Annotated in this window: 92 protein-coding genes (2 of these 92 running past the window's edge); 68 read left to right on the top strand and 24 right to left on the bottom strand. The window is 68.8% G+C overall.

Annotation, left to right across the window (positions count from 1 at the left end; translation table 11 throughout):
• The 13 genes from ACZ3YL_RS00330 to ACZ3YL_RS00390 all read left to right on the top strand — a co-directional run.
• Positions 1–223: the 3' portion of a hypothetical protein gene (locus ACZ3YL_RS00330; protein ID WP_465654302.1), read on the top strand. The gene continues 35 nt to the left of window position 1, outside the view; the window shows 223 of its 258 coding nt (coding positions 36–258); its start codon lies off the left edge, out of view; its stop codon occupies positions 221–223.
• Positions 224–311: 88 nt separating this feature from the next.
• Complete coding sequence (locus ACZ3YL_RS00335) at positions 312–497, top strand: hypothetical protein (RefSeq protein ID WP_465654304.1); 186 nt, start codon at positions 312–314, stop codon at positions 495–497.
• Positions 494–643: a hypothetical protein gene (locus ACZ3YL_RS00340; protein ID WP_465654306.1), complete on the top strand. Its 150-nt coding sequence runs from the start codon at positions 494–496 to the stop codon at positions 641–643. Before ACZ3YL_RS00335 ends, ACZ3YL_RS00340 begins: the two co-directional genes overlap by 4 nt.
• Complete coding sequence (locus ACZ3YL_RS00345; RefSeq protein WP_465654308.1) at positions 643–1,695, top strand: hypothetical protein; 1,053 nt, start codon at positions 643–645, stop codon at positions 1,693–1,695. Before ACZ3YL_RS00340 ends, ACZ3YL_RS00345 begins: the two co-directional genes overlap by 1 nt.
• Before the next feature lie 44 nt (positions 1,696–1,739).
• Entirely contained in the window at positions 1,740–1,964 is a 225-nt protein-coding gene (locus ACZ3YL_RS00350) for a hypothetical protein (RefSeq protein ID WP_465654310.1), read from the top strand.
• Positions 1,961–2,101 carry a hypothetical protein gene (locus ACZ3YL_RS00355; RefSeq protein WP_465654312.1) on the top strand — a complete coding sequence of 47 codons (141 nt, stop codon included), beginning with the start codon at positions 1,961–1,963 and terminating at the stop codon, positions 2,099–2,101. The genes ACZ3YL_RS00350 and ACZ3YL_RS00355 overlap by 4 nt, the downstream gene beginning before the upstream one ends.
• A complete protein-coding gene (locus tag ACZ3YL_RS00360; protein WP_465654314.1) occupies positions 2,098–2,541 on the top strand; it encodes a hypothetical protein in 444 nt (147 codons plus the stop codon). Before ACZ3YL_RS00355 ends, ACZ3YL_RS00360 begins: the two co-directional genes overlap by 4 nt.
• Before the next feature lie 13 nt (positions 2,542–2,554).
• On the top strand, positions 2,555–2,845 hold the full coding sequence (locus tag ACZ3YL_RS00365) for a hypothetical protein (protein WP_465654316.1): 291 nt from the start codon (positions 2,555–2,557) through the stop codon (positions 2,843–2,845).
• Positions 2,845–3,066 carry a hypothetical protein gene (locus tag ACZ3YL_RS00370; protein ID WP_465654318.1) on the top strand — a complete coding sequence of 74 codons (222 nt, stop codon included), beginning with the start codon at positions 2,845–2,847 and terminating at the stop codon, positions 3,064–3,066. The genes ACZ3YL_RS00365 and ACZ3YL_RS00370 overlap by 1 nt, the downstream gene beginning before the upstream one ends.
• Positions 3,063–3,569, top strand: coding sequence for a hypothetical protein (locus ACZ3YL_RS00375; RefSeq protein WP_465654320.1), 507 nt, complete (start codon positions 3,063–3,065; stop codon positions 3,567–3,569). The genes ACZ3YL_RS00370 and ACZ3YL_RS00375 overlap by 4 nt, the downstream gene beginning before the upstream one ends.
• Entirely contained in the window at positions 3,566–3,760 is a 195-nt protein-coding gene (locus ACZ3YL_RS00380) for a hypothetical protein (RefSeq protein WP_465654322.1), read from the top strand. Before ACZ3YL_RS00375 ends, ACZ3YL_RS00380 begins: the two co-directional genes overlap by 4 nt.
• Positions 3,761–3,981: 221 nt before the next feature.
• Positions 3,982–4,248, top strand: a complete 267-nt coding sequence (locus ACZ3YL_RS00385; protein ID WP_465654324.1) for a hypothetical protein — start codon at positions 3,982–3,984, stop codon at positions 4,246–4,248.
• Between the two features lie 12 nt (positions 4,249–4,260).
• The gene (locus tag ACZ3YL_RS00390; protein WP_465654326.1) at positions 4,261–4,680 is read left to right on the top strand and encodes a DUF6221 family protein; all 420 of its coding nucleotides are present in this window, start codon (positions 4,261–4,263) and stop codon (positions 4,678–4,680) included.
• A gap of 16 nt (positions 4,681–4,696) precedes the next feature.
• Here the strand turns inward: ACZ3YL_RS00390 and ACZ3YL_RS00395 are convergent, their stop codons facing one another.
• Complete coding sequence (locus ACZ3YL_RS00395) at positions 4,697–5,038, bottom strand: hypothetical protein (RefSeq protein ID WP_465654328.1); 342 nt, start codon at positions 5,036–5,038, stop codon at positions 4,697–4,699.
• A 118-nt stretch (positions 5,039–5,156) separates the two neighbouring features.
• Between ACZ3YL_RS00395 and ACZ3YL_RS00400 the strand changes: the two genes are divergently transcribed.
• Together ACZ3YL_RS00400 and ACZ3YL_RS00405 are read left to right on the top strand one after the other, a co-directional pair.
• Positions 5,157–5,450, top strand: coding sequence for a hypothetical protein (locus ACZ3YL_RS00400; RefSeq protein ID WP_465654330.1), 294 nt, complete (start codon positions 5,157–5,159; stop codon positions 5,448–5,450).
• Positions 5,451–5,520: 70 nt separating this feature from the next.
• On the top strand, positions 5,521–6,078 hold the full coding sequence (locus ACZ3YL_RS00405) for a GIY-YIG nuclease family protein (protein ID WP_465654332.1): 558 nt from the start codon (positions 5,521–5,523) through the stop codon (positions 6,076–6,078).
• A gap of 128 nt (positions 6,079–6,206) precedes the next feature.
• Here ACZ3YL_RS00405 and ACZ3YL_RS00410 read toward each other — a convergent pair whose 3' ends face one another.
• Entirely contained in the window at positions 6,207–7,091 is an 885-nt protein-coding gene (locus tag ACZ3YL_RS00410; protein ID WP_465654333.1) for a PIN domain-containing protein, read from the bottom strand.
• A gap of 151 nt (positions 7,092–7,242) precedes the next feature.
• Here ACZ3YL_RS00410 and ACZ3YL_RS00415 point away from each other — a divergent pair, with 151 nt between their 5' ends.
• Together ACZ3YL_RS00415 and ACZ3YL_RS00420 are read left to right on the top strand one after the other, a co-directional pair.
• Positions 7,243–7,971, top strand: coding sequence for a hypothetical protein (locus ACZ3YL_RS00415; protein WP_465654335.1), 729 nt, complete (start codon positions 7,243–7,245; stop codon positions 7,969–7,971).
• Between the two features lie 300 nt (positions 7,972–8,271).
• Positions 8,272–8,463 (top strand): hypothetical protein, encoded by a 192-nt coding sequence (locus ACZ3YL_RS00420; protein ID WP_465654337.1) that lies wholly within the window; start codon positions 8,272–8,274, stop codon positions 8,461–8,463.
• 282 nt (positions 8,464–8,745) lie between these two features.
• On the opposite strand, the gene ACZ3YL_RS00425 is transcribed toward ACZ3YL_RS00420, so the two are convergent.
• The 15 genes from ACZ3YL_RS00425 to ACZ3YL_RS00495 all read right to left on the bottom strand — a co-directional run bounded on the left by ACZ3YL_RS00425 (position 8,746) and on the right by ACZ3YL_RS00495 (position 16,368).
• Positions 8,746–9,036, bottom strand: coding sequence for a hypothetical protein (locus ACZ3YL_RS00425; protein ID WP_465654339.1), 291 nt, complete (start codon positions 9,034–9,036; stop codon positions 8,746–8,748).
• 153 nt (positions 9,037–9,189) lie between these two features.
• Complete coding sequence (locus ACZ3YL_RS00430) at positions 9,190–9,393, bottom strand: hypothetical protein (protein ID WP_465654341.1); 204 nt, start codon at positions 9,391–9,393, stop codon at positions 9,190–9,192.
• 18 nt (positions 9,394–9,411) lie between these two features.
• Positions 9,412–9,552, bottom strand: coding sequence for a hypothetical protein (locus ACZ3YL_RS00435; RefSeq protein ID WP_465654343.1), 141 nt, complete (start codon positions 9,550–9,552; stop codon positions 9,412–9,414).
• On the bottom strand, positions 9,545–9,952 hold the full coding sequence (locus tag ACZ3YL_RS00440) for a hypothetical protein (protein WP_465654344.1): 408 nt from the start codon (positions 9,950–9,952) through the stop codon (positions 9,545–9,547). Before ACZ3YL_RS00440 ends, ACZ3YL_RS00435 begins: the two co-directional genes overlap by 8 nt.
• Positions 9,953–9,984: 32 nt before the next feature.
• On the bottom strand, positions 9,985–10,242 hold the full coding sequence (locus ACZ3YL_RS00445) for a hypothetical protein (protein WP_465654346.1): 258 nt from the start codon (positions 10,240–10,242) through the stop codon (positions 9,985–9,987).
• 244 nt (positions 10,243–10,486) lie between these two features.
• Complete coding sequence (locus tag ACZ3YL_RS00450; RefSeq protein WP_465654348.1) at positions 10,487–11,347, bottom strand: hypothetical protein; 861 nt, start codon at positions 11,345–11,347, stop codon at positions 10,487–10,489.
• A gap of 3 nt (positions 11,348–11,350) precedes the next feature.
• Positions 11,351–11,629 (bottom strand): hypothetical protein, encoded by a 279-nt coding sequence (locus tag ACZ3YL_RS00455; protein WP_465654350.1) that lies wholly within the window; start codon positions 11,627–11,629, stop codon positions 11,351–11,353.
• Positions 11,626–11,793, bottom strand: coding sequence for a hypothetical protein (locus tag ACZ3YL_RS00460; RefSeq protein ID WP_465654352.1), 168 nt, complete (start codon positions 11,791–11,793; stop codon positions 11,626–11,628). Before ACZ3YL_RS00460 ends, ACZ3YL_RS00455 begins: the two co-directional genes overlap by 4 nt.
• Before the next feature lie 3 nt (positions 11,794–11,796).
• Positions 11,797–12,195 (bottom strand): DUF4326 domain-containing protein, encoded by a 399-nt coding sequence (locus ACZ3YL_RS00465; RefSeq protein WP_465654354.1) that lies wholly within the window; start codon positions 12,193–12,195, stop codon positions 11,797–11,799.
• Between the two features lie 79 nt (positions 12,196–12,274).
• Positions 12,275–12,919, bottom strand: coding sequence for a M41 family metallopeptidase (locus tag ACZ3YL_RS00470; protein WP_465654356.1), 645 nt, complete (start codon positions 12,917–12,919; stop codon positions 12,275–12,277).
• 96 nt (positions 12,920–13,015) lie between these two features.
• Positions 13,016–14,398, bottom strand: a complete 1,383-nt coding sequence (dnaB, locus tag ACZ3YL_RS00475; RefSeq protein ID WP_465654358.1) for a replicative DNA helicase — start codon at positions 14,396–14,398, stop codon at positions 13,016–13,018.
• Positions 14,395–15,336, bottom strand: coding sequence for a hypothetical protein (locus ACZ3YL_RS00480; protein WP_465654360.1), 942 nt, complete (start codon positions 15,334–15,336; stop codon positions 14,395–14,397). Before ACZ3YL_RS00480 ends, dnaB begins: the two co-directional genes overlap by 4 nt.
• 92 nt (positions 15,337–15,428) lie before the next feature.
• A complete protein-coding gene (locus tag ACZ3YL_RS00485; protein WP_465654362.1) occupies positions 15,429–15,626 on the bottom strand; it encodes a hypothetical protein in 198 nt (65 codons plus the stop codon).
• A complete protein-coding gene (locus ACZ3YL_RS00490) occupies positions 15,623–15,820 on the bottom strand; it encodes a hypothetical protein (RefSeq protein WP_465654364.1) in 198 nt (65 codons plus the stop codon). The genes ACZ3YL_RS00485 and ACZ3YL_RS00490 overlap by 4 nt, the downstream gene beginning before the upstream one ends.
• A 311-nt stretch (positions 15,821–16,131) precedes the next feature.
• Positions 16,132–16,368, bottom strand: a complete 237-nt coding sequence (locus tag ACZ3YL_RS00495) for a UTRA domain-containing protein (RefSeq protein WP_465654365.1) — start codon at positions 16,366–16,368, stop codon at positions 16,132–16,134.
• A gap of 324 nt (positions 16,369–16,692) precedes the next feature.
• Between ACZ3YL_RS00495 and ACZ3YL_RS00500 the strand changes: the two genes are divergently transcribed.
• The gene (locus ACZ3YL_RS00500) at positions 16,693–17,115 is read left to right on the top strand and encodes a hypothetical protein (RefSeq protein ID WP_465654367.1); all 423 of its coding nucleotides are present in this window, start codon (positions 16,693–16,695) and stop codon (positions 17,113–17,115) included.
• Positions 17,116–17,197: 82 nt separating this feature from the next.
• Here the strand turns inward: ACZ3YL_RS00500 and ACZ3YL_RS00505 are convergent, their stop codons facing one another.
• The 7 genes from ACZ3YL_RS00505 to ACZ3YL_RS00535 all read right to left on the bottom strand — a co-directional run bounded on the left by ACZ3YL_RS00505 (position 17,198) and on the right by ACZ3YL_RS00535 (position 20,837).
• Positions 17,198–17,665 (bottom strand): hypothetical protein, encoded by a 468-nt coding sequence (locus tag ACZ3YL_RS00505; RefSeq protein WP_465654369.1) that lies wholly within the window; start codon positions 17,663–17,665, stop codon positions 17,198–17,200.
• Positions 17,662–18,033, bottom strand: a complete 372-nt coding sequence (locus ACZ3YL_RS00510) for a helix-turn-helix domain-containing protein (RefSeq protein WP_465654371.1) — start codon at positions 18,031–18,033, stop codon at positions 17,662–17,664. Before ACZ3YL_RS00510 ends, ACZ3YL_RS00505 begins: the two co-directional genes overlap by 4 nt.
• 76 nt (positions 18,034–18,109) lie before the next feature.
• Complete coding sequence (locus tag ACZ3YL_RS00515; RefSeq protein WP_465654373.1) at positions 18,110–18,442, bottom strand: type II toxin-antitoxin system RelE/ParE family toxin; 333 nt, start codon at positions 18,440–18,442, stop codon at positions 18,110–18,112.
• 198 nt (positions 18,443–18,640) lie between these two features.
• A complete protein-coding gene (locus tag ACZ3YL_RS00520; RefSeq protein ID WP_465654374.1) occupies positions 18,641–18,886 on the bottom strand; it encodes a hypothetical protein in 246 nt (81 codons plus the stop codon).
• Positions 18,887–19,004: 118 nt separating this feature from the next.
• Entirely contained in the window at positions 19,005–19,292 is a 288-nt protein-coding gene (locus ACZ3YL_RS00525) for a hypothetical protein (RefSeq protein WP_465654376.1), read from the bottom strand.
• 220 nt (positions 19,293–19,512) lie between these two features.
• Entirely contained in the window at positions 19,513–20,226 is a 714-nt protein-coding gene (locus ACZ3YL_RS00530; protein ID WP_465654378.1) for a GntR family transcriptional regulator, read from the bottom strand.
• A gap of 71 nt (positions 20,227–20,297) precedes the next feature.
• Positions 20,298–20,837, bottom strand: a complete 540-nt coding sequence (locus ACZ3YL_RS00535) for a UTRA domain-containing protein (RefSeq protein WP_465654380.1) — start codon at positions 20,835–20,837, stop codon at positions 20,298–20,300.
• A 174-nt stretch (positions 20,838–21,011) separates the two neighbouring features.
• Between ACZ3YL_RS00535 and ACZ3YL_RS00540 the strand changes: the two genes are divergently transcribed.
• The 50 genes from ACZ3YL_RS00540 to ACZ3YL_RS00785 form a co-directional block, all read left to right on the top strand.
• A complete protein-coding gene (locus tag ACZ3YL_RS00540; protein WP_465654381.1) occupies positions 21,012–21,239 on the top strand; it encodes a helix-turn-helix domain-containing protein in 228 nt (75 codons plus the stop codon).
• A gap of 238 nt (positions 21,240–21,477) precedes the next feature.
• Positions 21,478–21,678: a hypothetical protein gene (locus tag ACZ3YL_RS00545; protein WP_465654382.1), complete on the top strand. Its 201-nt coding sequence runs from the start codon at positions 21,478–21,480 to the stop codon at positions 21,676–21,678.
• Entirely contained in the window at positions 21,678–21,830 is a 153-nt protein-coding gene (locus ACZ3YL_RS00550; protein WP_465654384.1) for a hypothetical protein, read from the top strand. Before ACZ3YL_RS00545 ends, ACZ3YL_RS00550 begins: the two co-directional genes overlap by 1 nt.
• Positions 21,831–21,842: 12 nt before the next feature.
• A complete protein-coding gene (locus ACZ3YL_RS00555) occupies positions 21,843–22,019 on the top strand; it encodes a hypothetical protein (RefSeq protein WP_465654386.1) in 177 nt (58 codons plus the stop codon).
• Entirely contained in the window at positions 22,019–22,249 is a 231-nt protein-coding gene (locus ACZ3YL_RS00560; protein WP_465654387.1) for a hypothetical protein, read from the top strand. The genes ACZ3YL_RS00555 and ACZ3YL_RS00560 overlap by 1 nt, the downstream gene beginning before the upstream one ends.
• Before the next feature lie 14 nt (positions 22,250–22,263).
• Positions 22,264–22,461 (top strand): hypothetical protein, encoded by a 198-nt coding sequence (locus ACZ3YL_RS00565; RefSeq protein ID WP_465654389.1) that lies wholly within the window; start codon positions 22,264–22,266, stop codon positions 22,459–22,461.
• Between the two features lie 11 nt (positions 22,462–22,472).
• Positions 22,473–22,748 (top strand): hypothetical protein, encoded by a 276-nt coding sequence (locus ACZ3YL_RS00570; RefSeq protein WP_465654391.1) that lies wholly within the window; start codon positions 22,473–22,475, stop codon positions 22,746–22,748.
• 28 nt (positions 22,749–22,776) lie between these two features.
• Positions 22,777–22,965, top strand: coding sequence for a hypothetical protein (locus ACZ3YL_RS00575; protein ID WP_465654393.1), 189 nt, complete (start codon positions 22,777–22,779; stop codon positions 22,963–22,965).
• Complete coding sequence (locus ACZ3YL_RS00580) at positions 22,965–23,168, top strand: hypothetical protein (protein WP_465654395.1); 204 nt, start codon at positions 22,965–22,967, stop codon at positions 23,166–23,168. The genes ACZ3YL_RS00575 and ACZ3YL_RS00580 overlap by 1 nt, the downstream gene beginning before the upstream one ends.
• The gene (locus ACZ3YL_RS00585) at positions 23,168–23,467 is read left to right on the top strand and encodes a DUF7739 domain-containing protein (protein ID WP_465654397.1); all 300 of its coding nucleotides are present in this window, start codon (positions 23,168–23,170) and stop codon (positions 23,465–23,467) included. The genes ACZ3YL_RS00580 and ACZ3YL_RS00585 overlap by 1 nt, the downstream gene beginning before the upstream one ends.
• A gap of 94 nt (positions 23,468–23,561) precedes the next feature.
• Positions 23,562–23,777: a hypothetical protein gene (locus ACZ3YL_RS00590; RefSeq protein ID WP_465654398.1), complete on the top strand. Its 216-nt coding sequence runs from the start codon at positions 23,562–23,564 to the stop codon at positions 23,775–23,777.
• A gap of 89 nt (positions 23,778–23,866) precedes the next feature.
• The gene (locus ACZ3YL_RS00595; RefSeq protein WP_465654400.1) at positions 23,867–24,367 is read left to right on the top strand and encodes a hypothetical protein; all 501 of its coding nucleotides are present in this window, start codon (positions 23,867–23,869) and stop codon (positions 24,365–24,367) included.
• Between the two features lie 17 nt (positions 24,368–24,384).
• Positions 24,385–24,600: a hypothetical protein gene (locus ACZ3YL_RS00600; protein ID WP_465654401.1), complete on the top strand. Its 216-nt coding sequence runs from the start codon at positions 24,385–24,387 to the stop codon at positions 24,598–24,600.
• A gap of 1 nt (position 24,601) precedes the next feature.
• Entirely contained in the window at positions 24,602–24,787 is a 186-nt protein-coding gene (locus ACZ3YL_RS00605; RefSeq protein WP_465654402.1) for a hypothetical protein, read from the top strand.
• 26 nt (positions 24,788–24,813) lie between these two features.
• Positions 24,814–25,002: a hypothetical protein gene (locus ACZ3YL_RS00610; protein WP_465654404.1), complete on the top strand. Its 189-nt coding sequence runs from the start codon at positions 24,814–24,816 to the stop codon at positions 25,000–25,002.
• A 20-nt stretch (positions 25,003–25,022) separates the two neighbouring features.
• Positions 25,023–25,574, top strand: a complete 552-nt coding sequence (locus ACZ3YL_RS00615; protein WP_465654406.1) for a DUF6197 family protein — start codon at positions 25,023–25,025, stop codon at positions 25,572–25,574.
• 52 nt (positions 25,575–25,626) lie between these two features.
• The gene (locus tag ACZ3YL_RS00620; RefSeq protein ID WP_465654408.1) at positions 25,627–25,770 is read left to right on the top strand and encodes a hypothetical protein; all 144 of its coding nucleotides are present in this window, start codon (positions 25,627–25,629) and stop codon (positions 25,768–25,770) included.
• A 44-nt stretch (positions 25,771–25,814) separates the two neighbouring features.
• A complete protein-coding gene (locus ACZ3YL_RS00625; protein ID WP_465654410.1) occupies positions 25,815–26,048 on the top strand; it encodes a hypothetical protein in 234 nt (77 codons plus the stop codon).
• 50 nt (positions 26,049–26,098) lie between these two features.
• Positions 26,099–26,254, top strand: coding sequence for a hypothetical protein (locus tag ACZ3YL_RS00630; protein WP_465654412.1), 156 nt, complete (start codon positions 26,099–26,101; stop codon positions 26,252–26,254).
• A gap of 84 nt (positions 26,255–26,338) precedes the next feature.
• Positions 26,339–26,524 carry a hypothetical protein gene (locus tag ACZ3YL_RS00635; RefSeq protein ID WP_465654414.1) on the top strand — a complete coding sequence of 62 codons (186 nt, stop codon included), beginning with the start codon at positions 26,339–26,341 and terminating at the stop codon, positions 26,522–26,524.
• A complete protein-coding gene (locus ACZ3YL_RS00640; RefSeq protein WP_465654415.1) occupies positions 26,521–26,748 on the top strand; it encodes a hypothetical protein in 228 nt (75 codons plus the stop codon). The genes ACZ3YL_RS00635 and ACZ3YL_RS00640 overlap by 4 nt, the downstream gene beginning before the upstream one ends.
• Before the next feature lie 11 nt (positions 26,749–26,759).
• Complete coding sequence (locus tag ACZ3YL_RS00645) at positions 26,760–26,906, top strand: hypothetical protein (RefSeq protein ID WP_465654417.1); 147 nt, start codon at positions 26,760–26,762, stop codon at positions 26,904–26,906.
• A 13-nt stretch (positions 26,907–26,919) separates the two neighbouring features.
• Positions 26,920–27,141, top strand: coding sequence for a hypothetical protein (locus ACZ3YL_RS00650; RefSeq protein WP_465654419.1), 222 nt, complete (start codon positions 26,920–26,922; stop codon positions 27,139–27,141).
• Between the two features lie 18 nt (positions 27,142–27,159).
• The gene (locus ACZ3YL_RS00655; RefSeq protein ID WP_465654421.1) at positions 27,160–27,294 is read left to right on the top strand and encodes a hypothetical protein; all 135 of its coding nucleotides are present in this window, start codon (positions 27,160–27,162) and stop codon (positions 27,292–27,294) included.
• A gap of 12 nt (positions 27,295–27,306) precedes the next feature.
• Positions 27,307–27,525, top strand: a complete 219-nt coding sequence (locus tag ACZ3YL_RS00660; protein ID WP_465654422.1) for a hypothetical protein — start codon at positions 27,307–27,309, stop codon at positions 27,523–27,525.
• A 12-nt stretch (positions 27,526–27,537) separates the two neighbouring features.
• Positions 27,538–27,873, top strand: a complete 336-nt coding sequence (locus tag ACZ3YL_RS00665; RefSeq protein ID WP_465654424.1) for a hypothetical protein — start codon at positions 27,538–27,540, stop codon at positions 27,871–27,873.
• Positions 27,874–27,888: 15 nt separating this feature from the next.
• Complete coding sequence (locus tag ACZ3YL_RS00670) at positions 27,889–28,893, top strand: DUF2637 domain-containing protein (RefSeq protein WP_465654426.1); 1,005 nt, start codon at positions 27,889–27,891, stop codon at positions 28,891–28,893.
• Positions 28,894–29,013: 120 nt separating this feature from the next.
• Positions 29,014–31,005, top strand: a complete 1,992-nt coding sequence (locus ACZ3YL_RS00675) for an FtsK/SpoIIIE domain-containing protein (RefSeq protein ID WP_465654428.1) — start codon at positions 29,014–29,016, stop codon at positions 31,003–31,005.
• Between the two features lie 93 nt (positions 31,006–31,098).
• Entirely contained in the window at positions 31,099–31,803 is a 705-nt protein-coding gene (locus ACZ3YL_RS00680) for a hypothetical protein (protein ID WP_465654430.1), read from the top strand.
• Between the two features lie 106 nt (positions 31,804–31,909).
• Positions 31,910–32,122: a MerR family transcriptional regulator gene (locus ACZ3YL_RS00685; protein WP_465654431.1), complete on the top strand. Its 213-nt coding sequence runs from the start codon at positions 31,910–31,912 to the stop codon at positions 32,120–32,122.
• A 137-nt stretch (positions 32,123–32,259) separates the two neighbouring features.
• Entirely contained in the window at positions 32,260–32,466 is a 207-nt protein-coding gene (locus ACZ3YL_RS00690; RefSeq protein ID WP_465654433.1) for a hypothetical protein, read from the top strand.
• Positions 32,467–32,496: 30 nt separating this feature from the next.
• A complete protein-coding gene (locus tag ACZ3YL_RS00695; RefSeq protein ID WP_465654435.1) occupies positions 32,497–32,748 on the top strand; it encodes a hypothetical protein in 252 nt (83 codons plus the stop codon).
• Positions 32,749–32,750: 2 nt separating this feature from the next.
• Entirely contained in the window at positions 32,751–33,320 is a 570-nt protein-coding gene (locus tag ACZ3YL_RS00700) for a hypothetical protein (RefSeq protein ID WP_465654437.1), read from the top strand.
• 156 nt (positions 33,321–33,476) lie between these two features.
• Complete coding sequence (locus ACZ3YL_RS00705; RefSeq protein ID WP_465654439.1) at positions 33,477–34,934, top strand: hypothetical protein; 1,458 nt, start codon at positions 33,477–33,479, stop codon at positions 34,932–34,934.
• Between the two features lie 283 nt (positions 34,935–35,217).
• Positions 35,218–37,977 carry a phage portal protein gene (locus ACZ3YL_RS00710; protein ID WP_465655230.1) on the top strand — a complete coding sequence of 920 codons (2,760 nt, stop codon included), beginning with the start codon at positions 35,218–35,220 and terminating at the stop codon, positions 37,975–37,977.
• A gap of 16 nt (positions 37,978–37,993) precedes the next feature.
• The gene (locus tag ACZ3YL_RS00715; RefSeq protein WP_465654441.1) at positions 37,994–38,374 is read left to right on the top strand and encodes an XkdF-like putative serine protease domain-containing protein; all 381 of its coding nucleotides are present in this window, start codon (positions 37,994–37,996) and stop codon (positions 38,372–38,374) included.
• Positions 38,371–39,960, top strand: coding sequence for a hypothetical protein (locus ACZ3YL_RS00720; RefSeq protein ID WP_465654443.1), 1,590 nt, complete (start codon positions 38,371–38,373; stop codon positions 39,958–39,960). The genes ACZ3YL_RS00715 and ACZ3YL_RS00720 overlap by 4 nt, the downstream gene beginning before the upstream one ends.
• An 81-nt stretch (positions 39,961–40,041) precedes the next feature.
• Complete coding sequence (locus ACZ3YL_RS00725) at positions 40,042–41,535, top strand: hypothetical protein (protein WP_465654445.1); 1,494 nt, start codon at positions 40,042–40,044, stop codon at positions 41,533–41,535.
• Positions 41,536–41,611: 76 nt separating this feature from the next.
• The gene (locus ACZ3YL_RS00730) at positions 41,612–42,055 is read left to right on the top strand and encodes a hypothetical protein (protein ID WP_465654447.1); all 444 of its coding nucleotides are present in this window, start codon (positions 41,612–41,614) and stop codon (positions 42,053–42,055) included.
• 37 nt (positions 42,056–42,092) lie between these two features.
• The gene (locus ACZ3YL_RS00735; RefSeq protein ID WP_465654449.1) at positions 42,093–42,470 is read left to right on the top strand and encodes a hypothetical protein; all 378 of its coding nucleotides are present in this window, start codon (positions 42,093–42,095) and stop codon (positions 42,468–42,470) included.
• 94 nt (positions 42,471–42,564) lie between these two features.
• Complete coding sequence (locus tag ACZ3YL_RS00740; protein WP_465654451.1) at positions 42,565–43,494, top strand: hypothetical protein; 930 nt, start codon at positions 42,565–42,567, stop codon at positions 43,492–43,494.
• A gap of 86 nt (positions 43,495–43,580) precedes the next feature.
• Positions 43,581–43,901, top strand: coding sequence for a hypothetical protein (locus ACZ3YL_RS00745; RefSeq protein WP_465654453.1), 321 nt, complete (start codon positions 43,581–43,583; stop codon positions 43,899–43,901).
• Positions 43,902–43,911: 10 nt separating this feature from the next.
• The gene (locus ACZ3YL_RS00750; protein WP_465654454.1) at positions 43,912–44,289 is read left to right on the top strand and encodes an HK97 gp10 family phage protein; all 378 of its coding nucleotides are present in this window, start codon (positions 43,912–43,914) and stop codon (positions 44,287–44,289) included.
• Between the two features lie 12 nt (positions 44,290–44,301).
• Positions 44,302–44,802, top strand: a complete 501-nt coding sequence (locus ACZ3YL_RS00755) for a hypothetical protein (protein WP_465654456.1) — start codon at positions 44,302–44,304, stop codon at positions 44,800–44,802.
• A 14-nt stretch (positions 44,803–44,816) separates the two neighbouring features.
• The gene (locus ACZ3YL_RS00760; RefSeq protein ID WP_465654457.1) at positions 44,817–44,981 is read left to right on the top strand and encodes a hypothetical protein; all 165 of its coding nucleotides are present in this window, start codon (positions 44,817–44,819) and stop codon (positions 44,979–44,981) included.
• On the top strand, positions 44,981–45,694 hold the full coding sequence (locus ACZ3YL_RS00765) for a hypothetical protein (RefSeq protein ID WP_465654459.1): 714 nt from the start codon (positions 44,981–44,983) through the stop codon (positions 45,692–45,694). Before ACZ3YL_RS00760 ends, ACZ3YL_RS00765 begins: the two co-directional genes overlap by 1 nt.
• Before the next feature lie 83 nt (positions 45,695–45,777).
• Positions 45,778–46,368, top strand: a complete 591-nt coding sequence (locus ACZ3YL_RS00770; protein ID WP_465654461.1) for a hypothetical protein — start codon at positions 45,778–45,780, stop codon at positions 46,366–46,368.
• 39 nt (positions 46,369–46,407) lie between these two features.
• The gene (locus ACZ3YL_RS00775) at positions 46,408–46,797 is read left to right on the top strand and encodes a hypothetical protein (RefSeq protein WP_465654463.1); all 390 of its coding nucleotides are present in this window, start codon (positions 46,408–46,410) and stop codon (positions 46,795–46,797) included.
• Positions 46,798–46,805: 8 nt separating this feature from the next.
• Entirely contained in the window at positions 46,806–47,111 is a 306-nt protein-coding gene (locus ACZ3YL_RS00780) for a hypothetical protein (protein ID WP_465654465.1), read from the top strand.
• Between the two features lie 3 nt (positions 47,112–47,114).
• Positions 47,115–50,357 carry the 5' portion of a hypothetical protein gene (locus ACZ3YL_RS00785; RefSeq protein WP_465654466.1) on the top strand. 879 nt of this gene lie beyond the right edge of the window, so only the first 3,243 of its 4,122 coding nucleotides appear in the window; it begins with the start codon at positions 47,115–47,117; its stop codon lies off the right edge, out of view.

The raw sequence follows: 50,357 nt of genomic DNA on the forward strand, positions 1-50,357 counted from the left end.
CTGCATCGCCCCACGTGGCGGCCCCACAATCCGAATCGTCGAAGAGCCGATCAGCACCCTGGGGCTGCACGCCTTCGGCAAGGTCACGGTGGAGACCGTCCGCCGCGACGGCACCGGCCACCGCCGCCGCGCGCTGGAGACCACCCAGCTCCACGACAGCCCGACCACCAACGCCGGGCAGCCCCGCCGTACCGGCTACGTACTGGTCCGCGACGCCGCGTGACGGTCAGCCCCTGGCTGGTCCTGGCCGGCGCCCTCTACGGCGCCGGCCTCACCGCCACCCTCTACGCACTCCACCCCCGGAGACGCACATGAACCCCTGGACCATCCTCGCCACCTGCGCCACCCTCATCGGCCTCTGGTGGTTCCGCCAGATCTGCGCGGACTACGTCGCCGCCGGCCGAGCCGCCGCCGAACTCCGCAGCCGCGACACCGAGCAGGCCCGCTTCGACGACCAGTTCGCCGCCATCGTCGCCCAGCTGGAGCGCCAGCCGTGACCGCCGAGCACACCCCACGCCCCGGCCGCACCTGGGAGACCACCGTGGTCCGCACCGAGGTGGTCGTCCCCGACGACGCGCCTGAGGACCGCCCCAACCGCGCCACCCGCCGGGCCCTCGCCCGAGCCAAGAGGAAGGCCACCTGATGAACCCCACCGCCGAGCAGCTCGACCACCTCATCGGCCACACCGCCAACCGCCCGCTCACCCCCGACGAGCACGCCGCTCTCCGGGCTGGCGTCCGGGCACTCCGGGCCGTCCTCGCCGGATCTCTCGAAGCAACGCTCAGCGCCACCCTCGGCCGGCCGTCGCTCGGCACCTACCACCAGCAGGTCGTAAAGCAGCTCGCCGACGCCGAGGACGAACTCGGCAAGCTCCGCAGGTACGTCGCCAAGCTCATAACGGAACGCGACAGCGCCCGCCAGGAGTCGGACCTCTGGCACGGCACGGCGGTCGCAGCCATCGCGAAGTACACGTACGCCACGGCCGCCCACCAGTCCACGATCGTCGAGGCCCGCCGCCAGGCCGCCCGCGCCGACCGTTACCGCGCCGCCTGGCTGTCCGCCCGGCAGCGAGCCGCCGAGTTCAGCACCGCCCTCGACAGCACCGTTGACGCCGCCACGCGAGGCTGCAACGACCTCGGCCGCATGGCCCACCGTCTGCTCGACCGTGCCGAGCAAGCCGAGGCCGAGCTTGCGCGGCGCCATCACGGTCATGCCGGCGAGGACGCTCGGTCGATGCTGCTGAACCTGCTTGCCCAGTGGGGGATGCGGAGCGGCCACGGGGCACGAGCCATCGTGGACGAGGCACTGAGCAGGCATGCCGCCGATCTGGACCGGGCAACCGCCACCGCGCCGCTCATCTGCTGCGACGAGCGCCACCAGGAACGCGTGGCCGCGCTCACTGCCCGCGCCGAGCAGGCCGAGGCCCGCATCGCCGAGCTGACCGCCAACCTGGCCCCGACCGAAGACGCCCTCACCCGCGTCCTTCGCTCCCTTGATGACGTGCGCGCCACCCGCGGCATCCTCGGCGCCGTCATCGCCGACCAGATCGACGCCGCCCTCAGCGACGAGACCGGCGAGGCGAGCGAGATGGTGCTCGTGGCGACCATCCCGATACAGCCGGAGCCAACCGCAGGGCAGCAACCGGTGTTCACGGGAGTGTTGGCGTACCTCGCCGAAGAGAACCGGCGGCCGTGACCTGCCCCGACGACCCACCCCCAGCCGACCACGCGGAGGACCCCATGTCCGACTACGCCAAGGAAACCTGCCTCAACGGGCGGGTCCTGTACGGCCCCGAGGTCTGCAACGGCACCGGAGACGTGTACATCCACATCGACCCCAATGCCCCACTCGGCGCCGAAGGCTACGTGATGGTCCTGAAAGCCGAGCAGGTATTCGAACTGGCCGCCGCCTTGACGGACGCAGCCGAATACGCGATCCGGCGCCGCAACGAGGTCAACGCGTGACCTGCCCCGACGACGGGTGGGACGGCTGGGAGGAGGAGGCCCTGCTCGACGGGCTCGACCCCGACCAGTGGGAACCCCTCCCACCGCCCCGCCACATCCGCGACCTCGCCGACTACCAGCCCAGGAGGACCAGTTGACCAGCCGCACCGCCCGCTTCGCCGCCGCCTACGCTCTCCTCACCGCATCGCACGAAATTGCTGATCATTGGGTCCAGACGGACGCCCAAGCCGCCAACAAGGGCCGGTCCGGACCGGCGGGTATCCGCGCGTGCGCGGCACATGTCGGGGCGTACGCCGCCACCCAAGCGGTTGCCCTCATCGGCGGGTCCCGCCTGCTCGGCCTGCGTCTCCGACCCGGGCCCACCGCCGCGGCGCTCGCCGTCTCGGCTGTGACGCACTACATCGCCGACCGGCAAGGCGGCCACTGGCGCGACGGGCACCCCCGCGGCATTGTCCGCCTCGCCCACGCCACCGGCAGCGGCACCTGGGTCCAGCGAGACCCCCAAGCCGGCTACCTGCTCGACCAGTCCTGGCACAAGGGCTGGATCGCCATCGCCGCCCTCATCGCCGCCCGCTGACCAGGAGAACCGCATGACCGACGACGACAACGCCCAACCGATCGACATCTCGGCGCGAACCGACGAGGACGGCGTCCTGCATGTCACGATCCGCCAGGACGGGTGCGTCTACCAGGTACAAGGCCGGGCCGGAGCAAAGATCGAAGAGGCGGCGTGGCCAGGCGGACCGGCGCAGTGTCGCTTCGATCTGAGCATCACGGACGCGTCGATCATCGCGACCGGGCACCTTCCGGACCCCGCAGCTCACGAGTCAGCGCGCGCCTTCGCAGAGCTGATCGCAGCCCGCAGCGCGGCCCCGCGCTGATGAGTGACATCGCGGCGTGGCTGCTGGCGGAGTTGGACCGTGTGGAACAGCTCGCGCGGGCAGCCGCCGAGCCCGACGGCCCGGTGTGGACGCACAACGACGGCGACTGCTGCGACGACAGCCGACGTGGCGATTCCTGCGGTTACGGCCGGGACAAGCAAGTGGAGCGCCGAGTCCGGCTGCTCGCGGAGGGCTACGGCTGGACGGAGGAATCATCGTGAGCGAGTCGATGCAGTCCGGGTGGGATGCGGCGGTCGGGGAGTGTCTGAACGGGCACGAGAACTGCTCGTATGGCGGGATGTCTCCGTCGAGCGGGTACTGGCTGGCCGATACCAGGTGCGGGCTCGGCCATCACGACCGCTGCGCTTGGTGTCCGGCGGAGCCGACTACGGGGTTCGCCGGATGGGCCCCGGACGGCTGGTCGATCTGGGCTGTGCCGGCCTGCGAGAAGCACGCAGCCGAGTGGGCCGCAGCACATCCGGAGTGGGCACGACCCGACGACCCCAAGGGCGCGCCTGGATCAGCCTCACTGGACGAACTCCTGGCTGCGAAGGCGGCGTATCTCGCGGCGATGCCGGAGGAGCTGCGTCAGGTGTGGCAGGCCGCTGATCTGGCGGCGGAGAACATGCTGTTGTGGGGAAACCCGGATGGCCCAGGTCCAGGCGTTCGGCCGGGAAAGCTGTTCGATGGTCTCCGGTCGATCTTCGGAGAGGAGGAACAGTGAGCGGCGAGATCCGTCACGTCGAGGTGACCGTCACCGTCCTCGACTGCGACCACCTCCCCGAGGTGGCCGGCCAGCAGATGTACGCGGACGACGTCGTCCAGGAGGTCCGAGACGTCGTCGCCGCTGCGCTCGCCGGCTGGTACGCGCGACGCGGACATGACCTGCTCGCCTGCGAGCCCTACCTCTTGTAGGCGCCCGGACGTGCCGCCCCCGCTGAACCGACCACCCCACAGTGCACAGAAGACCGGAATGCTCCCCACCCCGCCCGAGCCCGTCATCGTCGAACGCGGCAACGGCATCAGCATCCACTGGCCCCAACCTGAGCCGCAGCCCCGAACCCAATTCCAGCCGTTGACCGTTGGGACCGCCGCGTTCGAGTGACGCAGTGGTCGTACTACGAGAGGATCAGTCCGTGACCGACACCAGCCGTGCTTCCCGACTGCCCGACGACCCCGAGCCAATTGCCGACTGGCACTGGATGATCACCGCCACCTGGACAACCAGCGACCGGTCGGAGATGCGTACGCTCGAAGGCGTGATCACCCAGTACGAGGGCGATACCCGCCAGGATCTGGTCCATTACGCGCAGATCGCCTTCGCAAACGAGGTGCAGCGCGACAAGTTCGCCGTCCTCCTGTTCCATCTGGAACCCAACACCCTGGCGTCCTCCGGTAAGTAAGGGAGCGCACCAATGACCGACGACCTGATCGCCTTCCTCCACGCCCGCCTCGACGAGGACGAACAGCACGCGCGCATCATCAGCTGTGGCGGTTTCGCCCCCCAGGTGTGGCGCGCCGAACCGGTACGCAGCCGTCGGTGGATGCAGATCATCCCGTTCCAGCGCGAGTCCCACGAATCCCCGGGATCCGAGTACCGTGCGAGCGACAGTCCGACCGTCCTCGTCGCCAACGACCGGGCCGAGTGGGCGCACATTGAACGGTGGGACCCGTCGCGGGTGGTGGCCGAGGTCGACGCCAAGCGGCGCATCCTCGACGACCTCGACTACGGCGGCGCGGAGATGGCCGACGCCCGCTCGCACGTCGTCCGGCGCCTCGCCGCGATCTACCGCGACCACCCCAACTACCGGCCCGAATGGGCACCCGACGTCTGATCAAGGAGCGCCCGGTCTACTGGCCGGGCGTTTTGCTGTGCTCGATGGGTTGGTCGTCGCCTCGGAGGTTGGCGAGGGCGTCAGCGATGAGCCAGGCGAGAGGTTCGGCCTGGTTGATGGGCTGGTGGCCGACGATCTCCCCGTTGATGATCCATTTCAAGTAGACGCCGGCACGGGGCTTCGCGGACTGGGAGAGGCCGGCGTAGACCCAGCCCTGTTCCCCGCGGGCTTCGGTCTCCAAGTTCAGCGGGACCGCCTTCGAGCGGTGAGCGCCGCCGCGAGCTCCGAGACTGGGTTGGGTGCCGGGGACGGTGCAGTGGGCGGGGTCGCACCAGGTGGGGTGGAGGGTCGTGCTCATGCGACCCAGGCTAGTCGAATGCCTGTTCGAGTCGCGCAACCGGGATCACCCATGTCGGAACCCTTGACTCCGGAAGATCGCGGGCGGATCCTGGCCACCCCCACCAGGGAGGATCCTCATGCCCGACCCTGCACCCCATCCCACCGTGACCGTCACACCCGGCACTGACGACTGCCCCAAATGCGGCCGCGTGGTCGCATACACCGCACACGTCACACTCGGCGACGGATTCGACCTCCACCTGTGCCGCCACTGCGACACCGGCGCCACGACCGGCGGCCGACTCCTCGCGGTCCTCGGGCTCCCAGATGGCGAGCGGCCCATGGACTTGTTCAGGGACTTCACGACGGCATGGCTGCGTGAAGGCGCAGCGGTCTACGGGTGGCATCAGATTCCCGATCATCCTGAGTAGAGCCACCGGGCCGGGTGCGGCGCCGGCCGCACCCGGCCCGGTTGTCAGCGGCCGGTGAGATGGTGCACCCATGGACTCCGCCGACATCGGCAGCGGCCCGCCAGGCCCATGCCGCGAATGCGGGCAGCACTCCCCCGGCCGCTGGCCCGGCGCCCGCTGCAAGCCTTGCTGGGAAACACGCGTCGCGGCCCGCAACGAGGTGTTCTGGAGCGGACCCACCGGCCTGTACCGGCTGTACGAGCAGAACGGGCTGCTGCTGTACATCGGGCTCAGTACCGAGCCGGAGCGGCGCTTCAAGGAGCATCGCAAGTCGACGCCGTGGTGGCAGGACGTGGATCCGTCCCGGACGACGGTCGAGTGGCTGGATTGCGGCGGTAACGACGCGATCCGCGTCGAACGCCAGGCGATCCGGGCGGAGCGGCCGGCGGCGAATCGGGAGTGGGCCGCGCCGCTGCCAGCGGAGTGTCCTCCGCTGCCGGAGCCAGGCGTATGGTTCGACCGGGCCGCGCAGTATCGGGAGTGGCGCCGGTGGTTCGCGGTGTGGCGGGACTGTCAGCTTCAGCCTGGGGAACGGGCGGCCCGGGATTCCGCTGCGCAACATCTGGACTCCCCCGTTCCGCAGGCGTAGGTTCCTCGCCACGAGGGGGGTCAACCCGGGCATCCAACCCCGCCCGGGCCCCGAGGGCGGCCTTCGTGGCCGCCTGGCCACGCTGCGCCCTGCCGCTTCCCAAGTGCGACAGGGCGCCAGCCCTCGTTTCAGGGCTTCACCTTCGGCTCGCCCTCATCCTGCTGCTTCAGCTTCTTGACCATGAGGCCGGCGTTCCGCGCCCGCATCGACTGGCCGGTGTCGTAGGTGAACAGCGTGACGGGAGCAGCGGCGAGTGCCTGCAGGGCCAGCGCCCGGTCGACGATCTCGTCGTCGGCTATCGGGAGTCGCACGTGGCCCGGCGGGTCGAGGAGAAGCTCGACCGTCACCTTCGGCTTCGGTAGAGCCCCCGAGTCCGTTCCTGAAAGATCCCGCTCTCGGAACGTCGTGAACGGCTGCTGACCGGAGGCGAAGAGCCGGTCTATCACGGCCAGGCTGTGGCTGGCTCGCCATCTGACCTGCTGCTTACTGTGCTGCTTCAGATTGTCCAGCTCGTCGATAACAACCATGGGCAGGACGAGGTTCACCGTGTCCTCATACACCCCGGTCAGGGCGCGGAAGTCCAGGGCTTCGAACTTCTCGGGGTGGTGGATGAACACGCCGGTGTCGAAGACGATGTCCACTCCGGCCTGCCGACGTCGGTTAATGGCCGCTTCGAGGGTCTGGACTGCGGCGTTGAAGTCGTCGGTACGCTGGTGGAGTTCGAGGTTGAGCAGCCCGTTTGCGAACCTGACGGTGGTCGGAGCAGTCATCACGGCAACGTTGTTGAGGATCTGCTCGTATCGGCTGGTCAGGATGAGCCGAGTGAGGTCGCGGTCGCTGATCTGGCCGGCGAGTTGTCCGACGGCGTCGTTGGCCCACTCCAGGTAGGCAAGAACCGCCTCGACGGTGTCGTGTGGCCTGGACGTGTAGAGGTTCTGGACGTCGTCGCGGGTCTTGCGAAGGGCCTGGAGCAGGTTGTCGCGGTTGGTGCCGGGGCGGGGAGTGATGAGCATCCTCCGGATGATGCCAGGGACCACTGACGAACGAACGTGGGAACGGACACCAGGTTGGCCGAGAAGCGGCTTTGAAGTCCTGGTACCTGGGCACGGTGACGTGGTCGCCAACACGCTGCGCGATGAGTCAGACACCCACGGGAGAGACCAGTTGAGCCGCACCCAGCACGACCTGCAGGTCACGTACAGCCCCAGCAAGGGCTGGTCCCACTTCGTCCTGTACGCAGAGCCCCAGCACGGAATCGTGAGCAGCGGCCTTCACGAGGTGATGTCGTTCGAGCGGCCCACGCAACGGGTCAACGAGTGGCTGGACCGCCTGCGGAAGTGCGAGCCGAACTCGCTGCACACCCTGCTCGTCGACGACAGGAAGATCCCCAACCTGTTCCACCCCTGCGTCTATGAGGACCGGGAAAGCCCGTCCGCCGTGGGCGGAGACGGCTGCGTCTGCTTCCAGACCTCATACGACCCGGAGTACGGCCTGCCCGTCGTCGCGGACCACCACCGAACCGTCAGCGGAAACATCGACCAGTGGACGTACTACACCCTGGCTCCGGCCGCCCTGCGCCCCGACGACCACTTCGCGTCGTTCATCATCGACGAGGCCACGAACTTCTGGATCCGGACCACCACGGGGCTGCTCGTGATCCTGCCGGTGGGACGCCACGGTGGCTACAGCGTCGGATACAGCGGCGGCGGACCGACGGCTCTGGCGTCGTACTTGCGGAAGCTGATCGAGACGGACGGTGAGGACACGGCGCCGCTTGAACGCCGGTATGACGAGAAGCCGGACGCGGGGCTGCTCGCGTGGGCAACGAGCAAGGCCGCAGAGCGGGCATGTGAGCTAACACTGGATGACCTGCGTCGGATCCAGCGCGGCTGACGGCAGACAACCGCCGCTCCCGCGGCCGGCGAATCGAAGGCAGGCGGCCTCGCGCCGGACGCTGCGCCCGGCTCGATTCGTCGAAGGAATCGGCCTGGTAGCCAGCGGACAGCTGCCCGTAGCAACAAGAGGCAACGCGGAAGCAACGCGAGGCAACCGATCTGACGGAAGGTAAGACCTGCAGGCGCTATAGACTCAAGGCCCCTTCCCCGGCGGGATGATCCGCGTCGGCGCCCGGGCCGTTGGCTGGCGGGCGTCGGCCAGGATGATCCGGCCAACGCACTAGGGAGGGAGCCCGTCATGGACGAGCCTGTCCAAGAGGGGCACCGCGACCAACTCGTCGCGGCGACACAGGATCTGACCTACGAGACCAGGCAGCTGGCCGTGGTGACCAGGAGGACTTGCCGGTCCACCTGGGTGTTGGTGGGGGCGACGCTCGCCCTCACCGGCGTCACGGCAGGCGTCCTGGCTCATGAGGTCGGCCTGATGTAGCCGGACGGCAAAGAGCCCGACCGAGGTCGGGCTCTCGCGGAAGCCGAGGGGCCGTTCTCGCTGGCAGGCTGGGCGGCCCTTCGTGCTGCTTACGACCCGATGTCAGGGGCCGTTGCCGCCGTGCCAGACCCGGTTTTGGATGACCTGGGTTTATCACGCGACACCCAGAGCTTAGCCGTTCAACGCGTAATTTATATCAACCGGGTAGGAACCAGCAGGACGAGTTGGAGCTCATCCTCGACCAGAGACAAGCCCCTGACCAGGCACTTGGTGAGATCGGAGCTACGACCTGCGCGGCGAAACGATCACCGCACGGTCCTCCTCGCCGGGGAAGTAATCACCGGTCGACGCCGTGGCCGGGTGCTCGCGGAACACCGCGTTCTCAAGCTCGTCCCGAGCCTCGCGAAGCGCCTGGATCGCTACTTTGAGCTTGGCGGCGGGGACAGCTTCCGGCCCGGTCCTCGGGTACGCATTCAGGAGCCGGACCCTCCGGCGCAGGATCTCATCCTGGATGCCGGCCAGGACGCAGCCGAGCTCGATGTGTTCTTGCTGGGTCAACCGGGGGTTGGTCATGCGGTCATATCCTCCGTGGTGAGATCGCCAGGATCGCCGATGGAGCCGAACTTCATCAGAGGGCACGCCGTAGTCGGCGCGCCAAAGTCGACGGCGACCCCGTCAAGGTGTACGTGGCGAACAGGGCGCCGAGCGCGGTGTCGACTCGGGACATCAGGCGCGGGCGGGCTGGATCAGCTTCAGCTCGTGGGCGGGGCACAGGACTGGGCCTATGAAGAAGCCGATCCCATTGACGGTCCACCGGCCCTGGGTGAGCGGGCCGGGAGGCTTCCCGTCGACGATGTAGCCGGTGCGCCCGGCGGCGCGGGGGTCGTCCTGACAGGTCTTGATGTAGACCTTGTCGCCTGCGTTGAACACGGTTTCCTCCTTGGCTGGTCAGAGTGGGCGGCCGCCGCAGTCGACGTACTCGCCTCCACGAACGTGGGGCTGGTAGCAGCCGTCGTGATCGAACGGCTCGTCGGCGCCGTCGAACTCCAGGCCCTCTTCTTCGGCGTCGGTATAGGCGAAGTCAGGCACGAGACACCTCCGGCTGCGGCGCCGCGGCGTTCTTCAGCCGCTCCCGAAGCTCCTTGGCGTACCCCGTCGACACCCCGTGCGGGGAGCAGAAGTCGTCGAGCTCGCCGGCGTACGCGTAGGCGGCGCGCTCGACGGCCTGAAGCCGACGGAGTTCCGCCTGGAGGGCCGCGGCGTCTTCGGTGGTGGGCTCGTTCCACCCGATCGGCCGGTCGCCCTCCGGCAGAGCTCCGACCGCCCGCACCAGCTCGCGTGCGGCGAGGGCCAGTTGCTCGGCGGAGTACTCGCGTTCGGCGTCCCAGTGCGGGTTGTCCTCGCGGCTGTAGTGGTCGGCTTGGATGGTGCGCAGCACGGCGTTGATGAGCTTGGTCTGTTCGGTGGTCGGCGGCCAGTAGGCGTTCATGGTTCTCCTTCGGGCGGTCTTGGGCTGGGTGTTCAGGCTGGGCGGCGGGTGTCGTCGTAGACCGCGTACGCGGCGGCAGCCTGCTCGATGTACTGGCACTGCCAGCCGCACCGGTCGCTGGCGCCGTGGAGCAGCAGGTGGAGCTCGTCGGGGCTGGACCAGGTGACGTCGGCCGGCGTCTTCCGGGTGCGCGAGCAGGGCCGGAACATGTGCTGCGCGAGGAACGTGATCGGATTCGTGCGGTGGTCACGCCGGGTGACATGGGCGTGGAGCCAACGGGCGAACGTCATGTCGAGGCGGATGGCCGGGGGTTGACTGGAGCCGAGGCAGTTCCTGTAGAGGATCGGCCCGTCGGGGTCGTACGGGATGGGGTGCTCTCTGATGCGCCCGTCCTTGCGGATGGGCAGAGTCTGCTCACAGTGTCCGCAGATGCCCTCTGGAGGGGGCGTGAAGGGCCTCACGCGGCGTCACCCTCCCCCAGTGGCAACGCGGGCTGTTCGGCGCTCGTAGGGGCATTCCAGGGCTTCCGCCTAGTCAACTCGCGCCGCCGAGCAACTCGCCATCCAATGCTGCCAGACGCAGCCGGGCTCGCTGCGGCACCGGCTCCCGACCCGGGACAGGCCAGTCATCAGCGCACAGCCCGTACACCGGCGCCGTCCACCGCTCACCCACATAGTGCCGGTACACGCGCGACCAGTCCGCCTCAAAATAGACCGGCATCAGGCCACCCCGATTCGGAATCGGCTCCGGCGCCCGGGAGTTCGACTCGGCCAGCTGCCTGCGCATCCGCTCCATCTCGCCACGGTGCCGGGTGCAGAACCAGTAGACCTTGTGCCAGCCGGTTCCGGGGAGCTTCTCCACGACGCGCAGGCTGGTTGCGTCACTGCCGCACACGTTGAGACGGTTGCGGAAGTCCTCCTCCGGCCGCGCAGCCTTCGGGCCGTCGTCCGGCTCGTCGACCCTGAAGTCCAGGGTGAGCATCGGCGCTGTGGTGGCCGGCCCCGGGGCGAGCTTGTCTCGGTACGGGCGCAGTCGCGGTGCCGAGCACAGGTACGTCATCGGGTCACGGTCGGGGCCTCGCCCGTCGAGCGGTGAAACGTACCGCGGAGAGTCGTTCGTGATCAGCTCGCGGATCCGCCAGTAGCCGTAACGATCCTTGCCGAGCGCTTCGCGAACGGCCACCCACTGGTCCTTGCCTTCGGCGTCAGTGAGGCAGATGACGTAGGCGAGAGCGAGGAGGAGTTCGCGGGTCTGAGGGTCGACGCGCTGGTCGGCGTAGATGCGCTTCGCGTAGCTCGCGAAGTCGCGTTGGCCGGCACCGCCTCCGCCGCCGGTTCGGGTCGGCTTATGCGGGTCGGCGTGGGCGGCATGGGCGAGGTGGAGGGCGGCTCCCATCGGTCAGTCCTCCTTCGGGGTGCGGGCCGCATGCTTCAGGACATCGGCGGCGTCGCACCACTGCTCGTGCCGCTCCCAGTCGCTGGGGCACAGGTCGTCCTCATCGATCTCATCGAGGCGGGCGTTCGAAGCGGCGGTGATCGCCTTGCGGGCTTCGGCGAGGACCTCGGCGCGGTAGGCGTCGAGGAGGGCGGCGGCGTTGGCGCGGTGTTCGAGCTGGGCCTCAAGGACCGCGCGGGCGCTGCTGCTCGGCGTGCCGTAGGTGTCGTCAATGCCGGTCACTGGTCGTTCCTGCTGGTCTCGTACGGGCGGGCGGTGACGGTCACGGTGGCGTGGTAGCCGGCGGCGCCGAGGGCGGTGTCGATGATCTCGGTGATGTGGTCGGCCTCATCCTCGCTGTCGAGGTTGCCGATCCACACGTCAGCAGTGGCGTAGTAGTCCGCCATCAGTCAGGCCTCCAGGAAGTCGGGCTTGGAACTGCGGTCTACGAGGTTCTCCAGCGGCGTCGTGCCGTTCGCTACCTCCAGCAGCCAGTCCCCGTGGCACACCGCACCCACGCGGCACCAGCACATCAGGGTCCGGCCGGCCAGCCGTTCGCGGATGATCCGGAGGAACCCGATGTCGTGGGTACGGGAGTTCCGGAAGCAGGCGACGGCCTCCTCGGCGGTGAGCGGGCCGTGCGGGCGACGGTCGATCCACCCCCCGGGAAGGACAGTCCAGCCGGTGGTGGCGCCGACGCGCCACGAGTTACCCCAGGCGCTGCCGCGGCCGACGTACACGGCGTTCTCGGGGGCGCGCCAGCCCTTGGTGCGGAGGCGTTGGATGCGGGTGGGGGTGGTGAGATCCATGGGTGAAACCTCCTGGTCTGGGATGAATTGTTCCAGTCTTGCGGGCATGCGGATAGCCCGCTGACGTGACGAAACGCGCTCAACTAGCGTTGTTGCGCGCCAGGTTCGAGGAAGGGGCCGCCGACCGGGACGGGAGCGGCAGGCCAGTGCACGCAGCGAGCTCCTCCCCCGACATCACCCGACGTCGCACCAGGACCGGCAGCACGGCCGCCAACCGCCCCCAGACCCGGTCCAGCGCCTCGTCCGCCATGTCATGCAGCACCGCGAAGTCGAGGCCGCCACTGGTGCCGAACGTCGGGCGCGGGGTGGTCCACTCCAGCAGCCGGGCGCGGTCGCCGTAGGCGCTCAGCTCCGTGACGGCGGCCCGGTCCGGGGTCCACAGCCCCGCTTCCCGCAGCCACCGGTCCTCGGCACGCTCCCCGCCGGCTGTGCCGACAGCCAGCAGCCGGGCCTCGTCGGGCACCCCAGTGGGCAGCGCCATAGCGTGCCCGCCGCGCCGACCGTCCTCGACGATGGACACCCGGTCCACCTGAAGGCCGCCGGCTAGAAACAGGACCGCGTGCCCGAGCTCGTGCGCCGCCACCACGGTGAGCCTCTGTTCCTCGGGCAGCGCCATCAGCTCCGCGGCGGTGACGTCACCGGTTCGGAAGTGGTCCGGGACCGGGTTCCGGGTCGGGTAGGGCTCACCGAACAGGTGCACATCGTGGTGCCAGGTCACGTTCACGGTGGGCTCCTCGTCGGGTAGTAGGGTTCGTCAGCGGTTGGCCGGCGGTGTCTGGGCGGTGAGGTTGCGCAGCGACGCGTACCGGCCCTCGAAGGGTCAGGCCGTTCCGGGGTCGGGAGCCATGTCGACGAAACGCGAGTAGTGGAGCTGCGCAGCCACGGTGATCGTCGCCGTCGCCCCATTGCGGTGCTTGCCGACGATCACGTCCGCCTCGCCGGCCCGCGCGGACTCCTTCTCGTAGGCGTCTTCCCGGTGCAGCAGGATCACCAGGTCTGCGTCCTGCTCCAGAGAGCCGGACTCACGCAGGTCCGAAACCATCGGCTTCTTCTCGGTCCGCTGCTCCGGACCTCGGTTCAGCTGGGACAGCGCGATGACCGGCACATCCAGCTCCTTCGCAAGGAGTTTCAGGTTCCGAGAGATGTACGAAACCTCGACCTGCCTGGACTCGAACCGGCGGCTGGTACCAGAACCCAGGAGCTGCAAGTAGTCGATGACGATCAACCGCAGGCCCTGGCGCTCCTTCAACCGCCTCGCTTTCGCCCTGATCTGAGCCAGGTCGAGGTTCGGCGAGTCGTCGATGTACAGCGGCGCGCCGCTCACCGCCGGCATGCAACGGGCGATGCGTGTCCAGTCGTCCTCGTCGAGGTTGCCGGAGCGCATCAGGTGCAGGCCGACGCGGGCTTCGGCAGACAGGATTCGCATGTTCAGCTCATTGCGACCCATCTCCAACGAGAAGATCACGCTCGCCAGGCCGTGCTTGATGGAACACGCCCGCAGGAAGTCGTCCGCGAGCGTCGACTTCCCCATCGCGGGCCGGCCCGCGACGATGATGAACTGGCCGCCCTGCCATCCCTGCGTGAGGGCGTCGAGATCAGCGAACCCGGTCGGCACGCCGGTGAGGCGGCCCTTGTTGGTGGCGATCTCCTCCAGGTAGTCGAGGGTGCCGCTCATCGAGTCGGCGACCAGGTGCAGACCGTCCTCGGCTTGGTCGGCCTCGGCGGCGGTGATCTGCGCCTGGACCTCGGCAATGATCGCCCTCGGTTCCTCGCGGCCCTCCAGGAGGGCCTGTGTCGCACGGCGCGTGGCCCTCGCGAAGTCGCGGGCGACGAACCGCTCCCGGACGATTTCGGCGTAGGTGTCCGCGTTGCCGACCTGCAAGGCGATCGACGCGAGGCCATGGACATAGCCGCGGCCGCCCACCCGCTCCAGCTCACCCCGGCGCTGGAGCTCCTCACAGACGGTGATCGGGTCGGCAAGACTCCCGCCAGCGCTGAGATCCACGATCGCGTTGTGGATCTTCTCGTGGGCCGGCAGGTAGTAGTGCTTGCCCTTGAGGATCTGGCTGACGCCGTCGATCGCATGCCGGTCGAACAGCATCGTCGCCAAAACCCCGCGCTCGGCAGCCAGGTTGTTCGGCTCCTGCAGCTCAATGCCCGTGTGAGGGCTGTCGATGTCGTCGAGCGGGTCCTGATCGATCATGCCGCCACTCCCGCCTCGGCACGACGCCGGCGGGCAACCTCAGCCGGGTGGCAGTCGCCGCACGCGACGAGCTCGTTATCCCGCGCCGGATCCTTGCGCATCCGGTAGTTCGGGTCCTGGCAGGCGCCACACCAGTCGGTCCGGCTGTCAACGGCCTTACGAGCAGTGGGGACGGTGGAGCGGTCGCAGTGCTGAGCCAGGTCGGTCCAGCCGCGGTCAGCAAGCTCACGGGCCCGATCCGCCAGCCACCACACGGGGAAGCCGGCGTTGGCAAGCTCAGCGGCCTGAATGGCGAGCTTGCGCCGTGTCGCCGGGCTGACCGGACGGGCGAGAGCGGCAGCATACGCCGCGACGACCACATCGGCATCCTGCGAGATCGTCTCTCTCTCGCTCCGGGGCGCAGCGGCCGCCTCAGCGGCAGCCTGCTCCGGGCCCGCAGAGGGAGGGAGAGTCTTCTTCGACTTGATGTGCTTGGAATTGTTCTTCTTATGCGGCAGATCAGCCAACGTAGGCGAAACCACCACTGGTTCAGCCAACGTAGGCCCACCCAACGTAGGCTCAGCCACCGGTGGCTGAGCCACCGCAGGTTCCGACCTGCGCGGGTCCAGCTCCGCAGGGCCCTCAAAGGCCTCCGGCTGATCGGTGATGTAGTACACGGCGCCGCCAAGCGTGCCGTTCGCGTTCCGCTGCCGGGTCCGCTGGAGGTAGCCACACTTCTCCAGGTTCCGCAGCGACGTCTTCACCGCGGTGAGGCCGTCAGTGGGCGACATCGCGGCGATCGACTCGGCGCTGACACCGAAGCCGTCGCGGTGGGTGGAGATGAGCCCGAAGACACCCTTGTCCCGAAAGGAGAGGCGCTGGTCGCGGAAGAGTGCATTGCGGATCTGGGTGAACGCGTCGGCGGCCATGGGGCCGCGGCGGATCCGTCCGTAGTTCACGGTCTGCTCCGGAATGAGGGTGCCGCTGAAGTGGCGCGGCGGATGAAGGGGAGCGATGAAGGGGCCGCCCAACGCGGGGCGGCCCTGGCGTGTCAGCGGCCGGGGAGCCGGTCGACCATCCGCTGCGCCGACTCGGCCGGCAGCTCACCGGACACCGAGTGGTAGCCCGTCTGCGGCTCAAACCGGGTCTCGACGTTCACGAAACCCAACCGGCGCGCATCCTCAGCCGTCGCAACAATCCGCGACGCAGCACCAAGCTGATCCTTGTGCAGAGACTGAAGCTCCATCACGCCCCCACCCTGTCCCCAGCCAGCGCCCGCAAGTAGCGGAACGCGAACAGCCGGGCACCGTGCCGGTCACCACGACGCAACGCCCGCATCGACAGACGCAGCAGCCGCATCGGGTCCGACAGCAACGTCGGCCGGCTCTCCGTACGGCCGACCGCGGCGTTCTCCGTCGGCCGCGCAACAGTGGAGGCGCTCACCGGGCCACCTCCGGCGTCACATCGAAGAGCTCACCGAACAGACCCGTCAGAACCGCCCGCGCCTCCGACCGCGAGATCTGCGCCGGAGCGAACGCCGCGACCACACCCTCACGGACACGGTGGAAGCGCACCGGGTGCGGGGCGTCGTCGGGAAGGATGCCGGCCAGAGCAGCCGGAGCGGGCTTGGGTTTGACGAGAGACGTAGAGTGGTTCACTGATCTGCCTTTCACGAGGGACGGATCATTGATCAGCGAGTTGCACCTCGCTGGTCGTACAGCGGTCGGTCGGTTGCACCCGCCCGGCCGCTTCTGTCATTCGGCCGTGATGATGTGCTCAATCGAGGCGTGGTTTCCGTTCATCACGATCACCTGCACTCCGATACAGCGGTCCGAGGCGTCATAGTCGGCGCTCACCACCATCAGGACTGGGCTGTTGACGTCCAGCTCCAGGGCCCGGAACACCGCGACCGTTGGCGTCGTGGCGCGCATCGTACGTACTGTGCGCGCCGGTGTTCGAGGCTGCTCCTCGTCGTAGCCGTAGGCCGTCACGAACTCGATCGGACGACCCCCGTCCCGACGAACCCACCGCTCAGTCCGGACTGGCACGCAGCGCGTCTCGCAGCCGATAGAGCGCGGTACGCACGGGCAAAGTGGGCGGGTCGTCGCCGACTTGGCTGTCGTCTACCATGCGCCAAACCATACAGGGTTTCTTGATATGTAGCAATGCTATCCGGAGTGACGAGAGCGTCGGCCGGACGTCCAGCGAGCACGTACGTGGTGTCCACGGGGGTTTGGGTGGACGGTCACTACTACGGTGACGTCCAGAGCCCGAGGACTACGATCGGGTAGCCCCCACTTCGAAGGAACGTTCCCGTGCGCCCTGCCCGTTTCCAGCAGCTCCTGGTCTCTGCCGCCGAATCTCTGCCCGGCGCCACGGCGAAGACCTTTGACGATGGCGGCGGCGGCAAGCAGCCGTACGGCGTGGTCGTCGAGGCCGGCGGGAGGACGAGCCGCTGGCAGATCGTGGTGGTGAGCGCGCCTGGGGAGACGTGGGGTGACCGCCCGGACCCGGAGCCAGTTCTGGGTGAGAAGCCTGTCGGGCCGGCCATGCCCGCGGAGCTGAGCGACGTGGCGGCGGTCGAGCATGGTCTCGTCGCCGCTCTGCTGGCCGCGGACCCGGGCGAGATCGCCGCCGTCGACGTCTACTCGGCGCGGCCGAACCCGCCTGCGGTCGGCCATGGTGCCACGATCGACCTGCACGACGGCTCGCGGATGTTCATCAACCACATCCGCTGACCACAACGCTGCGCCCCCGCCCTGAACGATCTGGGCGGGGGCGCAGCGTTCGGCTGAGCTGAGCAGGCGACGCGAACTGTCCTTACCGGGGCGCCGAGCGCGGAGCAAGAACTTCCTCGCCAGCATGGTTCAGCGGAGCGAGCAGCGGCACATCTTCCATGCCCAGCTTCACTGCGGTGCTTTGCACGGCTTCCCCCAGGTATGGGCGGAGGATGGGCGAGGCGACTTGCTTGGCGAAGGCAGCAACGATCTCTGCCGGGACGGTGAGCGCCTCCGAAGTCTGGAAGAACACGGCCACGTCCGCGACGAGGACGCCTTCGTTTGCGTGCACCTCTGCCCGCGCTCGTGCGGCGATGACGTTGCCATCGAAGAGCTGCATCAGGCGGACCTGCGCCCGCCCTTCGTCGGGGAGGTCGCGGTCGGCGTAATTGGAGCGGTCGAAGCCGTCGAACCTTCGTCCGCTGACCTCGTAGTGCTGGATGTGGTGTAGGTGCGCCACGGTGAGCAGCTCATCGACGGAGGTGATCTCCCGAGGGCTGTTGGCTGTCATGCTGTCTTCCGCCGGCCAGGCGAGCTGGGGACGCGTTCTTCCGTCTCGGCGACCTGCGTCCAGCTGCTTGATGGTTGCACGAGCTCCTGGTCGGTGTGTGCCTTGATGTGAATCTTGAGGCCGACAGCCCGCGCGTATCTCATGATCGTGGACAGGCGAGGATCGCCTCCGACGCGCTCGAACTCCGATACAGCCGACTGCGTGGTCTCCATGTCGGCGGCAACATTCTTCTGCGTGAGCTTCGAGGACTTCCGGTGCGCCACGAGGGTCTGGATGAGCTGCATCAGGGCTTCCGCGTCCTCTTTAGCCCGCTTCGCGTCCGGGTCGTCCGGGTCGATGCCGAGTAGTCCTGCGAGGTGCTCGTCCATGGTGCTCTCTCCCCTTGAAGATGCTCCGAGTATCGCCTAAGCCAGATATTCCATCAACGGCGGCCCCCTACTCCGGTCACGGCCGCTGGCGTGCACTCCACTCGGTCAGCCGCTTGCGGGCGGACTCGATATCGCCGGGTTTGGTCGCGATGCCCTGTGTGGACTTCTTGTTGATGAACTTGAGCGCGAGCAGCACTGGTCCCTGGTCGTCGACCTCCGAGTAGAAGAGGCGAAAGATCCGCCTTTCGCCCTCGAAGCGCAGCTCCAGCAGGCCGTCACCCAGGTGTTTGACGTCGGGAGGACGGAGCGTCCCGCTTGCGGCCCGTTCCATGATCGCCTGGAGCTTTGCGATCTCGAAGCGCTTCAGGTCGCACTTCGCGATCTCCCGACGTACTACGTCGGCCCCCACGGACGACCGGTAGAACTCCCAGCGTCTGGGCACAGGCGACCCCCATCATTCGGCAGACCCACCCCCTTCGGGGAAGGGTAGCGGATATCGGCTGAACCGATACCGAATTTGGAGCCGAGGGATCCACGACGCACCTGCTGTACGGCGGACATGCCTGCGCCCCGCCGGAAGGGTTCGGCGGGGCGCGGCGAGCACGGCTCAGCCCAGGTAGTCGATCTGGTAGATGTGCAACACCTTCGCCGAGTGCTCCACGTACAACACCGCGAAGACATCGGTGAGGACGAGCATCCGGGTCACCCCGTCGTCGATGCCCCACGGCTCCGTCTCACCCATCGGGTCGTCGCAGGCGCGGGCAAGAGCAGCGGCGAGCCTCTCGGACACAGGCTGCGGGAGCGAATCCCAGACCGCCTCGACGATCCGACTGCACTGCAGGGAGTAGGTCATTCGCTGTCCAGGTGATCAGCGGCGCCCTGAGGGTCGCGCGGGTGGCATCTAGTGGCAGATGGGCTACCGAGCGTGAGCGTAGCGTGCGCGATTGACCACCGTCACCCGAACAGCCGGATCACGCCGCCCCGCGCGCCCTGTGCTTCGCCGCGGCATCCTGAACGGCCTTCGTGACGTCGACCCACTCACCCGGAACGGGCTCACCTGCAGCCTCGGCGGCCTTCGCCTCCTCCATGCGCTGCTGGGTTACATCAAGGCGCTCAGCCACCCCCTGCCACCGCGCGAAGACGTCTAGCACCAGATGGGCAGGGGCCTTATTGATCTCGCTGAGGAAGCGCTGGGCAAGGGTTGGGTTGCCGAGAGCAGCGGCGATCCGCTCGATGCTCCACGGCTCATGGGCGGTCATCTGATCTCTCCCAGTGGCGGCGGGTCCCTGGTAGGCGGGCACGACCCGCCAGCACCGTCGTTGCAAAACGGCGCTCAGCCACCGTAGCGCTAGATCACGGGGCTGCGCCCGCGAGTCGCCCACACGACCTACGAATTTCGTATGTGCTCCAAGGCCTGCACGCCACTCAAACGTCTGATCGCCACGTGATCAGGCCTCGCCGGAGGACGGGCTGCCACCCTCAGAACTCGTACTGGAGCTCGCTCTGATAGCCGGCTTTCGCCATGACGGTCACCTCGATCACCTTGCCATGCTGGTCAAAGACTGTGCGGAGCGTACGCAGCACTGGCTCTCGGGTGGGCATTCGAAGCGCAAGGAACTGCTCCATGGTTGGCATTCGAGCTGAGACCTTGTCGACACACCGCTCAGGACTGTGCCCCATGTCGGCAAGCAGTCGCGGCGTACCGCCCTTGATCTTCCTCTTCTGCTCCAGCGCCGTCCCTTCCGCTAGATCAAGCGGGTAGTAGGACTTCACAAGCTCCGTTGGCTCGTCGTCCAGCGACAGGATCTGGACTCGCTCGACCGCCCGGCCCTCCTGCGGAAGGCCCATGGCCTCGCGCACGTCAGCCGAGGGCTCCACAACCTCAACCGAGAGCAGCTCGCTGGATGCGCGCATGCCCTTCTGCTCCGCCACGCCGATCCAGCTGTAAGCCTCGCCCGGAGCCGCCGGCGCCTTCGTTTCGGCGGGGATCAGCGTTCGCTGCCGATGAGGTCGGACGATGATGCCGCTGCCACGGTGGCTGACTGCGAGGCCCTCCTTCGCGAGCAGGTCGTTCGCGTTTTTGATGGTCTGGGGCGCGGCGCCGAACTTCTCTTGCATGACTCGGGTGGACGGCAGCTTGCTCCCTGGCGGGAAGTCTCCGTTCAGAATGCCGTCGCGCAGGTAGCTGGCCATGAGCTCGTGCTGAGCCCAAGGGTCGTAGGTGAGCTTCTGCTTTGGGGCGGTGGGGTCTTGCTCTGCCATGGTCAGCCGATCTGGACGGTGTAGTGGAGGGTTCGCTCGCGGGCGAGCATGGTCATCTGTGTGACCTCGAACGGGGCACCGGCCTGGTTGACGACAACCCGGAAGATGTCAAAGACCCAGTCGTCGGCTGACGCATCCAGAAGCTCCAGCTCCTCGCTGGATACGGGCCTCGCTCTGACTTCTTCAGGCGCAGAGGCTGCCGTGAATCCGAGGTCGGCCAACAGCGCCACAGCCCCACCCCTGATTCGGCGGGGCTCGGCCAGGGCGGTTGCGCCCGCGATCTCGATGGGAAAGTACGAGGCCACCACCTCAACGGCTCTGCCGTTCAGCAGGACAAGTCGCTTGCGAGAAACGACCAACTGGCCGGCTGCGAGCGCCAGGGCGCTAGCGACTCGTGCTGGCGCTGGAACGACACCGGCGGAGATCAATCGCTGAGTGCCGACTCCACCGGCTGCTTTGGCCTGAGTGGTCCAGAGGTCAGCCGAGCCCGCCTCCGGCGGCTTCAAGTAAGCCTCCGAGGCGTCGAGCTTGTCGCTTGCCACGGCCACCACACCTCCCCTCGCCTGCACTTTCGAACACCTTGCTGCATATCAAGTTAAGCCACCAGGTTGCCCAGGCGGAAGTCGGAAACCAGGTGAGAACCTTGCAGCCTTTCAAGAACAGCTGTACAGTCGAACCATCAGCCAACGAGAACCCCTCGGAAGGAGGGCTTCAGCATGCTGCCCGAGAGTCCGCCGGTCCTGACCGTGAAGGAGGTCGCGAGGGCGCTCCGGGTCAGCGTCCCCACGGTCTACCGCTGGGTGCAGGACGGAGAGCTCGAATCGATCCGCCACGGCAAGCAGTGGTCGCGAGGCAAGACCGGCCGCGGCGGAGCCATCCGGATCCCGGCGGCCGTCGTGGCCGCCAAGCTCCAGGCAATCCACGACATGGTCAACGCCGCCTGATGGCCGGCCTCAACCCCCGCCTGTGGGACGGTCTCGACCCGGTTGAGCCGGGTCCGCAGCCCTCCCGCCCTACCCCTGCTTTCGGCGCGCCGGATATCGGTCAGCGCCACGTCATCTGCAAGGAGGACCTCATGCCCGTGAACGACGACCCGAAGGGCGACCGCCAGGTGAACGGTGGCTACGGTCACCGGCCGATCACGACCCCGGCTCCGCAGCCGCCGGCCGAGTGAGGCGCCCGATGGACATCCACGACATCGAGGTCGGCCAGCAGCTGACCGACTGGTCTGACATCACCTGCTGCAGTGCCCGGATGCGGCAGGACGACAACCTGCTCGACTGCCTGTCCTGCAAGTCCACCGTCGACATCGGTGGGAGTGGCTACGTCGAGGACGTCGTGATCCGTAGCCGTCACCTTCGGACTCGGCTGGACGTCGTCTGATGGCCGGCTTCACGGATCCCTTCGACGCCGAGGTCGTTCCGCTCGACATCGATGACCCGGACGGCGAGGGGCTGGTCGAACTGCTCGCGCTGATGACCGCGGCGGATGGCACCTCCTACCTCGACATTCTCTTGGACAACCACCAGCAGTAAGGAGGAAGTGTTGTGACCGTCGACGAGCAGATCATTGCCCTGGAAGCCCAGTTGGAGAACACGGCGGGCGAGTTCATCGCGGCCGCGCACGACGCGGACCTGCGCAGGCGGCTCCATGCCAGGCTCGTCAGGCAGCGTGACGAGTTGAACCGGCTCAGGGAGTGGCACGACAGTCCGGCGCCGTTCTGATGGCCAGCTTCGAAGAGCCCGGTTTCGACGCCGAGACGGTCGTCCTCGCGAGCGCTGGCAGTCCCGTGAACGTCGAGGTGCAGGTCGCGCAGGACCGTCTCGACGCCGCTTACGCCGCCTACGCGGACGGCTACGACAAGCCGCCGCACGTTCGCCGGCTGCTGGACGCCGAGGTTCGTTCGGCGATCGCCCATCTGGGCCGTGTGAAGCAGGCCTACCCGCAGACCTGAAAGGAGAGTGCGAGATGACTCAGCAGGAGCGTTTCGACGACATCGAGACGATGGCCCGGACTCTCGGCTGGATCCGCCCTGGTTCTTCCCCTGCCGAGTGCGCGGAGGCGGTCAACCGTCTTCTCGACGAGGGCGACGACAAGATCAACGCCATGGCCGACACCCTGCTCTACCGGTACGGCCTTGGCGACCACTACCCGGCTGCAGCCTGAGGAGGAACCCGATGAGTACCCCCCGTCACCACGTGGCGCCCCGCCAGTGGCCGGCTGACATCGGCGACCGCGACACCGTCGTCAATGTCTTCCGTGCCTACAGCGGCAGCCACATCGCCGCCTCTCGGCAGCGTGTCCTGGCCAGCCAGGTCGAGTCCATCGTGTGGGCCGACTGCAACTGCGGCTTCAGCACCACCCCGACGCGCGTCGGCCCGAGCGACAGCATCTCCGCCGCGTTCACGGAGGCCGATGCGGCCGCCGACCGGCACATCGACCAGGCCCGGTAGTTCTCCAACTCCTCTGGAAGGAAGAGCAATGACCGCGATCGACAAGATCCTGGGCGAGCCCGCCCATCTCATCCACCGCCACCCCGAGTTCGGCGGCCCCGTCCTCAAGCCCGTCCACACCTACGGCCCGGTCAGCGACGAGGAGATCCAGGCGTTCGCCCGCCAGGAACTGCACCTGCCCGGCCAGGTCGACGTCTACCGTGTGCAGGCCGCCTGATGGCCGGCCGTTGCGCGCACGCCGCCGCCCGGGTCGTCGACAACACGGCCGGTGCGCTGTACCGGGCCGGTGTGCGGGTCGCGGGTGAGCGTGGTGGCGACATTGCGGACGGGGTGTCGGGTGCCGTCCTCGGCCCGGTGCGGGGTCTGTTGCCGGACGGCTGCCACTGCTCCGACCCGCAGTGCCCCGAGCGGGAGGCCTAATGGGCTGGTCCTGGGATCACAATCAGTCCGGCGGGACTCGCTCGTACGGGTCGCACGCTGAGCTCGGTGAGCACCTGTCCCGGATCGCTCCTCGTAGTGACTGGGCGGCCGTCAGTTCCTTGTTCAACCGGGGCAGCGGCGACCGGTTCGATGTGCCGCCGGGCCAGGCTCGCCGCATGGCGGTGGCGTTCAAGTCGCTGGCTCCGCTGGTGGATGCCGTGTGGCGGCCGGCCGTGTACGAGCTCGGCGCGGCGGCGGCTGAGGCCGGCCGTACGGACTCGGTGTGGCACTGGGCGTAGTCCCGGCCCAGTGAGCGCAGCATCTGCTTCACCCACCAGCGCTGGCGGATGCACACCAACCCCAGCGTCTTCGACTAGGACCGAGGAGGCCCCTGTGGCCCGCACCAACGACCCTGCGTACGACCGCTTCTACGAGCAGCGTTTCCTCGACATCAAGGGCGCCAGGGACCGGGGCGACATGGACAGTGCCGCAACGCTCACTGTCGCCACCGTCACGGAGTCCGAATTCACTGGCCCCGGCGCCATGGACAAGGCCCTGCGCGCGTTGAACGCCGCCGCGCGCAGGCTCGGTCTCAGCTCCAGCAGCTGAGTTCGCCCCGGGGCGGCCGTCTGAGCCGCCAAGCACGCCGACCGCCCCGGGTCCCTATCAACCCAAGTGAGCAGACAGGAGAACCCATTATGGGCTTCCTCAACGTGATCGGCAGCGCCGCTGCCGGAATCAGCCGCATCGACGACCGGATCACCGGCGAGCGTGCGATGCGGGCCGTGCGCCGCGAGCACGACGAGTGGGCGCGCACCGTGCAGCCCGGCGTCCCCTACTACAGCGTGCTGCCGACGCAGGGCATGGACCTGGTCCTGGCCGGCCACATCCAGCGCCCCATCCACCACGTCGTGGTGTTCGGCAGCCGCTCCCGGTTCGGGCCGCTGACCGGGCAGTGGATCGCCCGCGACAGCAACGCGACCAGCTGGGGACTGTGGCGCGAGTGCGGGCCGCTGTCCACCGAGACGCAGTGGACGCAGCGCGACCAGAACGCCGCCGACGCCCAGCTCGAAGCCCGGATCGAGCCGTGGATGCAGCAGGAGGCCCTGCGGCGCTTCTACAGCTCCTCCGACTACCAGAGGCTCACCAGCCGGATCGAGCGCGAGTACCCGGCCACCGTCGCCGCCCTCGCGGCCTGACCCCGCCGGACCTCCTCATGAACCAGACCATCAGTCGGCTCACCGACGGCACGGCCCTGTCGGCTGACGCCTACGACACCCTCACCTGCTGTGGCCAGCCGGTCCGCGTCGCCCACCGCACCGAGATCCTGCCGGTCGCCGGAGCGATCTGCGAACTCTGCTGGTGCACCGTCACCTCCATCGCCGGCTACGGGCCGGTCACTGTCCGCCGCTGCAACCGTCACGGGAGCTGACATGCACAAATACCAGGTCGCCTTCCGTCTAGCCGACTCCCCCGAGAACAGCCGCCGCTACGTCATCCCCGTCCGCGCCCTCACCGAGGAGCGCGCCAGGGAGAAAGCCTGGGTCGTCGCCGTCGAACTCGCCGCACGACACCAGGTCACCCTCGACCCGGGCTCCGCCGAGATCACATCCCGCTGACCTCACCACCGCAATTGGAGAGAACCATGCGGCAGATCCCTGCCGAACAGCTCGCTGCTGGCGACACCGTCCTGTGGAACGGGCGCCAGATCGTCGTGTCCTCGGTCCACATCGGGGCCGCGTACGTGGAGTTCCGAGACCCCGAGACCCGCTGGTACAGCGTCGGCATCGACGCCACCGTGCTCGCCACTCGCCCCGAACCCACCAGCTGCTAGACCCCGAAGGGAGGCCGTACATGGCCGCCACCGCAGCACTCGACTTCGACCCGGACCTGTACGGCCCCCTCCTGGTCCGCGAGATCGAGGCCTACCTCGCCACCGTCGCCCCAACGCCCGCGTGGCGGACCCGTCTCCGTAACGCCGTCGCCGACGCCCACCTGCCGACCCTGGCAGCGCCAAGCGCCACCGTCGGTAGCAGCGAGCCGTGGTGGCACACCGCCCCTGCCGCGCCCGCCCGGACACTCGCCGACCGGATCCTGCGCCGCCAGCCAGTCACCCAGGTCACCGCCCGCCAGCACCTGCAGCTCATGGACCGCTACATCGCCGAGCACGGCTGGACGCAGCACCAGTTGTGGGACGAAGACGGCCGGGTGTGCGTCCTCGGCGCCCACACCCGGGTCCTCGCGGCTGGCTACGGCGATGCCGCGACCGTCTGGCAGGCCCGCCTGCTGATCGGCAACGCCCTCGGCTACGCCGGCCACCGCCTGCACGTCGACACCTGGAACGACCAGCCCGGCACCACCCAAGACGACATCCACCAGCTGCTGCAGACCGCAGCCCGAACCTGAAAGGTCATGCCATCACGGAGCCGACACCCCCGTCCCGCTCGGCCGCTATCGGATGACCCTCACCACCGACAGGGGGTGGAACGAGAGCACGACCGCCATCACCGCCCCGCACACCCTGGGCTCGCTGGCTGCCGGCCTCGCGAACGTGATGAACCTGCCCGGGAACGTGGTCGACCTCACCATCACTGCGGAGTAAGACCGGCCCTGCGCCGCCCAAACCCATTCTTAAAGGACCAGACCATGGACATCACACCCCGAGACCGCCGCCAGATGATCGCCAACCTGCAGACCGAGTTCGGCCTCAGCATCGACACTGCCGCCCGGCTCGTCGCGATCGGGGCCGAGGCCGAAGCCTCCGGGCAGAGTCCCCGGGCCGCCCTCAACAAGATCGTGGGTGCCGCTCTCGCCCGCGGCGAGGAATGGGCTCGCGAAGCGGAGGCGGCTGGTGCCGCCTGGCTCCGCGACAACACCTGATATCCCTGCTGCTGCGCGCCGCCGCAGCACGTGCCTGACGGAGGCCACCCATGGAGCACGGAATCGACGCCGACGCCGACGAGGACTTCACCACCTGCCCCGACTGCGGCAGCGCCGACATCCAGGCCGAGAAGGAACTCATGCGGCCGTGGTTCACCGAGTACCACTGCCGGAACTGCGGCACCCTGCGCCGCGGACTCTCCTGAGACCTCCTCTGACCACCAATCCCGGCACTACCCACACCCTGCTGCGGACCGCCGCAGCCCGCCCCTGAGAGGACCGAACGCCCGATGAGCAACAACCGGCACCTCGCCCAAGCCGCTCTGGACGCCATGGCTGCGGCCCTCCAGGCCAAGGTCGACCACGGAGACAACTCCCCCGAAGCCGAGACGGCCTGTGCCGCCGCGCGAAATGCACTCGCCACCGCCGCTGCCGCCGGCCTCACGAGCGAAGAGATCTGGAACGCCGGAAGGTGACCACTGTCAGCCCGGGCAAGAAGCTGGCTCTGCGCTGCCCCTGCGGATCTGTCGGCTTCTACAACGTGACCACCGTTTACCACCCGGCGAGCAAGCGCCGCCACCAGCGCAAAGACCTAGTCGACGCCCATATGAGCGGCGATTGCGCCCGATGCGGGGACTACGTCTCCACCACCATCCACGGCACCCACATGCATGCCCACGATCCCTGCGACCTGCACTGAGGACAACGCCCATGGCCGAGTACCTGCGCTTCCTCTTCACCCCCCACCCCGACCCCGACCAGCAGACGGAACACATCGAGCGTCTCGCTGCCGCCCTGCTCATCACCGCCACCCTGGCCGCCATGTTCGCCGCGGCCACGGCCTACGTCCTCCAGTAGCCAGGAGACAGCCGTGACGACCGCCATTCCCGCCCGCTACCTCAACCGCAGCGGCGCCCTCGTCGAAGTCCGACCCCACCGAACCGCTGACCGCTTCATCTGGACCTGCTGCGGCTGCGGCACCCAGGGCGGAGCCGACCGCTGGGGGAACCCGTACTTCCCGCACGAGCTCGACAAGGCCAACCAGGCGGCCGCCGGACACGCCATGGCCTGCAGTGCGCTGCCGCCCGCCTGACACCGACCGGAGCCTGCCATGGCCGACTACGTGATCTTCCTCCTCAAGCCCCAGCGTGACCCCAACACCGAGGCCCTGCGCCTTGCCCACATCGCTGGCTTGTCCTTCCTCGCCGCCATCGTCACGTCCGCCTACTACCGGCGGACCAACTAACCGGAGGACCACATGGCCCCCACCACCTCGTTCAGGAAGGGCGACCGCGTCCGGGTTGTCCGCAACAACTACCCCAACGACGACGGCACTCCCAGCCCGCTCCTCGGGCGCACCGGAACCGTCACCAACAGCCGCGACGGCTGGGTCTCCGTCACCGGACTCCAGGGCCCCGGCGAGCCCCACGACCCGACGCCGTACGGCTTCGAACTCGACGAGGTCGAACTCGTCTGAGAGGAGGCTCCTGTGGCCCGCACCGCCGCCCCACCCGAGCAACAGGCGCTCACCACCATCAGCGTGGCCCTCGCGCTGCTGACCGCCACCCTGACCCCCGGGGCGGCGGTCACCACCCTCCTCGTCGCAGTCCTCGCCCAGTACGCCGTACTGAGCGTCGCCGCCCTGGCCCTCCGGCTCCGGCTCCCCGACCTTCTCGCCGGCCACCACCGGCAACTCCGCGCCACCGCCGCAGCACTGCTCCTCACCGCGGCCCTCGCCCTGCGAGTCACCGCCACCGCCGCCCTCTGGGCCCTCACCCAAACCGCCCACGCCATCGCCCCGCCCCAGCCACCCGCCAACCGCTAGAAAGGCTTCGGACCCATGCACGAGAACGCCAACGGGACCGACAAACTCATCCGCGGCGCCCTCTTCCTCGTCATGGGCGCAGCACTCACCGTCGGCACCTGGTCGATCTACACCCTCCTCACCACCAAGTTCGGGGCCCCCCAGGAAGTCGCCGTCTTCGGCGCCGGCATGTTCGACATCGCCGCCCTCTTCTTTGCCCTGCTGTCCCAGCGGTACGCCGCGAGTCCCGACAGTGGCCTCGCGCCCCGGCTCGCCATGCTCGCCATGGTCGGCACCAGCTCCTGGGTCAACTGGACGCACGCCCACATGGAGAACTGGGGACTCGTCGGCGGTGTCATCCTCGCCGCCGCGCCCGTGATCGCCGAACTGTCCTTCGAGATGTGGCACCGCTACGAGCATCGCGAGGCCCTCCGGCGACAGGGCCGCGTCCCCACTGCCCTCCCGGTGATCCCGGGCCTTGCCTGGATCCTCTTCCCCGGTCGGTCACACAAGGTGATGCGCCGCACCGTCGGGGCGCGCCTCAGCATCATCGACAAGCAGGCTGATACGGCCGCATCGTCCGACGATGCGCATCACGTCGAGCGCATCACTCAGCCGCATCAGAGCATCACCGCATCACGCGGCAACGAGGCACAGCAGATCGTCATCACGCTGCAGCAGCCGCAGGCCATCGCCGCTTCACCTCGGCCCGTACAGGCCGATGCAGCGCATGATGCGCCCAATGAAGTTGCACGTCAGCGCCGTGATGCGTCTCCTCGCATCATCACCGTGCCGCAGGCCGCCACAGCGCCCGCATCGTCCGACGCAGCGCTTGAGACGCCGCACGACGTCGACTTCGCTGCACTGTCGACAGCCGCTGCGGTCCGGGCGATGCGTGATGCGCTTCCCGATGCAACGGCGCAGCAGATCGCTGATGCGCTCGCGCCGCACGGCGTCACCACGAACGCGGCGTATGTACGCACCGTGCTGTCTCGCGCATCATCCGCGTCACCCCAGCAGGGCACCGGGGGGTACCTCTGACACGCCCGACACTCCCGACCTGACGGTCTGACGGCGGCACCCAGCTCGCCTGGGTGCGCGCCGCCTGCCCTCAGCTCCCCCCTCTTCCCCCTTGCCGTACCGATCTGAAGGAGGCCCCTCATGGCCCAGTACACGCCCGCCGGGGCCGACGACAACGTCCTCCCGTTCCTGCCCCGCCCGAAGCGCTCCGTGCCTGCTGAGCAGGGGACGAGCGTGACGACGATGCCGACGACGACGGTGGAGGCCTCGAATCCCTCCGAATTGGCGGTCATCCCGGCTCCGTCGTCGTCGTCACTGGCCGACGCAAAGGTCGCGTTTCCGCTGGTCAAGGCAGGTCCGAGCCTGTCGAAGCGGTTCTTCTCGGCCTGCGTCGCGGTAGCCAACCGGGCCGGTGCCCTGGTCGTCCGCTACAAGGTCGAGCTCGCCCCCGCCGCCGTGGTCGGTGGCGTCACGGGTCTCGGCTGGTGGCAGTACCTCGCCGGTGTCGGCGGGTGGGGGACCGCGGCGTACGCAGGCTTGGCTGTCCTGTCCGGGGTTGGCGCCTTCATGGGCATCGAGAAGAAGAATGAGCTGCTGATCCGCGGCGGCGCCGGCATGACCCTGGCCTTCGCCGACGTTGCGGCTGCGGTCGGCGCTGGCCCGGGCGGGATCTCCCTCACCGCCACTGCGGTCACCACCGGCGCCGCGTACGCCGTCTACGTGCCGTGGCTCATCCAGCACCGCAAGGACCAGAAGCAGCTGCCCAAGCAGGCCCCAGCGGCGGTGAACTCCTCCGCGTCGGCGAACGTCGACGTGCAGCTGCAGATGGGTCAGGACAAGGCCGCCTGGAAGGCGGAAGCCACCGCCCAGACGCAACCCGCAGACGTCGTAGAGGAGCAGGCCGAGCTCTACCCGCACGGGCCGTTCTTCGACAAGGCGATCCCCTACGCCGACGACGACTCCACCGACATCGAGGACCCGATCCGCATCGGATGGGACGAATACGGCCGCCCCGTCTACCTGACGCTGCTGTACCGGCACACCCTTATCGCCGGCGCGGCCGACTGGGGCAAGTCGGGACTGCTCAACCTCATCATCAAGAAGCTCCTCCGCAAGGACCACGTCGAGCTGTACGGCATCGACCTCAAGCCCGGGACTCCCGAACTCGGTCCCTGGCGTCCCCTGTTCAAGCAGATCGCAAGCACTCCGGAGGAAGCCCGCGACCTCCTGAAGATGATCATCGCCGAGGGGGACCGGCGCGGCGCACACCTGGAGCAGCTGTCCCTCACCGAGCTCTCCGCCGGCCGTGAGCCGGTCCGCAAGTGGGTGCCGGGCAAGCACGGCACGTCGATCTACGTCATCACCGACGAGCTTGGCGAGCTGATCCGCCAGGACGAGCAGCTCCGCAAGGAAGAGGCCGAATACCGGAAGCTCGACAAGGAGAACGCCCTGCCGCCCGAGCGCGCAGTCACGAGCCTGTTGGAGTCGGGACTGGCCGTCCTCCGGTTCCTGGCCATCCACTTCGTTGCGGCAACTCAGCAGCCGTCGGCCAGGGTCTTCGGCGGGAGCACCGACATGCGTGGCAACTTCGCCAACAAGATCTCCACGCGCGCCGGGGAGGCTGGCCATGCCGAGTTCGTCTTCGGGAAGGGATGCCGTGGCGCTGGCTTCGTCCCGGAGAAGCTGACCAGGCCTGGCGAGTTCTTCCTGCAGTCGCCGGAGATGCCGCAGACCAACCCGCCCCGTTGCCGCGCCGAGTGGGTCAGTGACAAGGACATCGCCGCGGACGTAGCGCACCTGCACAATCATGTTCCGGCGCAGCCGATCGGCCGGTTCGCCCCGCAGGGCCATCCGGTGCAGCTGGTGAAAGCCCCGGAGGTGCCGCCGCGGCCGTCGCTGGTGTACCCCGACGGCCAGCCCGTTGGGCGTGACGAGTGGCCTAGCCTGTACAAGGTCTTCTGCCAGCTCTGCGAGGACCAGGGCCATGCCACGAAGCAAGACCTTGTCGATCACGGGCAGTTCGGGTCTCGGGACACGGTCCGGCGCGCGCTCGACGTGTGGACATTGCACGGTGTCCTGTCCGAGAAGGTCGGGAAGGTGGAGCAGTTCTCCCTCCCGATCACACCTGAGTAGCCGGCTCCAGCCCCACCCGCGTATCGCAGGTGGGGCTTCTGCATTTCCGGTGCAACACTGGGTTGATCACCCCGCCGCCCCGGGAGGACCAGCATGCACACCACCCCCACCCCGTGCCCCGGCCTCTGCAACCGCGCCTGGCGCGACGCCGAGAACACCGGTCTCCCCCACGACTGCACCCCCACCTGGGGCCAGCCCGTTCACTGCCAGACCTGCGCCGGCCGCACTCGCCGTGACCTCACCGAACTTCCGGAACTCCTCGCCGCCATCTGGCTGGAGGCCACACACGGCACCGCCCGGCCCGCCGACGTCACCACCAGCCGGCCCGCGGGCATCGCCCCGTGGCCCGGCCAGGCATCCCGGCTCCTCACCGACCACATCGTCGGCGGCCTCACCGAAATCGAGGACGACGTCCGCGAGTTGCGCGGCCTCGGGGCACGCCCGGCCGGCCTTCGCGAGGGTGTCTCCGCTACCGCCACCATCGCCTTCCTCGGCGCCCACCTCGACTGGATCCTCGAACACCACCCCGCGGCCGGGGAGACCCACGAGCCGGGCAGCGGCAACCCTGCGGCGCAGATCCAGCGCTTCAACCGGTCGGCGAAACGATTCACCGCCCGCGACAGCCGCGTGGAGCAGAAGGCGGCCCCGTGCAAGCGCTGCGCCTGGCGGTCCCTGGCTTTCGCTGACGGCGCCGACTATGTCGAATGCCGTAACTGCGGGCTGCTGATGACCCCGTCCGAGTACGAGGACTGGGCTGCCGAGACGGCCGCGAACACGCCCAACCGGCGCGCAGCTTGACGAATCCGGAATGCGTGTAACACTTTTGCCCGTACCCCCATGTCTTCGACCAGGCCCCGGCCGCTTCACGCGGCGCGGGGCCTTCGTCGTTCCCGGAGGAGGCTCCGTGATTCACCTCGACGCCGACCTCCGCAGCCTCACCTGGACCACCCAGCAGGCCGCCGAAGCCGCCCAGGTCCCGCCTGGACGGATACGGATCTGGGCGCACCGCGGCAAACTCCGCCCCGTCAACCCACGTGCCACTCGTCCCCGTTACCGGGCCGCCGAGGTGCTGCAGGTCGAAGCCGAGATGCGCGCTACCCGACCGCAGGCCGCGTAACGCCCCTTGAACTCCCCGCCGTGTGCCGCCCGCGCGAGCCGGCCGGCGGGGACGGCCCGCCCTGAGGGCGGCGGGCCCCGGCTCGCGGCCCGGCATCCCACTCCCGCCAGGCCGCGAGCCCCATCCCGGAGGTGCACTTGGACCCCAAGACGTGGCGCGCCCTCGACGCCCCGTTCACCGTCGACGACGACTGGGGTGCGATCCCCGGCACCTGCTCCCGCTGCGGCCGCCCCGCCTGGCTCGGCGAACGCCGCTGGTGGCATCAGGGTCCGGTCTGTCGAGCCCGCCGCACCGACCGCATCACCGCCCCCGTGCCCGCCGAATTCATCCCCGACCTGCGCTGACGCGCCCCGCCCTCACCCCAAGGAGACCCCGTGTCGCTCGTCGACAACTTCCACGCCATCGTCACCGCCCTCCAGAAGATGGGCCACCCCCTCGCCGACGAGGCCCACCACCTCTGGGACCGCCTCCGCGGCGACGAAACCGCCCTCACCACCGAGGTAGCGGCCGACGCCAAGTCCATCGGCGAGGACGTCGCCCAGGAGGCCAAGGCGATGAGCTCCGAGGTCGTCGCCGACGCCAAGGCCGTGGCCGAGCAGGTCGAGAAGCCCAGCCCCACGGTCTGACCGTGGCCAACGGCAACAAGCCCGTCTGCGGAGCGAAGACCCGCCAGGAAGGGTCGGCCGAGCACTGTGGTCTCCCCGCAGGCTGGGGAACCGACCACCCCGGGACCGGCAGCTGCAAACTGCACGGCGGAAGGACGCCCAGCCAGAAGATCAAGGCAGCCCACGAGATCGCCGAACGGGAGGTCCGTGCCGTGCTCGCCGAGCTCGACGTCCAGCCGGTCGACGACCCGCTGACGGCCCTCATGCAACTGGCCGGCCAGGTCGTCGCCTGGCAGACCGCCACCGCCGCCCTGGTCAACCGCATCGGCGACGAGATCCGCTACGAAGGCCATGCCGGCGCCGAACAGCTCCGCGCCGAAGTTCAGCTCTACGAGCGGGCCATGGACCGGGCGAACACCGTCCTGTCCTCCATCGCCCGACTCGACATCGAAGCGAGGCTGGCCGCGATCTCTGAGGCCCAAGCCGATCGGGTCCTCAGCGCGATCGATGCCCTTCTTGCCCACCTCGGCGTCACCGGCGTCCAGGCAGCGGAGGCCAAGAAGGTCGCAGCGCGGCACCTGCGCTCCGTGTAGGCAGTCAGGGGGTGGCTTGTGCGGGCCGACCCTCTCACTCTCGCCGCCCGCCGACTCGAAGAACACGGTGCGCAGCATGCCCGGGTCGACCAGTACGCCGCCGACCCAGCCCTATGGGCGCGAGAGAAGCTCGGCGAGCATCTCTGGTCGAAGCAGGTGGCGATCACCTCATCCGTCAGGGACAACCGGCTCACAGCCGTCCAGAGTTGCCACGGCGTCGGCAAGTCCTTCGTCGCCTCGCGCCTGACCGCATGGTGGCTCGACACCCATCCGGCCGGCGAGGCCCGGGTGGTCACCACCGCCCCGACCGGCGACCAGGTCAAAGCCATTCTGTGGTCCGAGATCAACGCGGCGTTCTCCACCGCCGCCGCACGCGGCACCCCGCTGCCCGGGCGGATCAACGAGACGGACTGGAAGCTCGGCAAGCGGCTCATCGCCTTCGGCCGCAAACCGAGCGACTACAACCCGCACGCCTTCCAGGGCATTCACGCCAAGTACGTCCTGGTCATCCTCGACGAGGCCTGCGGCATCAACAAACAGTTCTGGACCGCGGCGAACGCCATCGCTACCGGCGAGCACTGCCGCATCCTCGCGATCGGCAACCCCGACGACCCCGGCTCCCAGTTCGCGCGCGTCTGCGCCAACACCGAGCGGTGGAACGTCATTCGGATCTCGGCGTTCGACACTCCTAACTTCACCAGCGAGTCTGTGCCGGACGAGCTGCGGCCGATGCTCGTCTCACACGCCTACGAAGCCGACATGCGCGCCGAGTTCGGCGAGCAGTCCCCCACCTACATCTCCAAAGTCCTCGGCGAGTTCCCCTCCGATGCAGAGGACGGCGTCGTCCGGCTCTCCGCGGTCCGCGCCTGCGCGCTCCCCCCGGAGCAGCCACTCAGGTACACGGACCTCGCACCGGTCGAACTCGGCGTCGACCTCGGCGCCGGCGGCGACGAGACCGTCATCCGGGAACGCCGCGGCATACGCGTCGGCCGAGAGTGGCGCAGCCGCGAGAAGGACCCCACCAAGTCCGTGAACGCGATCGTGGCAGCGATCCGCGAGTCGAAGGCCGCCAAGGTGAAGGTCGACTCGATCGGCATCGGCTGGGGCATCGTCGGTACGCTCCGAGAGCGCCGGGCCCGCGGCGAGCACGACGCGGAGATCATCGGTGTCAACGTGTCCGAGGCCAGCAGCGAGCCCGCAAGGTTCGCCCGGCTACGGTCCCAGATCTGGTGGCAGATCGGCCGCCAGCTGTCCGAAGACCGCGGCTGGGACCTGTCCGAGCTCGACCCGGACGACCGGGAACGGCTCGTCTCCCAGCTCACCGCGCCGAAGTACACCACCGACGCCGCCGGCCGGATCGTCGTGGAGCCGAAAGCCGACACCAAGAAGCGCATCGGCCGCTCACCCGACAACGCGGACGCCCTGCTCCTGGCGTTCTACAGCGGCAGCGGAATAGATGCGCACGCCTGGCTGGAGTACGGCCGCCACAAAGCCGAGCAAGCCCAGGGCCCAAAGAGCGGGGAGCAGCCAGACGCCAGCCCCGAACCAGCCACCGAAAGCCCGGCCGAGGTCCTGCGCAGCGCACGAACCGCCGCCTACCGCCAACAGCGCTAACCGAACAAAGGGGGGTCACCGCCGCATGGACCCCCGCCGCATCGCCAAGGTCTTCGGCGCCAACGAGCCCCCTGCCATGGTCGCCGGCGAAACCGCCGCAGGCATGAGCCCCACCCGGCCGTTCAGCCCCGGCACCCCGATCGGCCCCTACGACGGCTACTCCCGCACCCCACGTGCCCATGACTTCGTCACCGGCTACAACACCTCCGGCCGCCCCCGCACTCACGAGCGCGTCAGCTTCGATACTCTCCGCGGCCTCATCGAAGCCTACGACGTCGCCCAGATGTGCATCTGGCACCGCATCGACTCCATCCGCTCCCTCGACTGGTCGCTCGTCGCCGCCCCTCACTTCGACGGCGACGTCGCCGACGCCGTCCGGGCCGGCATGGCCGCGCTCAAGAAGCCCGACCGCCAGACGCCGTTCTCCACTTGGCTGTCGGCCTACCTGTACGACATGCTCGCCTACGACGCCGGGTGCCTGTCCCGCATGCGCAACCGGCGCGGCGACGTCATCGGCCTGATGAACGTGGACGGCACCAGCATCGCCCCGCTGCTCGACTACTGGGGCCGCTCCCCGGAGGCGCCGGCCGAGGCGTACGTGCAGTACGTGCAGGGCCTGCCGTGGAACTGGCTCACCCGTGACGATCTGATCTACGAGCCGTTCCGTAAGCGTCCCAACAGCCCGTACGGGCTGGCGCCGCTGGAGACGATCCTCCTCAACGCCAACACGGACATCCGCTTCCAGACGTACTTCCTGCAGCGATTCACCGAGGGCAACATCCCCTCGGCGTTCGCCTCCGCGCCCGAGTCCTGGTCCCCGGACCAGATCGAACAGTGGCAGGGCTTCTGGGACAGCTTCATGGCCGGGGACCAGGCCCAAAAGCACACCATCAAGTGGATGCCCGGTGGCAGCAGCATCACCTGGTCCAACGAGAAGGACTTCACCGACGAGTTCAGCCTGTTCCTAATGAGGAAGACCGCTGCTGCTTTCCACGTGGTCCCGTCTGACCTGGGCTTCACCGAGAACGTGAACCTGTCGTCCGGCGAGTCGCAGGCCGACGTCCAGCACCGCGTCGGTGACCTGCCCCTCATCCGGCACCTGCAGCACATTCTCACCGGATTCCTGCAGGACGACCTCGGGCTCCCACTCGAATTCCTCTTCGACCTCGGAGAGGAACAGGCCGACCGGCTGCAGCAGGCCCAAGCCGACCAGATCTACGCGAACCTCGGCGCGATCAGCGTGTCCGACCTCCGCGAAATGCGGTACGGCCTCGGCGAACCGGAGGGCAAGCCCATTCCCCGGTTCGTGTTCACCGAACGGTCCGGGCCGATCCCGCTGGCGTCGCTGTACGCGGTCGCCGGCCCGATCGACCCCGCCACGGCCGCACCGGAGCCCGGTTCGCCGCTGCCACACACCGTGTTCACCGCAGCCGAAGGCGTCGTTCCGAACCCGCCCCTGCAGGTAGCACCGCTGGCTGAGCAGGAGTTCGGGCCGTCCGCTCTGCCGTCGGCTCCGCCTCCGCAGCCCGGGGCCGCCGGCACGGTGGAGAAAGACGGAACCCCGACTGCTGGCATCACCGCCACGACCGGGATCACCAGCTACGACCTCGTCGACGACGATGACGAACCAGCCGAGGACCCCGCGCAGCTGGCCAAGGCCGAGCTCACCGCGTTCCGGGCGTTCCGCAAGGCACGCCAGCGCGCCGGCAAGTGGCGCGACTTCGAGTTCCGTGTCGTTGACCCGGCCCGCGGCCGGCGGCTCAACCAGGCCGGGCGCCTCACCATCCGCAAAGCCGCGGGCGACATCGCGGTCGCCGGTCTGGCAGTCCAAGCGGCCGACACCGGCCGGGTCCTCATGCTGCAACGGGCCCTCGACCCCGAGGACCCCGCAGCCGGAACCTGGGAAGTACCCGGTGGCCACCTCGACGACGGAGAATCACCACTCCAGGGAGCATGGCGGGAGTGGAGCGAGGAGACGGCACTCATCCCCCCGCCCGGGATGCAGACCGGCACCTGGCTCAGCCCGGACGGCATCTATCAGGGCATCATCTGGCAGGTCCCAGACGAGTCCTTCGTGCCGCTCACCGGCCGCGACCAGGTATCGAACCCGGACGATCCGGACGGCGACCAGATCGAGGCCATCGCTTGGTGGGCCCCGGACCAGCTCGCCGGCAACCCGGCGGTCAGGCCCGAGCTCCTCGCATCGCTCGACGAGGTACTGGCCGCACTCGGCTCCGGCATCGCGGTGGAGAAGGCAGACAGCAGCCCAAAAGCTGACGGCGGTGACTGGCCCGGCTGGCAGCAGGACCAGCCCACCGCCGACTACTGGGCAGCCGGCATCTCCGCCGCATTGGTCGGGGCCCTGGCCGCCAGCCATGCCCGGAACCTCGCCGAAGCCTGGCAGCAGGACCACCCAGCCGCGGCAAGCCAGGGCCCGCAGGCGCGAGCCGAAGCCGAAGCCTGGCTCGCCGGCCAGAACCTTGACCTCACCACCCCGCTCACCGCGCCCTTGGCTGCCGCACGCACTGACGGCTACCTCCTCGGCGCTACATCAGCCACCACGCTCACGGACGGCACCCATCCGGACCTCGCCGCGTGGCAGCCCGGTGACACCGCCACAGCCCAGACCCTGATCGCAGACCTCGGCGCGGCCGACGGGCTCAACGATCTCACCGGCACGGCCGGGCCTGACGCCCAGCAGATCGCTGTCGGCCGGCTCAAGGACCTCGCCAAGGTCCTCGCCGCTGGCGGCACCATCACCGAGATCGCCACGGCGCTGCGCGCAGCCCTCGCCGACACAGGCACGGCGTACGCCATCGCCATCACCGAGATCACCAAGGCGTCCAGCGCCGGCGCCGCGGCCATCTACCAGCAGCGGAGCATTGCCAACGGCCGGTGGCTGCTCGACCCGGGCAGCAACGTCTGCCCGAGCTGCACCGCCAACGCCGCATCCGGGCCGCTCCCCCTCGGTGCGGACTACCCCGGCGGAGCCGCCTACCCGCCCCAACACCCCAACTGCCGGTGCAGTGTCGTACCGGCCTAGGAAGTCAGGGGGATCCGTGACGGAACGCCAATACGTGCTTGGGCTCGCTTATCAGGCTGGGCGAGACCCGCGCATCGCCAAGGGTGCAGATGGCGGCCGGGACTTCTTCACGGCAGACGAGCTGGAGAAAGCGTGCTGGTCATTCCTGCCTGGCGGTGGGCAAGTCGGGCTGTTTCACGGACCCGACGACACGATCGGTCATTTTACAGTCACCGAGAGCTACATCTATCGCGGCCCCGCGTGGGAACAGCCTGACGGGACCGTAATCAAAGCCGGCGACTGGCTCATCGGCGGCCTCTGCGACGACGCGGCATGGCGGCTCGTCAAGTCCGGACGAGTCAAGGGCTTCTCGCCGCAGGGCATGGCGCGACGCATCCAACCGAGGAGTGAGACATGACGGACGTACTCGGCGACGACACCGAGTTCACCGAACTGGTCGACGCCAACGTCCCCCGCGTCGACCTCGTAGACCGGCCAGCCAACGGATCCTCCGGGTTTCTGCTGATGAAGCAGGACGCCCAGGCGGGACTCGTGCCACCAGACATCATCCGCGACCTGATCGGCAAATCCCACGCCGAACCCGTGCCCCGAGAGGACACCGTGACCATGACCGGAAGCCCCGGGGCCATCGCCAAGCTCATGCACGAAGCCGCGCAGCGAGCACGCGAGCGAGACGAACTCACGCCAGAAGTAGCCAAGATGATCGGCGGCGAGATGGACGAAGGCCAGGACGGCATGGACCCCACTGTCGTCCTCGCCTCCCCCGACGACGTCACCGAAGCCCCCGGCGACCCCAACGAGCCCGGCTCCCCCGCCTGGGAAGCCATCGACGCCGCCACCGCCCGCAAGTGGACCTCCATCCTGGCCCGCGCCCGGGGCGCGCTCGAAGTCCTCGCCGACCGGGAAATGCTCGAAGCCGCCACCGCCGACCCGAGCGACGCCGAGGACGCCTGTGACCTTCAGGACGCCGCCTGCGCCATCGACTACGCCATCTCAATCCTGGCGCCCTTCGCGGTCGACGAGCAGGCCGAGGCCGACTGCGGCACGGACATGCAGGACGTCGGCAAGGCCCTCGCCGGGTTCGACACCAGCCAGCTCGACACCATCGAAGCCGGCACGGCCGTCCGCAAGGCCGGCCGCACCCTCTCGGCCGCGAACGAACAGGCCATCCGGCACGCCGTCGGGAGCCTGCAGAAGGTCCTCGCCTCGCTGCCCGCGGCACCCGTAGAGAAGGAGGCCGCGCAGCCGGTCACCGACACGAAGGAGACCAGCATGCCCGACCCCACCACCTCGACCGAAACCGCCGCACAGCAGAGCGAGCAGCCCGAGACTGACGTCGCCAAGGCCGACGGCGAGAAGACCCCGATGGTCGTGGTCTACGACCAGAAGGGGCGCCTGATCGGCATCGTCGACCCCGGCGACGTCACCCCGGTCGCGAACGCCGAGGCCGACGCCGACGACATGGACGACGCCTCGGACGACGCCCCCCAGACCCCCGACCTCACCCCGCAGCCCGCTGACGAGGCCGGTACCCCCGCAGACACCCCGGCCGACGACGGCGACGACAGCGTCACCAAGTCGGCCACCGAACCCACCTTCACGGACATGTTCAAGAGCAGCCTCCTGGCTGCGGTCGAAGACGCCGTCACCAAGCACAACGCCACCCAGGGCGAACAGATCACGCAGCTGCGCGATGCGCTCCTGGAGATGGCCGAGCTGACGAAGGCGCAGCAGGACCGCATCGGGGTGCTGGAGCAGCAGCCCGCCGCACCGAAGGTGTTCACCAACGGAGCCACCCCGCCGCGCGAGCAGCTGCGCGGCCAGGACCGAGGCACCGCGCCCATCGATGTCGCCAAGGCCCGCGAGATGAAGCAGGGCCTCTACAGCGCCGTCGACGCACGCGACCAGAACCGCATCGCCAAGGAGATGCAGGCCAGCGCCATCGATCGGCTCCAGGAGATCTACCAGCAGCGACGCGCGTAAGCGACGCCCGCACCCCCCACTTCGCCAGACCCCCGAGAGCGCCAAGCGCCCGGGGGTTTTCGCATGCCCAGGAGGCACCCCGTGAGCAACCCGCTCAGCGACATGACCGAGGAGACCCTCGGCGCCATCAAGAAGGCCCAGACCGCCGGCATTCTCGAATCGACCGGCATCTGGTCGTACGACCTGTCCGAGCTCGTCTCTCTCATCCCGGTCGTCACCCCGTTCCGAGACATCGTCGCCCGCAAGGCGTCGCCGGACGGTAACCCCTACGCGGTGTGGCGCGCCATCATGAACCTGACGAACTCCCAGCCCGACCCCGCAGTCGGCTTCGACTACGCCGGCGCCGAGGTCCAGTTCCAGGAGCAGGACTTCCAGGCCCGGTACAAGCCGCTCGCCATGGCCGGCCTGGTGACCCAGGACGCCTTCGACCTGGCGCACGGCTACGCCGACCCGTACGCGGTCTCCACCTTCAACGTGCTGAACCAGCTCCTGATCGCCGAGGACCGCAAGCTGATGGGTGCCCAGTCGTTCGCGCTCGCGCAGCCCGCGACTCCGGTACTCACCCAGCACGCCACCGGTGGCACCATCGGCGCCGTCACCGCCTACGTGGGCGTCGCGGCCCGTACCGGCTCCGGCTACTACTACGGCTCCGGCAACAGCCAGGGCAACAGCGCGTCCACCACGTTCGGCTCGGGCACCACCAACAGCATCACCGCCACCGTGGCGGCGGTCAGGGGCGCGGTCGCGTACGACTGGTTCTACTCCGCCAACGGCACCACCTGGTACTACTACACGACCACCACCACCAACACCGTCACCATCACCGCCACCATCGCCAGCAACAACGCGCTGCCGTCCGCCACCGCCACCCCCGACATGACCACCCTGTGGAAGGGCTCGGCGGGTGTCCCCACCTACTCCAGCAGCGGCGACAACGGCTCCGCGAACGCCAACGACTACGACGGCTTCCTCGCCAGCCTCGCCGGCGACTACAACGGCTCCGGCCAGTGGGCCACCTCGGGCACCGGCACCGCGAACCCGTCGATCTGGAACAGCCTCAACGGCGCAGCCCTGACCCTGTCCGGCGGATCCGTCACCGAGATCGAGAACCTGCTGTTCCTGCCGCTGTGGAACCAGGTCAAGACCTCGCCGACCGCGCTGATGATGAACGCCGCGCACGCCCAGGAGATCGCCAACCTCGTCCTCGGCTCCTCCTCGGCGACCACGTTCCTCAACACCGACTCCAGCGGCCGTATCTCCACCACCGCAGGCGGCCGGGTCGGCGAGATCGTCAACGCCCCGGCCGGCGGCGTGACCGTGCCGATCGAGGTCCACACCTCCCTCCCGCCCGGCACGATCATCGCCCGCACCGACCGCGTGCCGTTCCCGCAGGCCAACATCAGCTCCGTGCTGGAATGCCGGACCCTGCGCGACACCGCCCAGTTCGACTACGGCGTCTCCCGCGTCGCGGGCACCGCCGGTGGCGGCCCCAGGCGCGAGTTCGAACTGCGAACCGTCTCTGCCCTGATCAACAGGGCTCCGGTCGCGATGGCGTCCCTCACCTGCGTGGCCTAAGCCACAGCTTCGCCTCCCCGCCAGGCAGTACATTTGCTGCGGCCTGGCGGGGCCGGCCCGACCAAGGAGAGGCCCCATGGCGCCGCCCGCGCGGGCAGCTGTGCCCGCCCCGACCTTCACCGCCACCCAGGAGCTGTTCCGTGCCGACGGACTCACCCTGAGCGGAGCAGGCTCCGACACCGCCGCCGCGAACATCACCAACCAGGTCAACGGCAAAACCGGCGGCCTCATCGACGTGTCGTCAGTGTCGAACGGCCTCCTCGTCGTCAACGTCCTCAACGTTTCCGGCACCAACCCCGGCCTCGCCGTCTTCTTCGACGTGCAGGACGCCTACGGAAACTGGTACCTGACCTCGAACGCCACCGCGATCTCCGGAGCAGTCCTCGGCTTCGCCGGCACGGTCGCAGGCAACATCTCCACCGGCTACAACCTCACCTACAACGGCCGGATCCGCTGGACGATCACCGGCACCGCCAGCCCTACCTTCACCGGGGTGTCGTTCAGCCTCTTCGGCCGCTGACCCCACAGCGACCTCCCACCCTCACAAGGAGCCACGCATGCGCCTGTACACGCGCACGGGCGCAACCGCGCTCGACCACCCGGTCTTCGGTCACTTCAGCGCCGACCCGCTGGGCGGTTTCGACTTCCCGAACGAACTCTCCGACCAGCTCCGCGGCTTCTGCACCAACGGCCGCCCGCAGTGGGAGACCGACATTGAGCGGCAGCACCGTCTCATCTCCGAAGAGCTGGATAGGCGCCGCGACCCGGCCACGCTGATGGACGCCGTCCAGCAGCTGGTGGAAGCCGCCCGAACGGCGAACGTCGCCAAGCAGACGGATCCCGCCCAGGCCGCCGCCGAGGACGACGACCCGGCGGCCGAAACCGGCAAGACCCGGACGCCGCGGACCCGACGCGGCCCGGCCAAGGCCGAATAGCCCGCACGTCGACCCCGCAGCGCGCCGCGCCGCACTTCCTCCGCTGTGACGGTGTCGCTGACGACTCTGAATCGATCCGCATTATGGGGGGCGCATGGCGACCAGCTACATCACGCCCGGCATGCTGCTTGCCCAACCGGCGGGCGTGAGCTGGAAGGTGGTCCCAACGCTGACGGCGGACACCCCGTCGCAGCTCGCCCAGCTCCAGCAGGTGTGCTGGAGCGCGACCTCTGTCGTCGACTCCTACTGTCGTCAGCCGCTGCGGTCGGTGGTCGTCACGGAGACGCACTCGGGTCCCGGCGGGCCGCGGGTCGCCGTCGACCGACACACGCAGCTCGGCACGCTGATCGCCAGGCACCGGCACCTGTCGGACGTCTGGGCGGTACTCGTCTCGCCGTCGCGCGCATTCCCGGTCGCCTGGTCACCGGTGCCGGCGGGCCAGTTCCGGCTTCGCACACCGGTATCGTTCGCCGGACCAACGCCCGCAACGGGCCCGTCGGGCGGCAGCGTCATTGACGTGGCCCCCGGCTGGATCGACTGGCGTCAGGGCCGAGGCGGCTGGCAGGTGCAGCTGTCGACCTCGTCGGGGTGGCCGCACGCCGGCCTCACCGCACCGGCAGCGGCGGGGACGACGTCGATCAGCGTGGACGACGTCACCGGCTGGGGCGGCCCACACGGCCTGTCCGGGTTCCTGTACGACGGCGCGGCCACCGAGACCATCGCTGTGAGCAGCGCCACCGCCACAACCACCACGGTGCTGCCGAACACGACAACCACGGTGCAGGCCGGGCCGGGCACCGTCCAGCTCGCACAGCCACTCGCCCAGGCCCATCCGGTGGGTGCGGTGGTGTCGGCGCTCCCGACGAACGTCATCCATGCGGCGGTACTGGCCGCCACGGTGGAAGCGCTGGAGGGTATCGACGCCATCGCTACGCAATCCCTGTCCGGGCAACTGGCGGGCGGTACCGGGGCGCTGGCGACGGAGGTCGAGATGCTGCTCGACGACTACCGCAGGGTCGCCTGATGGCCCGCCGGCGGCCCAGCTTCGGCGGTGGCGGAGCGACTGGAGCGACTGGAGTTCTCCGCTTCTGGAACCGGACCATCACCATCATGCGCGGCACCAGCGTCAACGCCTACGGCGACGCGACGGACGTGGGCGTGCCCACCTACACCGGCGTTCCCGCCGCCCTGGCGGAGACCGAGCAGACCGCCTTCGACGCGGCGACGCAACGCCAGCAGATCATCCGCAGCATCACCTGCACCGTGCCGAACTGGGCCGACGTACGGACCACGGACACCATCCGCGATGAGACTACCGGCCACTACTTCATGATCGAGAACATCCAGGAGCAGCCCGGCATCGGCTACTACCCGCCGCCGAAGACGCTGACGCTGCGCATGCGCTCCGGCGTCACCACCGGCTCCGACTGAGGAGGTGCCCGTGACCCGCGTCGAGACCGACGGTGCCTGGGAGGACGAAGTCGCCACCGCCGTGGCACGGCTGTTCACGGAGAAGCTCGGCCCCGCCATCGCCGCTGACGCCGCCCGCTACTGCCCCGAGAACACCGGGGCGCTCGCCGCCAGCATCGAACACCACCTGGAAGGCACCGACCTGGTCGTCTCCGCGACCGGCGGCGCCGATGGCCGCACCTACGCCGCCTACGTCGAGCTCGGCACCGGCCCGCACGTCATCCGCCCCAACGGGAAGCAGGCCTTGCACTGGGAAGGCGCCGCCCACCCAGTCCGAGAAGTGCACCACCCTGGCACCCGGCCGCAGCCCTTCCTACGTCCAGCTCTGCTCCAGCAGCGCGGCGAGTAACAGGAGCCCAGGGTGACCTCCCCTGCTCTTCCGCTGGACGGCACCGACGAGCTCGTCGCAGCCGCATGGATCGCTACCATCCCCGGCTTCACCTCGGCCATGGTCGGCACCACCCTGCCCCCCGATGTCAACGCCGACGGCAGCCCGGCCCCGTGGGTCGCCACCGGATTCGTCACCGTCGCCGTGGTCGGCGGCGGCCCCGACCCACAGCTGCCGATCAACCGGCCAGCGATTCAGCTCGACTGCTGGGCCACTGTCCCGGGTAGCAACAAGCCGCCTTGGAACCAGGCCGCGGCCCTGGCCGGCGCCATCCGCCGAGCCACCTGGGACCGGCGAGCCATCGCCCGGCCCTTGCAGATCACGGCCAATGGGGTCACCTACCCCACGGCAGCTGTGCAGACCGCATACCTGGCCACCGCGTTCAGGCGTCTCTACGACGACCAGGGCGACTACGCGCGGTACCAGGCCGATCTCGCCCTGTCCTGGGTGACCGTCAACGACCGCCTCTACTGATCGAGGACCCCGCCATGCCCCTCGTCCGCACGACCTTCTTCCCCGACCCCGTCGAGGTCCCCGACGACGAGGTTCCGGTCCTCCGCTCCCAGGGCCTGCTCGTCGAAGAGACCCCGCAGACCTCCGCCGATCCCGCGCCCGCCAAGCAGGCAGCGCCCACCAAGCCCAAGGACGCCTGATGGCCCGCCTCAGTCTGACCGCGACCGCCCAGCCCAAGACCGGCTCGGCATCACCCCTCAACCTCACCTCGCTGCTGGGCACCACCACGCTCGGCGCGAACACCGGCGTGTCCTTCGTCAACACCGGCCGCGAGGTGCTGCACGTGCAGCTCGGACAGCTGACCGCCCCTGCGGCGCCCAGCGTGTCCACCGCGACCACTGGCGGCACGGTCGCCGCCGGCACCTACCAGGTGGAGGTGTCCTACACCAACACCGCAGGGGAGACCGTCGCCTCCGCATCCTCCAGCGTCACGACCACCGGCTCGACCTCCACCATCACGATCACCTCCCCGGCCGCCGCAGGCAACGCCACCGGCTGGTACGCCTACGTCACGCAGGCCGGCGGCGCCAGCTACACCCGCCAGCAGACCGCCGGGTCCCCGACCGCGATCGGCACCAACCTGACGCTGACCGCCCCGCCCACCAACAGCGGCCTCGCCCCGCAGTCCAGCAACACCACGGCGGGCAGCAGCACGGTCATCGTGAACATCGGCACGACCATCGAGGGCCAGCCGGTCTCCGCGATCACGGCGTCGCTCGCGACCAACGCGACCAACATCGTCGGCCCGTTCCCCACGGACGAGAACCAGCCCGGCGGCGCGGTGTTCGTGGACTTCGGCACCCCGGCAAGCGTCACCGGCGTCGCACTGCTGCAGAACGCCGGCGTCTTCTAACCCGCCTTCCGAACGCCTGACTCCAGGCCCGCCCAGTGCGGGCCTTTCTCATGCCCGCACCCACCACGTAGGGGATGATCCCTTTGGCAGTGAATTCGGCCAACCTGGTTCTCGGCCCGGCCCGCCTGTACGTCGCCGCTTTCGGCAGCACCGAGCCTCTCGACTCCGCCGTCACTCCCAACGGCCCGACCACGCCGCCCGGCGCTCCCTGGACCGACGTGGGTGGTACCGACGGCGGCGTCACCTGGGAGGTCGACAACACCTACACCCCCCTGGCGGTCGACCAGATCACCATGGACGTCGGAGCCCGCCTGACCGCCATGAAGATGCAGGTCACGGCCAAGTTGGCCGAGATGACGTTGGCCAACCTTCAGACAGCGCTCAACAACATCGGCACCCTGGCCACGAACTCCGGCTACTCGACACTGGACATACCCGTCACCTCCGCGTCCACCCAGCCCAGCTACGCGGCCCTGATCATCGACGGCTGGGCGCCGATGCTCTCCAGCGGCCAGCCTGCGCTGCGCCGGGTCATCGTCCGCAAGGTGCTGTCGCAGGTGAAGGCGCAGCTCGCCTACGACAAGAAGACCCAACAGGCGTACGACTGCACGTTCTCCGCGTACTACGTGAGCAGCAGCATCCCGCCCGTCCACATCGTCGACCAGACGGCGTGATCAACCCCCTGACGTTCCCCGTCGCTAGGAGAGGACCCTGTGGCCGCTAAGGTGACCGCGAGCAAGAAGCCGTCCAGAGGGCCACTCCCGCCCTCCGCGCCGTCAGCCTCCGCCGAGCCCGCCTTCGAGGTGCTCCGTCTCACGACCGCACCGCAGGTGAACGAGGAGCGGGTGCCGCTGTTCTACATCGACGACGTCGAGTACTGCATTCCGAAGCGACCACGCATGAACATCGCGCTGCAGTACATGCACCTCGCCAAGGACCAGGGGGACGCCGCCGCAGCGGACTTTCTCCTCGGCAGCCTCCTCGGCGAGGAGGGCTACCGGGCGCTGCGCGAGTATGACCAGCTCACCCCGGAGCAGTTCCAGCAGATCACCGCCATCGCCACCCGGCAGACCATGGGCGCTCTGGAACTCCCAAAAGCGTAGTCGACCGGGTGGTCCAGGTCGGCTGGGTGCTGGACCACCTCGACGACCTCGCCTCGGATTTCAGCGTCTTCCACCGCATCCCCGACGTCACCGTCCTCGACGGCCCGACGTTCTTCCGGCTCGCGTGGCGGATGCCCGCGTACGAGGGCGTGATGCGGGTCCGGGCCACCGCCGCCCAGCAGGAGGACGACACCGGGGGCATGCCACAGATGGCCCCCGGCCGCTACGAGGAGATCAACCCCGGCACCCGCACCGCGCTCGCGGCCGATCCGGCATTCGCCGGCTTCTTCAGTTACGGATCGCCCGGGGGGTGAATCGTGCCCGAAGGCTTCCGCATTGCCAGCGCCTTCGTGACGGTGTCCCCGGACACCGAAGGGTTCCGCGAGGAGCTGCAAGCCAAGCTGGAGGAGGCCACCGCCGGGGCCCACGCTCGGGTCCGGGTTCAGCTCGACACCGGTGAGCTTGACGCCGGCGCCGAGAGGGCGCGGGCCACGGTCGACGAGCTCGGCGCCCGCACCGCCCGTCCGAGTGTGCGGCTGGAGGACGGCGAGGCCAGCGCGAAGATCGGTGAGATCCGGGAGCGTCTGGAGGAGCTGTCTTCCACCGACCCGTCGCCGCGGGTGCGTGCCGACATCTCCGACGCGCAGGCCAAGGTCGAAGCGATCGAGGCGAAGATCGACCGGCTGAACTCGGTCATCGCCAGGCCTTCGGTCACCCCGCAGATGGCGTCCGCTCAGGCCCAGATCGACGCGGTGACAGCGAAGCTGGAGGAGCTGGGCACCAAGGAGGCGACCCCGAAGGTCACCGCCGACATTGCGAAGGCGCAGAGCCGGCTGGAGATCCTCCGGGCGCGTCTCGACGAGCTGCAGACCCGGGACGCGCAGATCCGGGTCCAGGCGGGCGCGGGTCTGACGCGCGCCATGGCGGACTTGGACCGCCTGCTGGCGAAGCTGGCCGAGCTCGACTCCAAGGAGGCCAAGGCCAGGGTCAACCTGGACGACGGCGAGTTCAACGCGAAGGTCGACCGGGCCGAGGCCCGGCTCAAGAAGCTGAACGGGGAATCCGCCAAGCCCCGCGTCGGCGGCGGATCGGGCGGCGAGGGCGGCCTCGGCGGCCTGTCCAAGTACAAGATGCCGGCGCTGATCGTCGGGGGCATCACCAGCCTCCTGCCCAGCATCGGCGGCGCCGCAATGGGCGGCGGTCTGCTCGCTGGCGCTGGCGCGCTCTCGCTCGGTCCTGTCGCCAAGGCGTTGGGGGACGCCCACCAGGCCGCCTTGAACATCGGCATGTTGCCGCAGCAGACCGCGGCGATCCAGTTCTCGAACTCGGTGCAGCGGCAGGGGGCGCAGGAGCAGGTCACCACCGCGCGCATGCAGCAGGCCCAGGATGCGATCACCTCAGCACGGTCGATCGAGTCGGCGCAGATGAACCTGGCGTCGATCGAGCGCTCCACCGCGGCGCAGCAGGTGCAGGCGTTGCAGTCGGTGGTGCAGGCCGAGCAGGGCGTCCAGCAGGCCAACTACGCCCTGTCCGAGGCGCAGTACAACCTCAATCAGGCGTGGGAGCGGGCGCGGGAGAACCTGCGGGAGCTGGACGACCAGCTCGCCGACAGCAAGCTGAGCGTGCAGGAGGCCCAGCTCGGTATCCAGCAGGCTCTCTATCAGCAGAAGCTGACCGATCAGAATGCGTACTCGACGCAGCTGGACCGGCAGCAGGCCGCGCTGGCTGTCGCCCAGGCCCAGCAGCGGCTCGTGGACGCGCAGGACCAGCTGACCGCCTCCCAGTACAAGGCGAACCTGGCCAACGCGGAGGGCATCGACGGCTCCCAGGAGATCATCAAGGCGAAGCAGGCCGTCGTCGCCGCCCAGTACGGGCAGACCGACGCGCAGGCCCAGTACGCCATCGCTCAGCAGAGCTTGACGAACACGCAGCTCAATAACGCTTCCCAGGTCAAGGAAGCGCAGATGCAGCTTGCGGCGACCGAGCAGGAGGCCGCCTACCAGCGGCAGATGGATGCCCGCAGCGTCGCCCTGGCGGAGCGTAACGTCAGCAACGTCATTGAGGAACAGCAGCTCCAGTGGGCCGCAATGAAGGCGACCGAGAACGAAGCCGCGAACCAGCTGGCCAAGGATCTGTCGCGGATGACTCCGGCGATGCGGGCCGTGGTCGAGCAGATCCTGGGGATGAACGGCGCTTTCACGCGCATGAAGGAGGCGGCGCAGAACGCCGTCGTTCCTGGCCTGCAGCAGTTCGTCACGGGCCTGTCCCAGTCGATGCCGGCTCTGACGGCGGGCGTGTCCGCCATGGGCGCGGAGATCGGCAAGGTCTTCGCCTCGATCGGCTCGGCGCTGCAGTCCCAGGCGGGGCAGGACGTGCTCAAAGGCCTGATCGACAACGGTCTGAAGCTCGCCCAGACCGTCGCTCCCGCGATTCAGAACCTTGTCGGGGCACTCGCACAGCTCGGGGCGCAGAAGGGCGCCGCTGACGGGCTGGGTGGCGCGGTCGCCGGGATCGCCAACGGCCTGACTGCCGTGGTCAAGGCGCTTGGTCCGTTTGTGGGCCCGCTGTCCTCCGGGCTGTCCACTCTGGGTCAGGCGCTGGCGCCGATCGGTTCGCTGTTGGGCGGCGTGGTCGGGCAGGCAGCGCAGGCGCTGGCGCCTGCGCTGGCGGCCTTGCTGCCCGCCGTGACGACACTGGCTGGCGCGCTCGGTCAGGGACTGCAGCCGATCTTCCAGGCTCTGGGTCCACTGCTCCTGCCCGTGGCACAGGCGATCACCGGCGTGGTCCAGGCGTTCTCGCCTCTGCTGCCGGTGATCGGGCAGATCATCGGGCAGATCGGCCAGGATCTGACGCCGCTGTTCCAGGCCTTGATGCCGGTCGTTCTGCAGCTCGCGCAGTTCCTCGCGAAGGATCTGCAGGTCGGATTGGTCCAGACCCTTCAGGCGCTCCTCCCGTTGATCCCGGTCGGCGTCAAGCTGATCGACTCCCTGCTGCCGCTGGTCAGCCTGGTGCTCCGGCTGGGCGGGGTCTTCGTGGAGTTCGCGGGGAAGTTGATCGGCCCCGTGATCAGCGCGATCGTCTCGGCGGCAGCGGCGATCTTGAACTTCGCGTCGCACTGGCGCGAGGCGGTCGACTGGGTTGAGGCTAAGGCGTCGTGGCTGTGGCACAACGTCTTCGAGCCGATGTGGAACGGCATCGGACAGGGCGCCGACGCCTTTATCAGCGGCTTCAAAAAATCCTGGAGCACTCTTCAGGACGTCTTCAAAGCCCCCGTGGCCTTCATGGTCAACACGGTCTACGACGGCGGCATCGCCAAGCTCTGGAACTCCGTCACCAGCGCCCTGGATATGCACAGCCTGGACCTACCGATCATCACCGGATTCGCCTCCGGCGGCATCGTCCCCGGCTACGCCCCCGGCCAGGACACCGTGCCGGCGATGCTCTCGCCCGGCGAGGGCGTGCTGGTCCCCGAAGCAGTGCAAGCGATCGGCCCTGATGCGGTTCGCGCCCTGAACGCGACATACGGCGGCGGCCGGCAGTCGACCGGCAACCAGTTCTCC

The organism is Kitasatospora sp. NPDC023176 (assembly GCF_055560495.1).

Bases quoted from the DNA above. Each gene is read 5' to 3' on its own strand.
- ACZ3YL_RS00335 (WP_465654304.1), top strand. From the start codon at position 312: ATGAACCCCTGGACCATCCTCGCCACCTGCGCCACCCTCATCGGCCTC.
- ACZ3YL_RS00345 (WP_465654308.1), top strand. From the start codon at position 643: ATGAACCCCACCGCCGAGCAGCTCGACCACCTCATCGGCCACACCGCC.
- ACZ3YL_RS00350 (WP_465654310.1), top strand. From the start codon at position 1,740: ATGTCCGACTACGCCAAGGAAACCTGCCTCAACGGGCGGGTCCTGTAC.
- ACZ3YL_RS00365 (WP_465654316.1), top strand. From the start codon at position 2,555: ATGACCGACGACGACAACGCCCAACCGATCGACATCTCGGCGCGAACC.
- ACZ3YL_RS00370 (WP_465654318.1), top strand. From the start codon at position 2,845: ATGAGTGACATCGCGGCGTGGCTGCTGGCGGAGTTGGACCGTGTGGAA.
- ACZ3YL_RS00390 (WP_465654326.1), top strand. From the start codon at position 4,261: ATGACCGACGACCTGATCGCCTTCCTCCACGCCCGCCTCGACGAGGAC.
- ACZ3YL_RS00395 (WP_465654328.1), bottom strand. From the start codon at position 5,038: ATGAGCACGACCCTCCACCCCACCTGGTGCGACCCCGCCCACTGCACC.
- ACZ3YL_RS00400 (WP_465654330.1), top strand. From the start codon at position 5,157: ATGCCCGACCCTGCACCCCATCCCACCGTGACCGTCACACCCGGCACT.
- ACZ3YL_RS00405 (WP_465654332.1), top strand. From the start codon at position 5,521: ATGGACTCCGCCGACATCGGCAGCGGCCCGCCAGGCCCATGCCGCGAA.
- ACZ3YL_RS00410 (WP_465654333.1), bottom strand. From the start codon at position 7,091: ATGCTCATCACTCCCCGCCCCGGCACCAACCGCGACAACCTGCTCCAG.
- ACZ3YL_RS00420 (WP_465654337.1), top strand. From the start codon at position 8,272: ATGGACGAGCCTGTCCAAGAGGGGCACCGCGACCAACTCGTCGCGGCG.
- ACZ3YL_RS00425 (WP_465654339.1), bottom strand. From the start codon at position 9,036: ATGACCAACCCCCGGTTGACCCAGCAAGAACACATCGAGCTCGGCTGC.
- ACZ3YL_RS00440 (WP_465654344.1), bottom strand. From the start codon at position 9,952: ATGAACGCCTACTGGCCGCCGACCACCGAACAGACCAAGCTCATCAAC.
- ACZ3YL_RS00445 (WP_465654346.1), bottom strand. From the start codon at position 10,242: ATGACGTTCGCCCGTTGGCTCCACGCCCATGTCACCCGGCGTGACCAC.
- ACZ3YL_RS00450 (WP_465654348.1), bottom strand. From the start codon at position 11,347: ATGGGAGCCGCCCTCCACCTCGCCCATGCCGCCCACGCCGACCCGCAT.
- ACZ3YL_RS00460 (WP_465654352.1), bottom strand. From the start codon at position 11,793: ATGGCGGACTACTACGCCACTGCTGACGTGTGGATCGGCAACCTCGAC.
- ACZ3YL_RS00465 (WP_465654354.1), bottom strand. From the start codon at position 12,195: ATGGATCTCACCACCCCCACCCGCATCCAACGCCTCCGCACCAAGGGC.
- dnaB (WP_465654358.1), bottom strand. From the start codon at position 14,398: ATGATCGATCAGGACCCGCTCGACGACATCGACAGCCCTCACACGGGC.
- ACZ3YL_RS00505 (WP_465654369.1), bottom strand. From the start codon at position 17,665: ATGACAGCCAACAGCCCTCGGGAGATCACCTCCGTCGATGAGCTGCTC.
- ACZ3YL_RS00510 (WP_465654371.1), bottom strand. From the start codon at position 18,033: ATGGACGAGCACCTCGCAGGACTACTCGGCATCGACCCGGACGACCCG.
- ACZ3YL_RS00520 (WP_465654374.1), bottom strand. From the start codon at position 18,886: ATGACCTACTCCCTGCAGTGCAGTCGGATCGTCGAGGCGGTCTGGGAT.
- ACZ3YL_RS00525 (WP_465654376.1), bottom strand. From the start codon at position 19,292: ATGACCGCCCATGAGCCGTGGAGCATCGAGCGGATCGCCGCTGCTCTC.
- ACZ3YL_RS00530 (WP_465654378.1), bottom strand. From the start codon at position 20,226: ATGGCCAGCTACCTGCGCGACGGCATTCTGAACGGAGACTTCCCGCCA.
- ACZ3YL_RS00540 (WP_465654381.1), top strand. From the start codon at position 21,012: ATGCTGCCCGAGAGTCCGCCGGTCCTGACCGTGAAGGAGGTCGCGAGG.
- ACZ3YL_RS00545 (WP_465654382.1), top strand. From the start codon at position 21,478: ATGGACATCCACGACATCGAGGTCGGCCAGCAGCTGACCGACTGGTCT.
- ACZ3YL_RS00550 (WP_465654384.1), top strand. From the start codon at position 21,678: ATGGCCGGCTTCACGGATCCCTTCGACGCCGAGGTCGTTCCGCTCGAC.
- ACZ3YL_RS00560 (WP_465654387.1), top strand. From the start codon at position 22,019: ATGGCCAGCTTCGAAGAGCCCGGTTTCGACGCCGAGACGGTCGTCCTC.
- ACZ3YL_RS00565 (WP_465654389.1), top strand. From the start codon at position 22,264: ATGACTCAGCAGGAGCGTTTCGACGACATCGAGACGATGGCCCGGACT.
- ACZ3YL_RS00570 (WP_465654391.1), top strand. From the start codon at position 22,473: ATGAGTACCCCCCGTCACCACGTGGCGCCCCGCCAGTGGCCGGCTGAC.
- ACZ3YL_RS00575 (WP_465654393.1), top strand. From the start codon at position 22,777: ATGACCGCGATCGACAAGATCCTGGGCGAGCCCGCCCATCTCATCCAC.
- ACZ3YL_RS00580 (WP_465654395.1), top strand. From the start codon at position 22,965: ATGGCCGGCCGTTGCGCGCACGCCGCCGCCCGGGTCGTCGACAACACG.
- ACZ3YL_RS00585 (WP_465654397.1), top strand. From the start codon at position 23,168: ATGGGCTGGTCCTGGGATCACAATCAGTCCGGCGGGACTCGCTCGTAC.
- ACZ3YL_RS00595 (WP_465654400.1), top strand. From the start codon at position 23,867: ATGGGCTTCCTCAACGTGATCGGCAGCGCCGCTGCCGGAATCAGCCGC.
- ACZ3YL_RS00600 (WP_465654401.1), top strand. From the start codon at position 24,385: ATGAACCAGACCATCAGTCGGCTCACCGACGGCACGGCCCTGTCGGCT.
- ACZ3YL_RS00605 (WP_465654402.1), top strand. From the start codon at position 24,602: ATGCACAAATACCAGGTCGCCTTCCGTCTAGCCGACTCCCCCGAGAAC.
- ACZ3YL_RS00610 (WP_465654404.1), top strand. From the start codon at position 24,814: ATGCGGCAGATCCCTGCCGAACAGCTCGCTGCTGGCGACACCGTCCTG.
- ACZ3YL_RS00615 (WP_465654406.1), top strand. From the start codon at position 25,023: ATGGCCGCCACCGCAGCACTCGACTTCGACCCGGACCTGTACGGCCCC.
- ACZ3YL_RS00620 (WP_465654408.1), top strand. From the start codon at position 25,627: ATGACCCTCACCACCGACAGGGGGTGGAACGAGAGCACGACCGCCATC.
- ACZ3YL_RS00625 (WP_465654410.1), top strand. From the start codon at position 25,815: ATGGACATCACACCCCGAGACCGCCGCCAGATGATCGCCAACCTGCAG.
- ACZ3YL_RS00630 (WP_465654412.1), top strand. From the start codon at position 26,099: ATGGAGCACGGAATCGACGCCGACGCCGACGAGGACTTCACCACCTGC.
- ACZ3YL_RS00635 (WP_465654414.1), top strand. From the start codon at position 26,339: ATGAGCAACAACCGGCACCTCGCCCAAGCCGCTCTGGACGCCATGGCT.
- ACZ3YL_RS00645 (WP_465654417.1), top strand. From the start codon at position 26,760: ATGGCCGAGTACCTGCGCTTCCTCTTCACCCCCCACCCCGACCCCGAC.
- ACZ3YL_RS00655 (WP_465654421.1), top strand. From the start codon at position 27,160: ATGGCCGACTACGTGATCTTCCTCCTCAAGCCCCAGCGTGACCCCAAC.
- ACZ3YL_RS00660 (WP_465654422.1), top strand. From the start codon at position 27,307: ATGGCCCCCACCACCTCGTTCAGGAAGGGCGACCGCGTCCGGGTTGTC.
- ACZ3YL_RS00670 (WP_465654426.1), top strand. From the start codon at position 27,889: ATGCACGAGAACGCCAACGGGACCGACAAACTCATCCGCGGCGCCCTC.
- ACZ3YL_RS00675 (WP_465654428.1), top strand. From the start codon at position 29,014: ATGGCCCAGTACACGCCCGCCGGGGCCGACGACAACGTCCTCCCGTTC.
- ACZ3YL_RS00680 (WP_465654430.1), top strand. From the start codon at position 31,099: ATGCACACCACCCCCACCCCGTGCCCCGGCCTCTGCAACCGCGCCTGG.
- ACZ3YL_RS00710 (WP_465655230.1), top strand. From the start codon at position 35,218: ATGTGCATCTGGCACCGCATCGACTCCATCCGCTCCCTCGACTGGTCG.
- ACZ3YL_RS00720 (WP_465654443.1), top strand. From the start codon at position 38,371: ATGACGGACGTACTCGGCGACGACACCGAGTTCACCGAACTGGTCGAC.
- ACZ3YL_RS00730 (WP_465654447.1), top strand. From the start codon at position 41,612: ATGGCGCCGCCCGCGCGGGCAGCTGTGCCCGCCCCGACCTTCACCGCC.
- ACZ3YL_RS00735 (WP_465654449.1), top strand. From the start codon at position 42,093: ATGCGCCTGTACACGCGCACGGGCGCAACCGCGCTCGACCACCCGGTC.
- ACZ3YL_RS00740 (WP_465654451.1), top strand. From the start codon at position 42,565: ATGGCGACCAGCTACATCACGCCCGGCATGCTGCTTGCCCAACCGGCG.
- ACZ3YL_RS00745 (WP_465654453.1), top strand. From the start codon at position 43,581: ATGCGCGGCACCAGCGTCAACGCCTACGGCGACGCGACGGACGTGGGC.
- ACZ3YL_RS00760 (WP_465654457.1), top strand. From the start codon at position 44,817: ATGCCCCTCGTCCGCACGACCTTCTTCCCCGACCCCGTCGAGGTCCCC.
- ACZ3YL_RS00765 (WP_465654459.1), top strand. From the start codon at position 44,981: ATGGCCCGCCTCAGTCTGACCGCGACCGCCCAGCCCAAGACCGGCTCG.